At 60.0% G+C, this 56,951-nt stretch carries 52 protein-coding genes (1 of these 52 running past the window's edge); 22 read left to right on the forward strand and 30 right to left on the reverse strand.

The genetic code is table 11. The features are described 5' to 3' along the window. Positions 1–85 carry the 3' end of a GspH/FimT family pseudopilin gene (locus AB4N85_RS17630; protein WP_460065253.1) on the forward strand. Its footprint begins 485 nt before the window's first position, so only the last 85 of its 570 coding nucleotides appear in the window; its start codon lies off the left edge, out of view; the stop codon is at positions 83–85. Here AB4N85_RS17630 and ispH read toward each other — a convergent pair. From ispH to murJ, 6 genes are all read right to left on the reverse strand, one after another. Further along, a complete protein-coding gene (gene ispH / locus AB4N85_RS17635) occupies positions 42–986 on the reverse strand; it encodes a 4-hydroxy-3-methylbut-2-enyl diphosphate reductase (protein ID WP_016773129.1) in 945 nt (314 codons plus the stop codon). The two genes, AB4N85_RS17630 and ispH, sit on opposite strands and share 44 nt — an antisense overlap. A gap of 206 nt (positions 987–1,192) precedes the next feature. Further along, positions 1,193–1,645 (reverse strand): FKBP-type peptidyl-prolyl cis-trans isomerase, encoded by a 453-nt coding sequence (gene fkpB, locus AB4N85_RS17640; RefSeq protein WP_056790492.1) that lies wholly within the window; start codon positions 1,643–1,645, stop codon positions 1,193–1,195. Continuing rightward, on the reverse strand, positions 1,638–2,150 hold the full coding sequence (gene lspA, locus AB4N85_RS17645; RefSeq protein WP_151551936.1) for a signal peptidase II: 513 nt from the start codon (positions 2,148–2,150) through the stop codon (positions 1,638–1,640). The genes fkpB and lspA overlap by 8 nt, the downstream gene beginning before the upstream one ends. Further along, the gene (gene ileS / locus AB4N85_RS17650) at positions 2,143–4,974 is read right to left on the reverse strand and encodes an isoleucine--tRNA ligase (RefSeq protein ID WP_095181847.1); all 2,832 of its coding nucleotides are present in this window, start codon (positions 4,972–4,974) and stop codon (positions 2,143–2,145) included. The genes lspA and ileS overlap by 8 nt, the downstream gene beginning before the upstream one ends. Before the next feature lie 13 nt (positions 4,975–4,987). Next, positions 4,988–5,926: a bifunctional riboflavin kinase/FAD synthetase gene (gene ribF, locus AB4N85_RS17655; RefSeq protein ID WP_016773125.1), complete on the reverse strand. Its 939-nt coding sequence runs from the start codon at positions 5,924–5,926 to the stop codon at positions 4,988–4,990. A gap of 129 nt (positions 5,927–6,055) precedes the next feature. Then, on the reverse strand, positions 6,056–7,594 hold the full coding sequence (murJ, locus tag AB4N85_RS17660) for a murein biosynthesis integral membrane protein MurJ (RefSeq protein WP_016773124.1): 1,539 nt from the start codon (positions 7,592–7,594) through the stop codon (positions 6,056–6,058). 252 nt (positions 7,595–7,846) lie between these two features. On the opposite strand from murJ, the gene rpsT reads away from it, so the two are divergent. Then, positions 7,847–8,119, forward strand: coding sequence for a 30S ribosomal protein S20 (gene rpsT, locus AB4N85_RS17665; RefSeq protein WP_003228351.1), 273 nt, complete (start codon positions 7,847–7,849; stop codon positions 8,117–8,119). 184 nt (positions 8,120–8,303) lie between these two features. Here the strand turns inward: rpsT and AB4N85_RS17670 are convergent, their stop codons facing one another. The 5 genes from AB4N85_RS17670 to rplU form a co-directional block, all read right to left on the reverse strand. After that, positions 8,304–8,771 carry a CreA family protein gene (locus tag AB4N85_RS17670; protein ID WP_041477794.1) on the reverse strand — a complete coding sequence of 156 codons (468 nt, stop codon included), beginning with the start codon at positions 8,769–8,771 and terminating at the stop codon, positions 8,304–8,306. 10 nt (positions 8,772–8,781) lie between these two features. After that, positions 8,782–9,900 carry a glutamate 5-kinase gene (proB, locus tag AB4N85_RS17675; RefSeq protein ID WP_039761700.1) on the reverse strand — a complete coding sequence of 373 codons (1,119 nt, stop codon included), beginning with the start codon at positions 9,898–9,900 and terminating at the stop codon, positions 8,782–8,784. Between the two features lie 137 nt (positions 9,901–10,037). Then, a complete protein-coding gene (cgtA, locus tag AB4N85_RS17680) occupies positions 10,038–11,261 on the reverse strand; it encodes an Obg family GTPase CgtA (protein ID WP_016773122.1) in 1,224 nt (407 codons plus the stop codon). Between the two features lie 193 nt (positions 11,262–11,454). Further along, a complete protein-coding gene (gene rpmA, locus AB4N85_RS17685; RefSeq protein WP_016773121.1) occupies positions 11,455–11,712 on the reverse strand; it encodes a 50S ribosomal protein L27 in 258 nt (85 codons plus the stop codon). 35 nt (positions 11,713–11,747) lie between these two features. Further along, positions 11,748–12,059 carry a 50S ribosomal protein L21 gene (gene rplU / locus AB4N85_RS17690; protein ID WP_007924746.1) on the reverse strand — a complete coding sequence of 104 codons (312 nt, stop codon included), beginning with the start codon at positions 12,057–12,059 and terminating at the stop codon, positions 11,748–11,750. A gap of 241 nt (positions 12,060–12,300) precedes the next feature. Between rplU and AB4N85_RS17695 the strand changes: the two genes are divergently transcribed. The 3 genes from AB4N85_RS17695 to AB4N85_RS17705 all read left to right on the forward strand — a co-directional run bounded on the left by AB4N85_RS17695 (position 12,301) and on the right by AB4N85_RS17705 (position 14,254). Next, positions 12,301–13,269 carry a polyprenyl synthetase family protein gene (locus AB4N85_RS17695; protein ID WP_016773120.1) on the forward strand — a complete coding sequence of 323 codons (969 nt, stop codon included), beginning with the start codon at positions 12,301–12,303 and terminating at the stop codon, positions 13,267–13,269. Between the two features lie 181 nt (positions 13,270–13,450). Further along, complete coding sequence (locus tag AB4N85_RS17700) at positions 13,451–13,792, forward strand: zinc ribbon domain-containing protein YjdM (protein WP_016773119.1); 342 nt, start codon at positions 13,451–13,453, stop codon at positions 13,790–13,792. A 204-nt stretch (positions 13,793–13,996) separates the two neighbouring features. Then, complete coding sequence (locus AB4N85_RS17705; RefSeq protein ID WP_016773118.1) at positions 13,997–14,254, forward strand: PA4570 family protein; 258 nt, start codon at positions 13,997–13,999, stop codon at positions 14,252–14,254. Between the two features lie 139 nt (positions 14,255–14,393). On the opposite strand, the gene AB4N85_RS17710 is transcribed toward AB4N85_RS17705, so the two are convergent. The 3 genes from AB4N85_RS17710 to AB4N85_RS17720 form a co-directional block, all read right to left on the reverse strand. Further along, positions 14,394–15,011 (reverse strand): FKBP-type peptidyl-prolyl cis-trans isomerase, encoded by a 618-nt coding sequence (locus AB4N85_RS17710; protein ID WP_039761705.1) that lies wholly within the window; start codon positions 15,009–15,011, stop codon positions 14,394–14,396. Positions 15,012–15,131: 120 nt separating this feature from the next. Further along, the gene (locus AB4N85_RS17715; protein WP_150638478.1) at positions 15,132–15,437 is read right to left on the reverse strand and encodes a DUF6482 family protein; all 306 of its coding nucleotides are present in this window, start codon (positions 15,435–15,437) and stop codon (positions 15,132–15,134) included. Positions 15,438–15,567: 130 nt separating this feature from the next. Continuing rightward, positions 15,568–16,056 carry a TIGR00645 family protein gene (locus tag AB4N85_RS17720; protein WP_016773116.1) on the reverse strand — a complete coding sequence of 163 codons (489 nt, stop codon included), beginning with the start codon at positions 16,054–16,056 and terminating at the stop codon, positions 15,568–15,570. 160 nt (positions 16,057–16,216) lie between these two features. On the opposite strand from AB4N85_RS17720, the gene AB4N85_RS17725 reads away from it, so the two are divergent. Then, entirely contained in the window at positions 16,217–18,046 is a 1,830-nt protein-coding gene (locus tag AB4N85_RS17725; RefSeq protein ID WP_252868307.1) for a hypothetical protein, read from the forward strand. Here AB4N85_RS17725 and AB4N85_RS17730 read toward each other — a convergent pair. Together AB4N85_RS17730 and AB4N85_RS17735 are read right to left on the reverse strand one after the other, a co-directional pair. After that, the gene (locus AB4N85_RS17730; RefSeq protein WP_016773114.1) at positions 18,043–18,363 is read right to left on the reverse strand and encodes a PA4575 family protein; all 321 of its coding nucleotides are present in this window, start codon (positions 18,361–18,363) and stop codon (positions 18,043–18,045) included. The genes AB4N85_RS17725 and AB4N85_RS17730 overlap by 4 nt on opposite strands. A gap of 324 nt (positions 18,364–18,687) precedes the next feature. Further along, positions 18,688–21,126, reverse strand: a complete 2,439-nt coding sequence (locus tag AB4N85_RS17735) for a Lon protease family protein (protein ID WP_016773113.1) — start codon at positions 21,124–21,126, stop codon at positions 18,688–18,690. 302 nt (positions 21,127–21,428) lie between these two features. Between AB4N85_RS17735 and AB4N85_RS17740 the strand changes: the two genes are divergently transcribed. The 4 genes from AB4N85_RS17740 to AB4N85_RS17755 all read left to right on the forward strand — a co-directional run bounded on the left by AB4N85_RS17740 (position 21,429) and on the right by AB4N85_RS17755 (position 25,007). Further along, complete coding sequence (locus tag AB4N85_RS17740) at positions 21,429–21,917, forward strand: DUF3015 domain-containing protein (protein WP_016773112.1); 489 nt, start codon at positions 21,429–21,431, stop codon at positions 21,915–21,917. A 97-nt stretch (positions 21,918–22,014) separates the two neighbouring features. Next, positions 22,015–23,868 carry an Lnb N-terminal periplasmic domain-containing protein gene (locus AB4N85_RS17745; protein ID WP_150638473.1) on the forward strand — a complete coding sequence of 618 codons (1,854 nt, stop codon included), beginning with the start codon at positions 22,015–22,017 and terminating at the stop codon, positions 23,866–23,868. Positions 23,869–24,085: 217 nt separating this feature from the next. Beyond that, entirely contained in the window at positions 24,086–24,442 is a 357-nt protein-coding gene (locus tag AB4N85_RS17750; RefSeq protein ID WP_150638471.1) for a hypothetical protein, read from the forward strand. A gap of 70 nt (positions 24,443–24,512) precedes the next feature. Then, on the forward strand, positions 24,513–25,007 hold the full coding sequence (locus AB4N85_RS17755) for a GreA/GreB family elongation factor (RefSeq protein ID WP_252868309.1): 495 nt from the start codon (positions 24,513–24,515) through the stop codon (positions 25,005–25,007). Here the strand turns inward: AB4N85_RS17755 and gdhA are convergent. Then, positions 25,004–26,341, reverse strand: coding sequence for an NADP-specific glutamate dehydrogenase (gene gdhA / locus AB4N85_RS17760; RefSeq protein WP_150638469.1), 1,338 nt, complete (start codon positions 26,339–26,341; stop codon positions 25,004–25,006). The two genes, AB4N85_RS17755 and gdhA, sit on opposite strands and share 4 nt — an antisense overlap. Before the next feature lie 349 nt (positions 26,342–26,690). Further along, positions 26,691–28,355 carry an energy-dependent translational throttle protein EttA gene (ettA, locus tag AB4N85_RS17765; RefSeq protein ID WP_016773108.1) on the reverse strand — a complete coding sequence of 555 codons (1,665 nt, stop codon included), beginning with the start codon at positions 28,353–28,355 and terminating at the stop codon, positions 26,691–26,693. Positions 28,356–28,642: 287 nt separating this feature from the next. Here ettA and morA point away from each other — a divergent pair, with 287 nt between their 5' ends. The 5 genes from morA to AB4N85_RS17790 all read left to right on the forward strand — a co-directional run bounded on the left by morA (position 28,643) and on the right by AB4N85_RS17790 (position 37,103). Beyond that, on the forward strand, positions 28,643–32,491 hold the full coding sequence (morA, locus tag AB4N85_RS17770) for a cyclic di-GMP receptor MorA (RefSeq protein ID WP_056790520.1): 3,849 nt from the start codon (positions 28,643–28,645) through the stop codon (positions 32,489–32,491). A 231-nt stretch (positions 32,492–32,722) separates the two neighbouring features. Continuing rightward, positions 32,723–33,976: a serine hydroxymethyltransferase gene (gene glyA, locus AB4N85_RS17775; protein ID WP_041477786.1), complete on the forward strand. Its 1,254-nt coding sequence runs from the start codon at positions 32,723–32,725 to the stop codon at positions 33,974–33,976. A 336-nt stretch (positions 33,977–34,312) separates the two neighbouring features. Next, positions 34,313–35,626 carry a C4-dicarboxylate transporter DctA gene (locus AB4N85_RS17780; protein ID WP_150742265.1) on the forward strand — a complete coding sequence of 438 codons (1,314 nt, stop codon included), beginning with the start codon at positions 34,313–34,315 and terminating at the stop codon, positions 35,624–35,626. Positions 35,627–35,675: 49 nt separating this feature from the next. Further along, the gene (locus tag AB4N85_RS17785; RefSeq protein WP_252868310.1) at positions 35,676–36,380 is read left to right on the forward strand and encodes a FadR/GntR family transcriptional regulator; all 705 of its coding nucleotides are present in this window, start codon (positions 35,676–35,678) and stop codon (positions 36,378–36,380) included. An 18-nt stretch (positions 36,381–36,398) separates the two neighbouring features. Next, positions 36,399–37,103 carry a GntR family transcriptional regulator gene (locus AB4N85_RS17790; protein WP_252868311.1) on the forward strand — a complete coding sequence of 235 codons (705 nt, stop codon included), beginning with the start codon at positions 36,399–36,401 and terminating at the stop codon, positions 37,101–37,103. Positions 37,104–37,217: 114 nt separating this feature from the next. On the opposite strand, the gene yjiA is transcribed toward AB4N85_RS17790, so the two are convergent. From yjiA to AB4N85_RS17805, 3 genes are all read right to left on the reverse strand, one after another. Continuing rightward, positions 37,218–38,195, reverse strand: coding sequence for a GTPase (yjiA, locus tag AB4N85_RS17795; protein WP_252868312.1), 978 nt, complete (start codon positions 38,193–38,195; stop codon positions 37,218–37,220). 152 nt (positions 38,196–38,347) lie between these two features. Further along, complete coding sequence (locus tag AB4N85_RS17800; protein ID WP_003228401.1) at positions 38,348–38,545, reverse strand: YbdD/YjiX family protein; 198 nt, start codon at positions 38,543–38,545, stop codon at positions 38,348–38,350. 15 nt (positions 38,546–38,560) lie between these two features. Continuing rightward, positions 38,561–40,627, reverse strand: a complete 2,067-nt coding sequence (locus AB4N85_RS17805) for a carbon starvation CstA family protein (RefSeq protein WP_041477781.1) — start codon at positions 40,625–40,627, stop codon at positions 38,561–38,563. Positions 40,628–40,786: 159 nt separating this feature from the next. Here AB4N85_RS17805 and AB4N85_RS17810 point away from each other — a divergent pair, with 159 nt between their 5' ends. Further along, complete coding sequence (locus AB4N85_RS17810; protein ID WP_041477779.1) at positions 40,787–41,155, forward strand: PilZ domain-containing protein; 369 nt, start codon at positions 40,787–40,789, stop codon at positions 41,153–41,155. A gap of 51 nt (positions 41,156–41,206) precedes the next feature. On the opposite strand, the gene radA is transcribed toward AB4N85_RS17810, so the two are convergent. From radA to katB, 3 genes are read right to left on the reverse strand one after another with little or no spacing between them, the layout of a single operon-like run. After that, positions 41,207–42,574 (reverse strand): DNA repair protein RadA, encoded by a 1,368-nt coding sequence (gene radA, locus AB4N85_RS17815; protein ID WP_007909773.1) that lies wholly within the window; start codon positions 42,572–42,574, stop codon positions 41,207–41,209. Between the two features lie 47 nt (positions 42,575–42,621). Further along, positions 42,622–43,167: an ankyrin repeat domain-containing protein gene (locus tag AB4N85_RS17820; RefSeq protein ID WP_095181862.1), complete on the reverse strand. Its 546-nt coding sequence runs from the start codon at positions 43,165–43,167 to the stop codon at positions 42,622–42,624. A gap of 58 nt (positions 43,168–43,225) precedes the next feature. Beyond that, the gene (gene katB, locus AB4N85_RS17825) at positions 43,226–44,767 is read right to left on the reverse strand and encodes a catalase KatB (RefSeq protein ID WP_460065281.1); all 1,542 of its coding nucleotides are present in this window, start codon (positions 44,765–44,767) and stop codon (positions 43,226–43,228) included. A gap of 285 nt (positions 44,768–45,052) precedes the next feature. On the opposite strand from katB, the gene mscL reads away from it, so the two are divergent. Next, the gene (gene mscL / locus AB4N85_RS17830; RefSeq protein ID WP_024014404.1) at positions 45,053–45,466 is read left to right on the forward strand and encodes a large-conductance mechanosensitive channel protein MscL; all 414 of its coding nucleotides are present in this window, start codon (positions 45,053–45,055) and stop codon (positions 45,464–45,466) included. 45 nt (positions 45,467–45,511) lie between these two features. Here mscL and AB4N85_RS17835 read toward each other — a convergent pair whose 3' ends face one another. Then, on the reverse strand, positions 45,512–46,288 hold the full coding sequence (locus AB4N85_RS17835) for a ferredoxin--NADP reductase (RefSeq protein ID WP_460065285.1): 777 nt from the start codon (positions 46,286–46,288) through the stop codon (positions 45,512–45,514). 313 nt (positions 46,289–46,601) lie between these two features. Here AB4N85_RS17835 and AB4N85_RS17840 point away from each other — a divergent pair, with 313 nt between their 5' ends. Both AB4N85_RS17840 and AB4N85_RS17845 read left to right on the forward strand, forming a co-directional pair. Further along, positions 46,602–47,312: an autoinducer binding domain-containing protein gene (locus AB4N85_RS17840; RefSeq protein WP_041477771.1), complete on the forward strand. Its 711-nt coding sequence runs from the start codon at positions 46,602–46,604 to the stop codon at positions 47,310–47,312. 174 nt (positions 47,313–47,486) lie between these two features. Continuing rightward, entirely contained in the window at positions 47,487–48,611 is a 1,125-nt protein-coding gene (locus AB4N85_RS17845) for a methyltransferase (RefSeq protein ID WP_252868316.1), read from the forward strand. Between the two features lie 72 nt (positions 48,612–48,683). Here AB4N85_RS17845 and AB4N85_RS17850 read toward each other — a convergent pair whose 3' ends face one another. From AB4N85_RS17850 to AB4N85_RS17860, 3 genes are all read right to left on the reverse strand, one after another. Next, positions 48,684–48,851 carry a DUF2474 domain-containing protein gene (locus AB4N85_RS17850; protein ID WP_016773090.1) on the reverse strand — a complete coding sequence of 56 codons (168 nt, stop codon included), beginning with the start codon at positions 48,849–48,851 and terminating at the stop codon, positions 48,684–48,686. A 77-nt stretch (positions 48,852–48,928) separates the two neighbouring features. Continuing rightward, positions 48,929–49,936 (reverse strand): cytochrome d ubiquinol oxidase subunit II, encoded by a 1,008-nt coding sequence (gene cydB, locus AB4N85_RS17855; protein WP_016773089.1) that lies wholly within the window; start codon positions 49,934–49,936, stop codon positions 48,929–48,931. A 3-nt stretch (positions 49,937–49,939) separates the two neighbouring features. Continuing rightward, positions 49,940–51,385, reverse strand: a complete 1,446-nt coding sequence (locus AB4N85_RS17860; RefSeq protein ID WP_024014409.1) for a cytochrome ubiquinol oxidase subunit I — start codon at positions 51,383–51,385, stop codon at positions 49,940–49,942. Positions 51,386–51,854: 469 nt separating this feature from the next. Between AB4N85_RS17860 and AB4N85_RS17865 the strand changes: the two genes are divergently transcribed. After that, positions 51,855–53,090 carry an MFS transporter gene (locus AB4N85_RS17865; RefSeq protein ID WP_095181867.1) on the forward strand — a complete coding sequence of 412 codons (1,236 nt, stop codon included), beginning with the start codon at positions 51,855–51,857 and terminating at the stop codon, positions 53,088–53,090. 5 nt (positions 53,091–53,095) lie between these two features. Here the strand turns inward: AB4N85_RS17865 and AB4N85_RS17870 are convergent, their stop codons facing one another. Beyond that, a complete protein-coding gene (locus tag AB4N85_RS17870) occupies positions 53,096–53,647 on the reverse strand; it encodes a DJ-1 family glyoxalase III (RefSeq protein WP_460065292.1) in 552 nt (183 codons plus the stop codon). Positions 53,648–53,714: 67 nt separating this feature from the next. After that, positions 53,715–54,161 (reverse strand): DUF4879 domain-containing protein, encoded by a 447-nt coding sequence (locus AB4N85_RS17875; protein WP_076564185.1) that lies wholly within the window; start codon positions 54,159–54,161, stop codon positions 53,715–53,717. A gap of 220 nt (positions 54,162–54,381) precedes the next feature. Between AB4N85_RS17875 and AB4N85_RS17880 the strand changes: the two genes are divergently transcribed. Then, positions 54,382–55,677 (forward strand): NCS2 family permease, encoded by a 1,296-nt coding sequence (locus tag AB4N85_RS17880; RefSeq protein WP_016773083.1) that lies wholly within the window; start codon positions 54,382–54,384, stop codon positions 55,675–55,677. Next, complete coding sequence (trmA, locus tag AB4N85_RS17885) at positions 55,674–56,753, forward strand: tRNA (uridine(54)-C5)-methyltransferase TrmA (RefSeq protein WP_095181870.1); 1,080 nt, start codon at positions 55,674–55,676, stop codon at positions 56,751–56,753. Before AB4N85_RS17880 ends, trmA begins: the two co-directional genes overlap by 4 nt. The last annotated feature ends 198 nt before the right edge of the window (positions 56,754–56,951 follow it).

Raw genomic sequence — 56,951 nt, forward strand, 5'->3', positions numbered from 1 at the left:
TCAGGAGACCGAACAGGCGCTGTGCGACAAAGGCAGAAGCGTCAGATCGAACGGACGCGCAGCTCTTTCGGCATCGAGAACGTGATGTTCTCCTCACGGCCAGCCAGCTCGTCGGCACCGGTCGCGCCCCAGGCCTGCAATTGCTGGATCACGCCCCGGACCAGCACTTCCGGTGCGGACGCGCCAGCGGTAATGCCAATACGCTCGACGCCGTCGAACCAGCTCTGTTGCAGGTCCTCGGCACCGTCGATCAGGTACGCCGGAGTCGCCATGCGCTCAGCCAATTCGCGCAGGCGATTGGAGTTGGAGCTGTTCGGGCTGCCGACCACCAGTACCACGTCGCACTCGTCGGCCAGTTGCTTGACGGCGTCCTGGCGGTTTTGTGTGGCGTAGCAGATGTCGTCCTTGCGCGGACCACCGATGGCCGGGAAGCGCGTGCGCAGGGCATCGATCACACGGCTGGTATCGTCCATCGACAAGGTTGTCTGGGTGACGAAGGCGAGTCTTTCCGGATCGCGCACCTGCAATGCGGCCACGTCCTTTTCGTCTTCGACGAGGTAGATCGCGCCGCCGTTGCTGGCATCGTACTGGCCCATGGTGCCTTCAACTTCCGGGTGACCGGCGTGGCCGATCAGGATGCACTCGCGACCGTCGCGGCTGTATTTGGCGACCTCGATGTGCACCTTGGTCACCAGCGGGCAGGTTGCATCGAAGACTTTCAGGCCACGACCTGCAGCTTCGTTGCGCACGGCTTGGGAAACACCGTGGGCGCTGAAGATGACGATCACGTCATCGGGCACCTGATCGAGCTCTTCGACGAAAATCGCGCCACGGCTGCGCAGGTCTTCGACGACGAACTTGTTGTGCACCACTTCATGACGCACATAGATCGGCGGCCCGAAGACTTCCAGGGCGCGGTTGACGATTTCGATCGCCCGGTCCACACCGGCGCAGAAGCCACGGGGGTTGGCGAGTTTGATTTGCATGCTGTGCCTCGTGTCTTGCGCGCGAAAACAATGGAAAACAGACTGTGGAGACCTGCTTGTTGTGGCGAGGGGAATCATCCCCGCTCGGCTGCGTAGCAGTCGCAGACCTTCAACGGACTTATCTCAGAATCCGTTGACTGGTCTGGGGGCGCTTCGCACCCCAGCGGGGATGAATCCCCTCGCCACAGAAGCTCACTCCTGCATTTTTAGATCGCTTTGACGGAAATGATTTCCACGTCAAAGGTCAGCGTCTTGCCCGCCAGCGGGTGGTTGAAGTCGACGGTCACTTGCGTGTCATCGAATTCCTTCACCACTCCTGGCAATTCAGTATTGGCCGCATCGTTGAAGATCACCAGCAGACCCGGCGACAACTCCATGTCGTTGAACTGCGAACGCGGGATGGTCTGCACGTTCTGCGGGTTTGGCTGTCCGAAAGCGTTTTCCGGCTCAACGGTCACTGTGCGCCTGTCGCCGGCCTTGAAGCCAAACAGTGCGGCTTCGAAACCCGGCAGCAGGTTGCCATCGCCGACCTTGAAGGTCGCCGGGGCCTTGTCGAAGGTACTGTCGACGGTGTCACCGTTTTCCAGGCGCAAGGCAAAGTGCAGGGTGACTTCGGTGTTCTGGCCGATGCGTTGCTCAGTCGATTGCGGTTCAGTCATGAGCAGCCTCTTCGGTTTTCTTCGATTTGAACATGTCCAGTGCCAGCATGATCGCGCCAACGGTGATCGCGCTGTCGGCAATGTTGAACGCCGGGAAATACCAGCGGTTCTGCCAGTGCACCAGAATGAAGTCGATCACATGGCCCAGGGCAATGCGGTCATACAGGTTGCCCAGCGCGCCACCCAGCACCAGTGCCAGGGCGACGGCCAGCCAGGTGTCGTTGCGACCCAAACGCTTGAGCCAGACCACCAGCACCGCACTGACGACAATGGCGATCAGCGCAAACAGCCAGCGCTGCCAGCCGGAGCTGTCGGCGAGGAAGCTGAAGGCAGCGCCAGTGTTGTAGGCCAGGGTCCAGCTGAACAGATCGGGAATGATCACGATCTGCTGGAACATTTCGAGCTTGCTTTCGAAGTAGAACTTGCTGGCCTGGTCAATGACCAGGACCAGCAGGCTCAACCACAGCCAGCTCAGCCGTCCGAAACGGCCAATGGCATCAGGCATAGTGACGAACCTCGCCAGCACCGCTGATGTTGTCGACGCAACGCCCGCAGATTTCCGGATGTTCCGGGTTCACGCCGACGTCTTCGCGGCAATGCCAGCACCGCGCGCATTTCGGGAACGCCGATTTGACGATCTTCAGTTTCAGACCGCTGACTTCGGTGGCCACTGCATCGGCCGGAGCCTGAACGAATGGCGCGACGCTGGCAGTCGAGGTGATCAGGACAAAGCGCAGCTCGTTGCTCAGCTTGGCCAGATCGGCGCTCAGCGCCTCTTCGGCAAACAGCGTCACTTCGGCCTGCAGGTTGCCACCGACGGCTTTCGCCGCACGCTGGATTTCCATCTCTTTGTTGACCGCGACTTTCACTTCCATGATGCGATCCCAGTAGGCGCGACCCAGCTCGAAGCCTTCCGGCAGCTCGGTCAGGCCTTCGTACCAGGTGTTGAGCATGACCGACTCGTTACGCTCGCCCGGCAGGTATTGCCACAGCTCGTCGGCAGTGAAGGCGAGGATCGGCGCGATCCAGCGCACCAGCGCTTCAGAGATGTGGAACAGCGCGGTCTGGCACGAGCGACGGGCCTTGCTGTCGGCGCCGGTGGTGTACTGGCGGTCCTTGATGATGTCGAGGTAGAAACCGCCCAGCTCCTGCACGCAGAAGTTGTGGATCTTCGAGTACACGTTCCAGAAACGATATTCGCCGTAATGCTCTTGCAACTCGCGTTGCAGCAACAGCGTGCGATCCACCGCCCAGCGATCCAGCGCCAGCATGTCTTCTGCCGGCAGCAGATCGGTGGCCGGATTGAAACCGGTCAGGTTGGAAAGCAGGAAGCGCGCGGTGTTACGGATACGACGATAGGCATCGGCGCTGCGGGTCAGGATCTGATCCGACACAGCGATTTCGCCAGAGTAGTCGGTCGACGCGACCCAAAGACGCATGATGTCGGCGCCCAGCGTATCGTTGATCTTCTTCGGCTCAATCACGTTTTTCAGCGACTTGGACATCTTGCGGCCGGACTCGTCGACGGTGAAGCCGTGCGTCAGCAGTTCGCGGTACGGTGCGTGGTTGTCGATGGCGCAACCGGTCAGCAACGACGAGTGGAACCAGCCACGGTGCTGGTCGGAACCTTCCAGGTAGAGGTCGGCACGCGGGCCGCTCTCGTGGCCCATCGGGTGCGAACCGCGCAGAACGTGCCAGTGCGTGGTGCCCGAGTCGAACCAGACGTCGAGGGTGTCGCTGATCTTGTCGTATTGCGGCGCTTCATCGCCCAGCAGTTCGGCGGCGTCGAGTTTGAACCAGGCTTCGATGCCTTCGACTTCAACGCGTTTGGCGACTTCTTCCATCAGCTCGACGGTACGCGGGTGCAGCTCGCCGCTTTCCTTGTTGAGGAAGAACGGGATCGGCACGCCCCAGTTGCGCTGACGCGAGATGCACCAGTCCGGACGATTGGCGATCATCGAATGCAGACGCGCCTGGCCCCAGGCCGGAACGAACTTGGTGTCTTCGATGGCTTTGAGCGAGCGCACGCGCAGGGTGTCGCCGCTGGTTGGCTCCTTGTCCATGCCGATGAACCACTGCGCAGTAGCGCGGTAGATCAGCGGGGTCTTGTGGCGCCAGCAGTGCATGTAGCTGTGTTCGATGACGGTGGTGTGCATCAGCGCACCGACTTCGGTCAGTTTTTCGACGATGGCCGGGTTGGCCTTCCAGATGAACTGGCCGCCGAAGAATTCCAGCGACGGCACGTACACGCCGTTGCTCTGTACCGGGTTGAGGATGTCGTCGTTGACCATGCCGTATTTCTTGCAGGTCACGAAGTCGTCCACACCATAGGCCGGGGCGGAGTGAACCACGCCGGTGCCTGCACCCAGTTCGACGTAGTCAGCCAGGTACACCGGCGACAGACGATCGTAGAACGGGTGACGGAAGTTGATCAGCTCCAGCTCTTTACCGGTGGTGGTGGCAACGACCGAACCTTCCACGCCATAGCGCGCCAGGCAGGCTTCGACCAGCTCTTCAGCCAGCACCAGCAGCTTGTCGCCGATATCGACCAGGGCGTAGTTGAATTCAGGGTGCACGTTCAGCGCCTGGTTGGCCGGGATGGTCCACGGGGTGGTGGTCCAGATCACGATCGCAGCAGGTTTGCTCAGCGAGGCCAGACCGAAGGCCGCAGCCAGTTTGGCTTCGTCGGCGATCGGGAACGCAACGTCGATGGTCGAGGACTTCTTGTTCTCGTACTCGACTTCCGCTTCAGCCAGAGCCGAACCGCAATCGAAGCACCAGTTCACTGGCTTGAGGCCCTTGAAGACAAAACCACCCTTGACGATTTCGGCGAGGGCGCGGATTTCACCGGCCTCGTTCTTGAAATCCATGGTCTTGTACGGATTGGCGAAGTCGCCGAGCACGCCGAGACGGATGAACTCGGACTTCTGCCCTTCGATCTGCTCGGTGGCGTAGGCACGGCACAGCTCGCGGGTCTTATCCGCGCCGAGGTTCTTGCCGTGGGTCACTTCAACCTTGTGCTCGATCGGCAGGCCGTGGCAGTCCCAGCCCGGGACGTAAGGCGCATCGAAACCCGACAGGGTTTTCGAGCGGATGATCATGTCCTTGAGAATCTTGTTCAGTGCGTGACCGATGTGGATCGTGCCGTTGGCGTACGGAGGGCCGTCGTGCAGGACGAACTTCGGACGATCCTTGCCAATCTCGCGCAACTTTCCGTACAGGCCAATACTGTCCCAGCGCTGCAGGATCTGCGGTTCGCGCTGTGGCAGGCCGGCCTTCATTGGGAAGGCGGTGTCCGGAAGGTTTAGCGTGGCTTTATAGTCGGTCATTTAAGGCTCTTCATTAGCGATGGGCGCTAGGTGCGGCTAGTGCACGGGCGGTGGCGACATCCGCATTGATCGCCGTTTTCAATGCCTCCAGAGAGGCGAAGCGCTGCTCTTCACGCAGCTTTTGGTGGAAAACCACCGTCAAACGCCGGTCATACAGATCGCCGGCAAAATCTAACAGATGGACCTCGAGGTGGGCTTTGCCATCTCCTTGCACCGTGGGGCGCACGCCGATATTGGCGACGCCGGGCCAGGTCTTGCCGTCGATATCGACATTCACCAGATAGACCCCGGTGAACGGCACGCGACGACGCTTGAGTTGAATGTTGGCAGTGGGCGTGCCCAGTTGCCGGGCCAGTTTCTGCCCATGCAGCACGCGACCGGCGATACGGTACGGACGGCCGAGCAAGCGTTCGGCCAAGGCAAAATCGGCCGCAGCCAAGGCGTTGCGCACCTGCGTGCTGCTGACGCGAATGCCGTCCAGCTCGACGGTTTGCGCCGCTTCGACGGTGAAACCGTGAACCTGCCCGGCCTGCATCAGAAAATCGAAATCGCCGAGGCGGTCGCAACCGAAACGGAAATCGTCACCGACCTCCAGATGCTGCACACCAAGGCCATCGACCAGAATGGTATCGACGAATTCACTGGCGCTGAGCTTGCTCAGCCGCTGGTTGAAAGCCAGGCACAACACCCGGTCGACGCCTTCAGCGGCCAGCAATTGCAGCTTGTCGCGCAACCGCGCCAGACGTGCCGGTGCGGTGTCGGGGGCAAAGAACTCCCGTGGCTGCGGCTCGAAAATCACCACGCAGCTGGGTACGCCCAACTCAAGCGCACGCTCACGCAGCCGGGCCAGGATAGCCTGGTGACCACGGTGAACACCGTCAAAGTTGCCAATAGTGGCGACGCAGCCCCGATGCTGGGGGCGCAAGTTGTGGAGGCCTCGAACCAGCTGCATAACGCGCTTCTTGCTCATAAAGTGGTCGATTATAACCACACCCGACGGCCGACGACAGGCAACACCGTAACGCAAAGTGAACGAGCCGACAAAACCGCCGGCCCATGCCTGCTCATGAAGGCTGAAACCTCAGCTCAAGGCCTTGCGATTGAAGTCGCGCAGGCGGAAACCCAACAGCAACAACATACCGAAATAGGCCACCACGCCAGCAACCACCAGCGCGCCCAGGCGCAAGAAGCGCTCAAGCATATGGCCCTCATCCCAGGCGGGCATGAAATGCATGCCGGCCAGCAAGACCGCCGACATCACGGTCACCGCAACGACCAGCTTGAAGCCGAATTTGCCCCAGCCCGGTTGCGGTTGATACATCTTTTGCTTGCGCAGTTGATAGAACAGCAGCCCGGCGTTCAGGCAAGCACCGGCACTGATCGCCAAGGCAAGGCCGGCGTGGGCTAGTGGGCCGATCAACGCCAGGTTGAACAACTGCGTGCAGACCAGCGTGAAAATTGCGATTTTCACCGGGGTGCGAATGTTCTGTTGCGCATAAAAGCCCGGCGCCAGCACTTTGATCACGATAATCCCGAGCAGGCCGACCGAATAGGCAATCAGCGCGCGCTGGGTCATCTCGGCATCAAAGCCACTGAACTGACCGTACTGGAACAACGAAACAGTCAGCGGCTCGGCAAGAATCCCCAGTGCCAGCGCGCACGGCAACACCAGCACAAAGCACAGGCGCAGCCCCCAATCGAGGATCCGCGAGTATTCGTGGCGATCCTTGCTGGCGTAGGTCTTGGCCAGCGTTGGCAGAAGAATCGTGCCGAGCGCCACGCCCAATACGCCCGACGGCAATTCCATCAAGCGGTCGGCGTAATACATCCACGACACCGAACCTGCGACCAGAAACGAGGCGAAGATGGTGTTGATGATCAGCGAAATCTGACTCACCGACACGCCGAGAATCGCCGGCAGCATCTGCTTCATCACCCGCCACACGCCGCTGTCGCGCAGGTTCAGGCGTGGCAGCACGAGCATGCCGATCTTTTTCAGGTGCGGCAGCTGATACAGCAACTGCGCCAGACCGCCTACCAGCACCGCCCAGCCAAGGGCCATGACCGGTGGATCGAAATACGGCGTGAGGAACAGCGAAAACACGATCATGCTGACGTTGAGCAGAGTCGGTACGAAGGCCGGCACCGAGAAGCGGTTCCAGGTATTCAGAATCGCGCCGGCCAGCGACGACAGCGAGATCAGCAATATATAAGGAAAGGTCACCCGCAACAGATCGGAGGTGAGCTGGAATTTTTCCGGGGTATCGGTAAAACCGGGCGCTGTGGCCCAGATCACCCAAGGGGCGGCGATCATGCCCAGTGCAGTCACAACCGCCAACACCAGCGTCAACAGGCCCGATACATAGGCAATGAAGGTGCGCGTCGCCTCTTCGCCCTGCTGGCTTTTATATTCGGCCAGGATCGGCACGAACGCCTGGGAGAAAGCCCCTTCGGCAAAGATGCGCCGCAGCAGGTTGGGCAGTTTGAACGCAATAAAGAAGGCATCCGTGGCCATCCCGGCGCCGAATGTCCGCGCGATCAGCGTGTCACGAACAAAACCCAGAATCCGGGAAAGCATCGTGATAGAGCTGACGGCGGCCAACGATTTGAGCAGATTCATTGAGAGAGTTTGTGCCTGTCGATAAACAGCAGGCGAACAATGCGCCTACTTGTGCGATACTCCGCGCCGCAACAGCACAGAGCCAAAGCTCGCGAGTTTACAGGTCAAGCGCCGGAAATAAATATCCCGCCTCTTTATACCTACCACTTAGCGGAACGATTCAAGTGCCCTTGACAAGACAAGTCTTCATCGGCATGATTCGCGGCCTATTTTGTTTGCTATTTCCTAAAAAGTCTTTCGAGGAGCTCGACGGTGGCCAACTCACCTTCCGCCAAAAAACGTGCAAAACAGGCTGAGAAGCGTCGCAGCCACAACGCCAGCCTGCGTTCCATGGTTCGTACCTACATCAAGAATGTAGTTAAGGCCATCGACGCAAAAGACGCTGAAAAAGCTCAAGCTGCATACGTTCTGGCTGTGCCAGTTATCGACCGTATGGCCGATAAAGGCATCATCCACAAGAACAAGGCTGCTCGTCATAAGAGCCGTCTGAATGGCCACGTCAAAGCGCTGAAAGAAGCCGCTTAATCGACGTAGTCATTAAAAAACCGACCTCAGGGTCGGTTTTTTATTGCCTGTGATTTAACAAGCTACAGGCAAAAAACTGTGGGAGCGAGCCTGCTCGCGAATGCGATCTGCCAGTTGATATTTCTATCGACCGACATGACCTCTTCGCGAGCAGGCTCGCTCCCACAGTTCGGATTGGTGGCGCTTATTGCTGGACCGGCACCCACGGCAGGATCGGGATCGCCGTCACGGCATTCTGCGGACTACCCTCGATCAAGCGATCGCTGTAGACCAGGTACACCAGCGTGTTGCGCTTCTTGTCGAGGAAACGCACCACTTGCATGGTCTTGAACACCAGCGAGGTGCGCTCCTTGAACACCTCGTCGCCGTCCTTCAACTCACCCTTGAACTTGATCGGCCCGACCTGACGACAAGCGATCGAGGCTTCGGCACGATCCTCGGCCAGACCGAGACCACCCTTCACTCCGCCGGTCTTGGCACGCGACAGGTAGCAGGTCACGCCCTCGACTTTCGGATCGTCGAACGCTTCGACCACAATCCGGTCATTCGGCCCGACAAACTTGAACACCGTCGACACCTGACCGATTTCCTCGGCCGAGACCAGCAACGGCATGGCCATCAGCAGGCCCAACAACCCTTTCGCTACACGCATCGAATTTTCCTTAGACCAGAATCAGGTTGTCACGGTGAACCAGTTCCGGCTCCGCCATGTAACCGAGCAAACCGACAATCGCATCCGACGACTGACCGATGATTTTTTGCGCTTCCAGGGCGCTGTAATTGGCCAGACCCCGCGCAATCTCCCGACCGTCCGGCGCCACACAGACGACCATCTCACCGCGACGGAAACTGCCTTGAACCAGTTTCACCCCCACCGGCAGCAGACTTTTGTTGCCCTTGGACAACGCCGACACCGCCCCCTCATCCAGCACCAGAGTGCCACGGGTTTGCAGATGACCGGCCAGCCACTGCTTGCGCGCCGCAAGCATGCCGCGCTCCGGCGATAGCAGCGTGCCAATGCGCTCGCCCGCCTTGAGACGATCAAGCACACGCTCAAGCCGCCCGCCAACGATGATGGTGTGCGCACCGGAACGCGCTGCCAGGCGTGCCGCACGCAACTTGGTCTGCATGCCGCCACGCCCCAGCGCACCGCCGGTACCACCTGCAACCGCATCGAGCGTCGGATCATCGGCGCGCGCTTCATAAATCAGCTGCGCATCGGGATTGTTGCGCGGATCGGCGTCGAACATGCCGTCGCGATCAGTGAGGATCACCAGCAGATCGGCCTCGACCAGATTGGCCACCAGCGCCGCCAGCGTGTCGTTGTCGCCGAAACGGATTTCATCGGTGACCACAGTGTCGTTTTCGTTGATCACCGGAATGACTTTCAGCTCGACCAGTGCACGCAAGGTGCTTCGGGCATTGAGGTAGCGCTTGCGGTCGGACAGGTCGTCGTGGGTCAGGAGAATCTGTGCAGTGTGCCGGCCATGCTCGGCGAAGCTCGACTCCCACGCCTGCACCAACCCCATCTGACCGATTGCAGCGGCCGCCTGGAGCTCGTGCATGGCACTGGGTCGTGCGGTCCAGCCCAAGCGACTCATGCCGGCCGCCACCGCCCCGGAGGACACCAGCACCAACTCGACGCCCGCCTCATGCAGCGCCACCATCTGCTCGACCCAGACACTCATTGCCGCGCGATCCAGCCCTTTGCCGTCAGCTGTCAGCAAAGCGCTGCCGATCTTCACGACCCAACGCTGCGCACCTGTCACCTTGCTCCGCATCATCTTCAACCTTAGCTTGAGGGCAGCGCGACCTGGCACTGCCCGTGACGTTAATCGTGGCGATTGCTGACCAACGATCGATTTCCGGATACTAAAACGCCGCTCGATTGAGCGGCGTTCAAGTTTATCGCAACGGATCAGTCACGCACGTAAATGATTTCCGGACCGTCTTCGTCATCCACATCTTCTTCGTCCCAGTCATCGTCGCCGATGTCATGGACCGACTTCACGCCACTGCGACGCAGGGCACGCTTGTCGTCCAGCGCCTGCAACTGCGCACGGGCTTCGTCTTCGATGCGCTGATCGAGATCGGCCAGCTCTTCCTTGTACGCAGGGTCTGCGGCGAGGCGATCGGCACGGTCTTCCATGTAACGCATGATGTCGTGGCACAGACGCTCGGTACCGATCTTGGCGATGGCCGAGATCACGTACACCGGACCAGTCCATTCCAGGCGATCGACGATTTCCTTGACGCGAGCATCGTGCTCTTCTTCAAGGATCTGATCGCACTTGTTCAGCACCAGCCAGCGATCACGCTCGGCCAGCGACGGGCTGAACTTGATCAGCTCGTTGACGATCACTTCAGCTGCGTCCGGAGCACTGGAATCATCCAGCGGCGCCATGTCGACGAGGTGCAGCAGCAGACGCGTACGCGCCAGGTGCTTGAGGAAGCGAATACCCAGGCCGGCACCGTCGGAAGCGCCTTCGATCAGACCCGGAATGTCGGCAATGACGAAGCTTTTCCAGCGATCGACACTGACCACACCCAGGTTCGGCACCAGTGTGGTGAACGGGTAGTCGGCGACTTTCGGCTTGGCGGCCGAGACCGAACGGATAAAGGTACTTTTACCGGCGTTCGGCAAGCCCAGCAGACCGACGTCGGCCAGCACTTTCATTTCCAGTTTCAGGTCACGCTGCTCGCCCGGCTTGCCTGGCGTAGTCTGACGCGGCGCACGGTTGGTACTGGATTTGAAACGGGTGTTACCCAGACCGTGCCAGCCGCCCTGCACTACCATCAGTTTCTGACCAGCCTTGGTCAGGTCGCCGATGACTTCCTGGGTGGCGGAGTCGATCACGGTAGTGCCGACCGGCACGCGCAGGATCAGGTCTTCGCCCTTCTTGCCGGTGCAGTCGGTGCTGCCACCGTTGGAGCCACGCTCGGCATCGAAGTGACGGGTGTAACGGTAGTCGACCAGGGTATTGAGGTTTTCGTCGGCCATCATGTAGATGGAACCGCCGTCACCGCCATCACCGCCGTTCGGGCCGCCGTTTTCAATGAATTTTTCCCGGCGGAAACTCATGGCACCGTTGCCACCGTCACCGGCCTTTACGCGAATCGATACTTCATCAACAAACTTCATAACCAACGCCTCTCGCCGTACGGACGAGCCGAAAAACAATCAAGACATAAGACTCTTGCAAAAATGAGCGCAGCGACCCCAAGACACGACCTGCATCGCACGCCGACAGCCCATACAAACAGCTTTGCAAGAGACTCACCCCACAAACGAAAAAGCCCCGTCGCAAGACAGGGCTTCTCCAGCGATCTCGCGATTAAGCCGCGATTACGCTCACGTAACGACGACCGAAGGCGCCCTTTACTTCGAACTTGATCACGCCTTCGATTTTAGCGAAGAGAGTGTGATCCTTGCCCATGCCAACGCCGTAGCCAGCGTGGAATTGGGTGCCGCGCTGACGCACGATGATGTTGCCGGCCTTGATGACCTGGCCGCCATACATCTTCACGCCAAGGCGTTTGGCTTCTGAGTCGCGACCGTTGCGGGTACTACCACCAGCTTTTTTGTGTGCCATGAGTTCAATTCTCCTAGTGAGGAATTAGGCTGTAATTAAGCCTGAATACCGGTGATTTTGATCTCGGTGAACCACTGGCGGTGGCCCATACGCTTCATGTGGTGCTTACGGCGACGGAACTTGATGATGCGGACTTTATCGTGACGACCTTGGGAGATCACTTCAGCCTTGACGGTTGCGCCAGCAACAACTGGTGCGCCGATGTTCACGTCGTCGCCATTGGCGACCAGCAGAACGCGATCAAAAGTCACGGATTCGCCAGTAGCGATTTCCAGTTTTTCGATCTTCAGGTATTCACCTTCAGCGACCTTGTATTGCTTACCGCCGGTAACGATTACTGCGTACATGGTATTTCTCCGATAATCCTGCTCACCCAGCTCTTTATAAGAAGAGGTATTGGCTGGCATGGCTGCATGGGGCTGGAACGGCCCAAGTGCAATTGCGTAAGGCAGGTGCTGCCCAGGAAGTTCAGGGTGCGCGATTGTACGCAAGCAATCTGCCTCGCGCAAGTGGCCGTCCATCGCGCCTTGACAGGTCTGGACGGGGGTCCTAGCATGCCGCGCAACCCTTCTGGAGCGACTCTCGCTGATGCAACCCCAAGCTTTCTACCGCGCGGTGGCGGACGATTTTAGCGCCGTCGACGGCATCATCAAGAAGCAGCTGACGTCTCGAGTGCCGCTGGTATCGAAAATCGGCGATTACATCACGTCGGCCGGCGGCAAACGCCTGCGTCCTTTATTAGTGTTGCTGTGTGGCAAGGCCCTGGGTCGCGAAGGCGACGACATGCGCCTGCTGGCCGCCACCATCGAATTCCTGCACACCGCGACCTTGCTGCATGACGACGTCGTCGACATGTCCGGCATGCGCCGTGGCCGCTCGACCGCCAACGCCATGTGGGGCAATGCCCCGAGCGTGCTGGTCGGCGACTTCCTGTATTCGCGCTCGTTCGAAATGATGGTCGAACTGGGCTCGATGCCGGTGATGAAGATTTTGTCTCAAGCCACGCGGATCATCGCTGAAGGTGAAGTGTTGCAGCTGTCCAAGGTGCGTGACGCCAGCACCAGCGAAGAAACCTACATGGAAGTCATCCGCGGCAAGACCGCGATGCTCTTCGAAGCCTCGACCCACAGCGCCGCCGCCCTGGCTGGTGCGACCGCCGAGCAGAGTGAAGCCCTGCGCACGTTCGGCGATCACCTGGGTGTGGCGTTCCAGCTGGTTGATGACTTGCTCGACTATAAAGGCGACGCGGAAACCCTGGGCAAGAACGTCGGCGACGATCTGGCCGAAGGCAAACCGACCCTGCCGCTGATCTACACCATGCGCGAAGGCACGGCCGAACAGGCGGCACTGGTGCGTCAGGCGATCCAGAAAGGCGGGATCGAAGACCTGGAAAGCATCCGCATCGCCGTCGAAGCGTCCGGCTCGCTGGAGTACACCGCGCAACTGGCCCGCGATTACGTGGCCCGCGCGATCAAGTGCCTCGAGGCGCTGCCGGCCAGCGAATACCGCGATGCACTGGTGGAACTGAGCGAGTTCGCGGTAGCCCGCACGCACTGATTCATCCCCTGTGGGAGCGAGCCTGCTCGCGAAAGCAATCTGCCAATCGACTCAATGTTGACTGACACAGCGCTTTCGCGAGCAGGCTCGCTCCCACAGTTGTTTCTGCGCTATGCCCTCCTCCGCGTAAAACCCTATACAATGTGCGCCCTTTAGCCCTCCTGATACCCAAGGATCCTTAGTGAGCACGTTGCCACCCTGCCCGAAATGCAATTCCGAATACACCTACGAAGACGGCACCCAACTGGTCTGCCCCGAGTGCGCCCACGAGTGGTCTGCCAGCGGCGAAGCCGAAGTGGCGGCCGATGATGCCGTGAAGAAAGATTCGGTCGGCAACGTCCTGCAGGACGGCGACACCATCACCGTGATCAAGGACCTCAAGGTCAAGGGCACGTCGTTGGTGGTCAAGGTCGGCACCAAGGTCAAGAACATCCGCCTATGCGATGGCGATCACGACATCGACTGCAAGATCGACGGCATCGGCCCGATGAAGCTCAAATCCGAGTTCGTCAGAAAAGTCTGAGCCGCGCGTCATCCATCCTGCGCCAGCCGTGGGATGGAGCTTTGCCCTCCCCGCTCCAGCTCAATGAATTCGCGCATGGCCATCAGCCAGCCATTTTGACCTGACACAACCTTTACCCGGAAAAATCCACGATCCGCCAATAGGCACTTGCTATTTGATGAATAAGAATTGTTCTCATTGAAACCTTTCAAGGAGATGAGACCCATGACTTATTTGATCGACGCCTGGCTGGATCGCCCACACCCGTACCTCAGAATCCTCCATCGAGAAACCGGCGAAGTCTGTGCGGTGCTTGAAGAAGAAGCCTTGCATGAGCTGCAGGATCAAGGTGATCTGGACGTCAGCAGCCTCAACTCCAGCGAGCCGCTGGTGCTCAAGGAGCTGGTGCGCAATCTGTTCCTGTTCTGCTATGCCCGGGCGTTGCGCCCGACCAATGAGCTGCACAACAAGATCGAAATATGAGCAGCATTAAAAAAACCTGTGGGAGCGAGCTTGCTCGCGAAAGCGATAAATCAGTCAACGAATGAGTCGACTGAAAAACCGCCTTCGCGAGCGAGCTCGCTCCCACATTTTTTAGCCCGCCATCTAGGCAGGCTCGGTATTACAGAACGTCCAGCAGCTCGACGTCGAATACCAGAACGCTGTGCGGCGGGATGCTGCCCACGCCTTGTGCGCCGTAAGCCAGTTCGCTCGGCACGTACAGGCGCCATTTGCTGCCGGCATTCATCAGTTGCAGGGCTTCGGTCCAGCCAGCGATCACGCCGCCAACCGGGAATTCTGCAGGCTGGCCGCGCTCGTAGGAGCTGTCGAACACAGTGCCGTCGATCAGGGTGCCGTGGTAATGCGTACGTACCTGGTCTTCACGGGTCGGCTTGGCGCCTTCGCCCTGAGTCAGCACTTCGAATTGCAGGCCGGAAGCCAGGGTGGTGATGCCGTCACGCTTGGCGTTTTCGGCGAGGAAGGCCAGGCCTTCGCCAGCCGCGGCTTCAGCCTTGGCCGCTGCTTCGGCTTGCATGATCTCGCGGATCACCTTGAAGCTGGCGGACATTTCTTCCTGGCCAACACGGCTTGGCTTGCCGGCGAAAGCGTCGGTCAGACCGGCCAGGATCGCGTCCAGGCTGACACCCGGTGGCGGGTTGTCGCGCAGCTGGTCGCCGAGTTGACGGCCGATACCGTAGCTGACGCGGGTTTCGTCGGTGGACAGATTTACTTCGGACATGACACTGCTCCGCTGTGCGGACGGCCACAGGACTTGCCGTGCGTGCACAGCGCGTCCCGGCGCGCCCGGAACCAAAAGGGCGAGCAGACTAGCACAGATACCCCGGACTTGGGGCCGGGGCTACAGGGCCGAACGCCAGGCGAGCGGCACCTTCAGGCTTTCATCGAGGTCACCGACCAGGCCACACATTTCGTCATGGACCGAGGTGTGCACAAGATTGAAGGGCAGTACCGGAAAGGCATGCAGCAGATCCCGCGCGTGCTCCACTGAGCGCAGCGTCAGCATGTTGCCCTTGAGATCGCTCAACGGATACGCCGCCCCATGCATCCTCGCTTCCAACAGGTAAATGCCACCCTCCATCGAGATCAGGTTCAACTCATCGACCTTCCTGGCAACAGCAAACGCGTTCAACTCTTGCAGGTTCATGGAAGCACCTCACACATGGCGAATCGCACCGTTACAGGCATAGGCCGCTGCGCTTGAAAGCACAAGCCACAAACGAAACCGCCCGTCTGTTTCGCAACAGACGGGCGGTTTTTTTGCCTTGATCGGCTGATCAGTGCTTGGTGACCTTGTCCAGGTAACCCATAGCAAACGCGGACACCACAAAAGTCATGTGAATGATCACGTACCACATCAGATGCTCAGGATCGACGTTCTTGGCATCCATGAAGATGCGCAGCAGGTGGATCGAAGAAATCGCCACGATCGACGCCGCGACTTTCATCTTCAGCGACGACGAGTCCATGGTGCCCAGCCAGCTGAGCTTCTCTTTGCCTTCGTCGATGTCCAGTTGCGAGACAAAGTTCTCGTAACCGGAAATCATCACCATTACCAGCAGACCACCCACCAGCGCCATGTCGATCAGCGACAGCAGCACCAGAATCAGATCCGATTCAGCCATCGCGAAGACGTTGGGCAGGATATGGATGATTTCCTGGAAGAACTTCAATGCCAGCGCCAGCAGACCGAGGGACAGGCCGATGTAGATCGGCGCCAGCAGCCAGCGGGTGGCGTACATTGCATTTTCGATAAAGCGTTCCATTGACTCTCACACAAGGGGCTGGAAATGGCGGCGAGTATAACAGCCCGCTGTGACAGCCAGAAACCGCCGGAAAATCCGCCACCTGCGTGTGTGTGACAAAGTTTTTCTGCTAGTGTCCAAAGCATTGACAGCCCAATGACAGTGGACAGGATGCGTGGAAATGGATGTGCGATCAGCCTTGACGACTGCCGGAATCTGCCTCGCCTTGCTCATCGGCGGTTGCTCGCCCGGCGATGAAAAACAAGTCGCCAACCTTGACGAAAAGACCGCCACCTTCGAACAGTCCCTGGACACGATCAGCGATCCCAAGCTCAAGGACGCCATCACCGAACTCGGCGGTTCGCTGCTGTTGCTCGAACGCGCCCGACTCAAGCTCGACGACATCACCCCGCATACCGAATACGGCGCAGACGCCCTCGCCGTGCTCAAGCACTACCCTACCCCGCAGGCGCTGGTCGATACGTTCATCAACGGCCTGTTCGTGCTGCACAAGGACGCCAGCTCGGATTACCTGACCGATCTGCAACCGGTATTCCCGTTCAACCTGAACATTCCCGGCGGTTTTCTGTTTCCGCACGGCATCGAATGGCATTCGGTGACGCTGAGCAACAAACGGGTGATCGCCTGGCAGCCGGAGTGGTCGGAGACCGACCCCGGCATTCAGCTCAGCCCGTCCAGCTCCAACGTGACCAACCCCGATGACCTGACGGTGACCTACCCGTTCATCGATGGCCTCAACGTCGACAAAAAAAACCTGCCACAACCGGTCAGCCTGCAAGGCCAGGTCGAGGTCATCGCGCCGCGTCGCTTGTACAGTTTCGACCTGACTCAGAAAGACGTCGGCCAGACCCGCAGCAACGACAACCTCAGCGTCAAACTGCTCAGGCTGGAAAAAAATTACGCCGAGGTTGAAGTCAGCAACAGCCTGCCGCTGGCGGCAGAAGTCGCCGAAACCCGGATCAATCCGCTGATCGTCCAGGCCCGCGATGCCAGCGGCCAATACCTGGTGCGCGCCGGTTCAATCAACGAAAGCCCGGAGCAGGTCGAGTTTTACCAGAAGCAACTGACGCAGTTACAGAAGCAGAAGAGCTGGAGCGACACCCTGGAAAAACAGCTCAGCGACGACCAGCAAGCCTTCGAGAAAGACCACCCGCGCCGCTACAACAAAGTCTATTTCCACGGCCCGATCGACACACTGGAAGTCAGTGTGCTCGACTTCTCCTCGGCAACAGTGACGCGCAAATCCCTGGACCTGCCGGTGCGCACCTTCAATCCGCACACCACGGCCAAAGCCGTGCAGGCGCTGGACCTGCCAGTTGTGGTGTATGACGATCTCGCCGCCAACTGGCTCAAAGGCGCGGACCTGACCGAGGAACAATTGAAGGCCGGCGTGCGCATTCATCAATCGGTGGAAGAGCCGAGCGCGGCGCGTATCGAGTTTTCCCACCGCCGCACCTTCAATGACGAATTGCTTGGCGACCAACTCAATCCCGGCGTCAGCCCGGTGACTTTCTTCACGGAAAAGCGCGGCGGCAAACTCGACGAGCCGATCGAACTGCCGCCCGAGGCGTATCAGGTCGATCCGCTGCAAGCGACGATTACATATGATCTGAACCTGTTTCCGGAAACCCCGGCGATTGCCGTGGGCTCGATGCCGTTATTTCTGGCCACGGTGGCCAAGCAATCCTACGACGCGCAGTCATTGCCCAAAGGCCTGGCGATCAAGGACAACACGCTGGTGGTCGACCTGAAAACCTTCCCGGCCAACGAATGGCGTTTCTTCGTCAAGGACGACAGTGGCCACTACCTCAAGCAGATTCTTTCGGTCAGCCACGACGCCAGTGCAGAAGGCCCGGCGCTACTCGGCGTGCACTATTTTTACGGTCGCCCGACTCGCGTGGAGACCTATCAGCGCACCGACCTCGCCACCGTGCAATACGGTTTTGAGGTCAAGCTCGACAAGGCGCAGGTCGACCAGTCAGCACCTTAACCGTTGAGGCTGCGTCCACGGCCGCCGTTGATCTGCCGCAACTGCGCTTGCAGATGCAGGCTCCAGATCTGCGGATCATCGGCCAGTTCGTAACCATGCAAGGTCAGGCTTTCAACGATGGTGTCGAGAATCGACTCGGCCGCCACCGGGCCATGGAACGGGCCTTGGGCTTTGATCGCGGAAGGTTGTTCGCCGGCCATGCCGGCCGCGAAGAGCAGCGTCCACATGCCATTGTCGCCGGCCAGCGGCTTGACGGCGCATTCGATCCGGGTCACCAGACCCAGGCATTGACGGGTGAGACAGAGGTTGCGCGACATGGCGGCGACCCTCGGTAAAGCCGGTATTCAGCCCCCATGGGAGGACTGGCTCGATCCAGTGATACTGTCGATATCCTTGACCTGAGAATAGAAGAAAAGTGTCCAGCGCAAGCCAAATGGAACCAGAAGGCGCCGAATGGTCATTGTGTGAATATTGGCGTCAGAGTAGTGGCACATTCCCCGAAGATCCCTGCAGAGATCAATCTGGAAAAGCATTGTGGGAGCGAGCCTGCTCGCGAAGACGATGGATCAGCCAACTCATTCGTCGACTCAAACAGCGCTTTCGCGAGCAGGCTCGCTCCCACAGGGTTTATTGCAAGCCTGTCAGGCGGGTTTGGCTTCGGCGAGAGCCTCCTGCGCCAGTTCCTTCTCGGCCTCCTTCAGGTCTTCTTCGCTGATCATCTCGGCGATATCGCGCAGGCGCTCGACCACTCGGGCATTAATGCTGCCTTCGGGGAATTCGCCATCGGCGTTCGGCTCTCCGGCCGGCTCGCCTACCAGCAGGCTCAGCGCCTCATCGGCCTGACGCACCGCATACACGTGGAACTGGCCGGCGCGCACGGCGGCCAGGACTTTCTCATCGAGCATCAGCGTGGCGACGTTGGCCTGGGGAATGATCGCGCCCTGCTCGCCGGTCAGGCCGCGCGCCTCGCAGAGGCGGAAGAAGCCTTCGATCTTCTCGTTGACCCCGCCGACCGCCTGCACTTCACCGAACTGGTTGATCGAACCGGTGATGGCAAAACATTGCTTGAGCGGGGTTTTCGACAGCGCCGAAATCAGCGTGCACGCCTCGCCCAGCGAGGCACTGTCGCCGTCGACGTAACCATACGACTGCTCGAGCGCAATGCTTGCCGAAATCGCCAGCGGGAATTCCTGGGCGTAACGGCTGCCCAGATAACCGGTGAGGATCATCACGCCTTTGGAGTGAATCGGCTGGCCGAGGTTGACCTCACGTTCGATGTCGACGATACCGCTGCCGCCCGGATAGACCGTGGCGGAAATCCGCGCCGGCACGCCGAACGCCGAATCACCGACCTCCAGCACCGTCAGCCCGTTGCACTTGCCGACTGCTGCACCGTCAGTGTCGATGAGGATGATTCCGGCGAGCATGTCGTCGAGAATCCGCGCCGAGACCCGCCCGGTGCGGGTGGCCTTGGCTTTCAGGGCGCGTTCGATATGGCCGGCGTCGGTCATTTCATCGCCGGCCAGATGGCGAATGAAATCCGCCTCGCTGACCAGTTGGAACAGATCGCCAATGCGCGCCGACAAGCGCCCCTGATGCTCGGCCAGCCGTGCGCTGTAGGTCGCCAATCGTGCCACCGCATCGGCGGTCAACGGCGCCATGCCTTCTTCCGAAGTACGCGTCTTCAGGAGCTGGGCGAACTGCTCGAGGCTTTCGTCGACCATCGGGATGTCTTCGTCGAAGTCGACCAGAACGCGAAACATCTCCTGGAAGTCCGGATCGAGATCCTGCAGCGTGTAATACAGCTGCCGCGCACCAATGATGATGACTTTGACCTGCAGCGGGATGTGCTGCGGATTCAGGGTCATGGTGGCGAAGCGGCCCATCTCGCCCAGCGGCGATTCCATTTTCAGTTTGCGCGATTGCAGGGCGCGTTTGAGCGCATCCCACACGAACGGCTCGCTGAGCATTTTTTCCGCTTCAAGAATCAGGAAACCGCCGTTGGCGCGGTGCAGCGCACCCGGACGCAACTGCCGGTAAGTGGTGTAGAGCGCGCCTTGATCAGTGGTGTACTCGATGCGGCCGAACAGGTTTTCGTAAGTCGGATGCGGCTCGAACACCACCGGCGCACCGCCGCTGGCCGGATGCCCGACCACCAGGCTTGGTGCATATTGTTCTTCCAGCAACTTGCGCGCGACGGCGTCGGTCTTGCTGTCGTCGACCAGTTGCTCGACCACGGTTTTCAGCAGGTAGACCTGCATCGCTTGCAGGTAACCGCAGACCCCGGCGTTCTCCGCGTACTTCTCCGACAGCGGCGCCAGCAACGGCTGCAAGGCCAGGGTGATGGTTTCTTCATTGAGGTGGCGCAGTTGATTGTTCGACTCGCGCTTCCACTGCGGCAGGCTGGCGAGTTCTTCGTTCAGGCGCTCCTCGAGGCCGGAAATGTCATCGTGAAACCGCTCGCGCTCGGCCTCCGGCAACTGCGCGAATTCGGCTTCGTCCAGGGCCTTGCCGTCGAGCATAGGCGTGAAGGCGATATTGCTGCTGTCGCGGTACAGGGCGACGTCTTTTTCCAGGGCCAGCCGCTCGATGATGTCCAGCGCCTTGTCGTAGCGCTGGTTGAAGGCGCGGTCGATGGCGCTTTTTTTCTGCTGGTAGGACGGGTGTTCGAAAACCGCCGGAAAAGTCGCCAGCAGGTTGTCGATCAGGCCGTTGATGTCACCGATGAACGAGGCCGCCGTGCCCGATGGCAGCTCCAGTGCACGCGGTTCGCGCGGCTCATCGAAGTTGTTGACGTAGACCCAGTCCGCCGGGGTCTGCAGGCGCTTGCCTTCGGCTTTCAGGTAGCGTTTGACGAACGAGAAACGGCCGGTGCCGGGCTCGCCCATGACGAATACGTTGTAACCGGGGCGTGGCATCGCCACACCGAACTGCAAGGCTTCGACCGCGCGTTCCTGGCCGAGCACACCGCGAAAGGGCTCCAGATCATTGGTGCTAGTGAAGCTGAACTGTTCAGCGGAAAACGGACGAGTCAGCGCTTCGGGCGCAAGACGCAGGCTGGCAGCAACAGGATCAGGCATCGGGCTTCCTTAACAATCAGGCGGGGCAGGTAGCGGCATTCTGGCGCTGCCCGTGCCCCACTGGCAAGGCGCGCCACATGACAAAGCATAGACAAGCGCGCGGCCGGCCGACGCATCCCGATAAATCAGAGGTTTATTCCAAATATTTTGCAAAAAGTCACGGAACCGCTGGAACGTGCCTAAACTCCAAACTGCGCGGCTGGAACTAATACCGGCCCACTGACACTTTCGGTTCTGTCCTCGGGCAGAGCGCGAAGGGCCAGAACCCTGTCCATTGGTATGCACATAAAGAGAACAAAGCTATGAAACGGATTCTTCTCGGTACTCTCTTCACCGCTGTATCCATCAACGCAATGGCGCAAGCCCCGGGCGGCCCGGATTGCGGTTGGGGCAACATGCTGTTCGAAGGTCAGCGTGGTACCCCGGCGCACTTCCTTGCTTCCACCACCAACGGCACTTCCGGTAACGCCACGTTCGGTATGACTTCCGGCACCAACGGTTGCTCGACCAACGCATCGCTGACCTACGGCGGCAAATCCTGGTTCGCCATGAATGGCATGATGAACGAGCTGTCCGAAGACATGGCCAAAGGCAATGGCGAAGCGCTGACCACTTATGCCGTGGTCCTGGGCGTAGCACCGGAAGATCGCGCGCACTTCGCGCAAGTGACCCACGAGCACTTCCAGCAGATCTTCAGCAAAGCTGACGTGACCGCTGAAGACGTGCATACCAACACCCTGGCAGTACTGAAATCGGACCCACGTCTGGCCAAGTACGCAACTCAGGCTTAAGCTCGACCTCGCCCGCTTCCTTCGGGAAGCGGGTTTTGTTTTTTTTGGCCCGCCCCTCTTTGGGTCTTTTATTTCTTTCCTGTTCAAGTTGCCGACTATGCTCAAACGCCTTGCCTGGCTGGCGCTCTGTGTCTGCGCCCCGCTGTCCGCCGCGCCTCACATCGATCCTCAACGTTTGCAGCAACTGGCCAACGACCGCTTCTGGATTTCCCTCGGTCATTACGAAACCGCCAAACTCGGCGGCTGGCGCAGCTATGTCAGCGACAAGAAGTTCTTTCTCGCGCCCGACGGCAACGAGCATCCGGACCGCGAACTGGCCGCCACCGTGCAGGCGCTGTACGCCCCGGCCAGCCTCGGCGAGCAACACGCACAATGCGTCTACCCGGCGCGTACACGCTGGCTGAAAGCGCAGCTCAATCTCGCCGACCTGCCAGCGCCCGAATGCGCCGAATACAAGCAATGGTTCAAGGACGTCTCGCCGCACAGCGCGGTGATGATCTTCCCGGCGGCGTATCTCAACAGCCCTTCGTCGATGTTCGGCCACACCCTGCTGCGCATCGATCAGGCGGATGTGCAGGCCGACAAGACTTCACTGCTCAGCTACGCGATCAACTTCGGTGCCTACATCGAAGGCTCGGACAACAGCATTCTGTATGCCTGGAAAGGCTTGATGGGCGGCTACCCGGGGCTGTTTGCGCTGGTGCCGTATCAGGAAAAACTCTCGGAATACCGCAGCCTGGAAAACCGCGACCTGTGGGAATACCGCCTCAACCTGACTCAGGAAGAAACCGCACGCATGGTCGAACATGTGTGGGAGCTCAAGCAGATCCAGTTCGACTACTTCTTCTTCGACGAAAACTGCTCGTATCGTTTGCTGGAACTGCTGCAAGTGGCGCGACCGAGCCTGCGCCTGACCGAACAATTCCCGCTGACCGCGATCCCGACCGACACTGTCAAAGCGGTGAAAGAGGCCGGGCTGGTCGAACACATCGAATATCGCCCGTCCCGCGAACGTGAACTGCTCAGCCGCGCCGAACCGTTGAGCGATGAAGAACAGCAATGGGTGCTCAAGGTCAGCGCCGATCAAAAAGTCCTGCAAGAGCCGACGTTCAAGGCGCTGCCGCGCGCGCGCCAGGCGTTGATCGTCGACGCCGCCTATCGTCTGGAGCGCTACCGCGCCAACGGCCAGGAGCGCGACCCGCAACGAGCGCAGCGCAGTTTCGAACTGCTGCGGGCGATCAACAAGAACCCGGCGCCGGAGTTGGAAATTCCGCAACCCGGTCTGCCCGAAGATGGCCACGAGTCCCGCACCTGGCAGGCCGACCTAGGTACGCGAGGCGATCGCGCCTTTGGCGAATATGGCCTGCGCATGGCTTATCACGACCTCAATGACAACGCCGAAAGCTTTCCTCTCGGCGCGCAGATCGAGATCCTGCAACTGAAGCTGCGCCAATACGAAGGCAATGACTGGCAGCTACAGCAACTGGATCTGGCGACCATTCGTTCGCTGACGCCGCGCAACGAGCTACTGCAACCGCTGTCGTGGCAAGTCACCGGTGGCCTTGAGCGGGTGCCGGGCAAGCATGATGACGAGACGCTGGTCAGCCATGTCAACGGTGGCGGCGGCGGCACGTGGCAGTTGGGCGAAGACGTGCTCGGCTTCGCGCTGGGCACGGTACGCGTGGAACACAACAATGACTTCGCCGAGTTTGTTTCCCCGGCCGGTGGCTTCAACACCGGCGTGCTGTGGAAAAACCCGCTAGGCAATCTGAGCCTGGAGGCCAAGGGCGACTACTTCTTCAACGGCGAAGTGCGCCGCAGCCTGAGCCTGAATCAGCAGTGGGAGCTGTCGCGCAACCTCGGTTTGCGCCTGAGCGCTCAGCGTGAATTCAGCCAGCTCGCCAGCCCCGAGACGGAAGTCATGCTGGAAGTGAAGTGGTATCACTACTGATCCCGCGCCTGTGAATCTCCCTGTGGGAGCGAGCCTGCTCGCGAAAACGGTGGGCCTGTCAATAGTAGTGTTGCCTGACACGGCGCCTTCGCGAGCAGGCTCGCTCCCACAGGCGCTTTGTGGTGTGCAATGGATTTTTCACAGGCCTTCGACAGCCGCCTCATGAATCGCCTTCTAGACTTCCCGTATCAGCCGAAAACCGGCGCGGGAGAGTGCGATGTGGCGGTACGTGGGATTGTTGGGCGTTGTATTGGCGCTGGGCGGTTGCCAGACCACCCATGAAGACTTGATCGCCAAAGGCTATCCACCGGCCTTCGCCGACGGTTTCGATGACGGTTGCGTCAGCGGCCGGCAAGCGGCGGGCTCGATCAGCGGTGAGTTTCGCAAGAATGTGCCGCGCTATCTCAAGGACCAGCAATACGCCGACGGCTGGGTCGACGGCTTCCGCCAATGTCAGGCGATGCTGGAAAACAGGAATCGCGAGCAATATCGCAACGAACATTGGGATGAGCGCGAACGTGCCTGGCAGCAGCAGAAGGACCAGGACGTCGGGCGGGCTTATCGCTCGCAATAGGTCGCTTGCAGACATCCGTTGAAACCAAATGCCGGCAACCATGGCCCAAATCCTTTAACAGGAGGACTTCATGAGTCGCGCATTCGTCAACGAAGACAACGCCGCCGCGCAGGCCGATCAGCCGGTCGAACGTCAGGTCAGCACGCAGCCCAATTACGTCACACCGCAAGGTCTGGCGCAGTTGCAGGGGAAAGTCGCCGAGCTGCAAAGCCTGCACGCCGAGCAAACGGCCAAGGGCGAGCAGGCCGACAAGCAACGTCTGGCCGATCTGCAACGGGATCTGCGCTATTTCACTCAACGCCTGAGCAGCGCCCAAGTCGCAGTCGCTGCGACCTCCACCGACAAGGTCCAAATCGGTAGCTGGGTGACCTTCGCCCACGAACACGACACTGAACACCGCGTGCAACTGGTCGGCGAGGATCAGGCCGACGCCAGTCAGGGCCTGATCAACTGGGCTTCACCGCTGGGCCGGGCCTTGCTCGGCGCCCGGCTCAACGATGAAGTGCTGTGGCAGCGGCCTGCCGGCGATCAACTGATCGAGGTGATCCGCATCGAACCGGCTTAAACCACGCCTTGCGCCAGCATCGCATCGGCGACTTTGACGAAGCCGGCGATGTTCGCGCCTTTGACGTAATTGACCTGACCGTTGTCTTCGCCGTAATGCACGCAGGCGTGGTGGATCGCCTGCATGATCGCGTGCAGTTTGCTGTCGACCTCGCCCGCCGTCCACAGCAGGCGCATGGCGTTCTGCGACATCTCCAGACCGCTCACGGCCACACCGCCGGCATTCGATGCCTTGCCCGGTGCGAACAGAATGCCGGCCTCGATAAAGATATCCACAGCCTCCAGCGTGGTCGGCATGTTCGCGCCTTCAGCCACACAGACGCAGCCATTGCGCAGCAGCGTGCGCGCGGCCTCGGCATCAAGTTCGTTCTGTGTCGCGCAGGGCAGCGCGATATCGCACGGCAGCGACCACGGATGTTGGCCGGCGCGGAATTCCAGACCATGGGCGTTCGCCAGTTCGCTGATGCGCCCGCGTTTGATGTTCTTCAGCTCCAGCAGCGCCAGCCACTGTGCTTCGCTCAAGCCTGCCTCGCAGTACAGCGTGCCTTCGGAGTCGGACAGGGAAATCACTTTGCCGCCCAGATCCATCACTTTGCGCGCCGCGTACTGGGCAACGTTGCCGGAACCGGAGATCGCCACGCGCTTGCCTTCCACGGTCTGTCCACGGCGCTTGAGCATTTCTTCGGCGAAGTACACGCAGCCGAAACCGGTGGCTTCCGGGCGAATCAGGCTGCCGCCGTAGGTCATGCCCTTGCCGGTGAGGACGCTGGTGAACTGGTTGCTCAGGCGCTTGTACTGGCCAAAGAGGAAACCGATCTCCCGCGCACCGACACCGATATCACCGGCCGGCACGTCAACGTCGGCGCCGATGTGGCGATACAACTCGCTCATGAACGCCTGACAGAAACGCATGACCTCGGCGTCGCTCTTGCCCTTCGGATCGAAGTCGGAACCGCCCTTGCCGCCGCCCATGGGCAGGGAGGTGAGCGAGTTCTTGAAGGTCTGCTCGAAGGCGAGGAATTTCAGCACGCCGAGGTTCACCGATGGATGGAAGCGCAGGCCGCCCTTGTAAGGGCCGATGGCGCTGTTCATCTGGATACGGAAGCCGCGATTGACCTGGACCTTGCCCTGATCGTCGACCCACGACACGCGAAACACCACCGCGCGCTCGGGCTCGCAGATGCGCTCGAGAATGCCTGAAGTCAGGTAATGCGGATTGGCTTCAAGAAACGGCCACAGACTGCGCAGGACTTCTTCGACAGCCTGGTGGAATTCGGGTTGATCCGGGTCGCGTTTTTTCAGGCGCGCAAGGAAGGATTCGACGGATTCGATCATGGGCAAAGTCTCGGCAAATTTATTGTCGTTGGAGGAGATTGGGCCGGACTGTAACAAACGAATTGCGCACAGGAACAGAGCAAAATGTCGCAGTTATGAAATTAAATGGTGCACAGGATATAAATCCGAGGGGTATTTGATCCGTTTTTGCACCTGAGTGGGGAGCACAGATCCAAGACTTGCACCAACAGTTACACCGTATTCGCGAGCAGGCTCGCTCCCACATTTGGAATGCGTTACCCCTGTGGGAGCGAGCCTGCTCGCGAAAGCCGCAACTCGGTTTATCAGGAAAAACCCAGGGCAAAAAAAACGGAGCCCGAAGGCTCCGCTCTTGTGCAACCAACCCGAATCAGGCCAGTTTCTTGTGACGTACCCGGTGAGGCTGGGCCGCTGCTTCGCCGAGGCGTTTTTTGCGATCGGCTTCGTACTCGGTGTAGTTGCCTTCGAAGAACACCGCTTGCGAGTCGTCTTCGTACGCCAGGATGTGCGTGGCGACACGGTCAAGGAACCACCGATCGTGGGAGATCACAATGGCGGCGCCCGGGAAGTCGAGCAGGGCTTCTTCCAGCGAACGCAGGGTTTCCACGTCGAGGTCGTTGGACGGTTCGTCGAGCAGCAGGACGTTGCCGCCCTCCTTCAGGGTCAGCGCCAGGTGCAGACGACCGCGCTCACCGCCGGACAGATCCTTGACGAACTTTTGCTGATCGCCGCCCTTGAAGTTGAAGCGGCCGACGTAAGTGCGCGACGGGATTTCGTAGTTGCCGATGCGGATCTGGTCGGAACCGTCGGAAATCTGCTGGAACACGGTCTTGCTGCCGTCGAGGTCTTCGCGGCTCTGGTCGACGCAGGCCAGTTGCACGGTTTCGCCGATTTCGATGCTGCCCGAATCCGGGGTTTCCTTGCCCATCAGCATGCGGAACAGCGTCGACTTACCGGCACCGTTACCACCGATCACGCCGACGATGGCGCCTTTCGGCATAGAGAACGACAGGTTGTCGATCAGCACGCGATCGCCGTAGCCCTTGGTGACGTTCTTGAACTCGATGACCTTGTCGCCCAGGCGTGGACCGGCCGGGATGTAGATCTCGTTGGTCTCGCTGCGCTTCTGGAATTCCTGCGATTGCATTTCTTCGAAGCGTTGCAGACGTGCCTTGGATTTCGACTGGCGGGCCTTGGCGCCTTTGCGCACCCACTCCAGTTCTTCCTTCATGGCTTTTTCATGAGCCGACTGCTGCTTGGATTCCTGGGCCAGACGATCGGACTTGGCTTCGAGCCAGCCCGAATAGTTGCCCTCGTAAGGAATGCCCGCGCCGCGGTCGAGTTCCAGAATCCAGCCGGCGACGTTGTCGAGGAAGTAACGGTCGTGCGTGATCGCGACCACGGTGCCCGGGAAGTCGTGGAGGAAATGCTCCAGCCACGCCACCGAATCGGCGTCCAGGTGGTTGGTCGGTTCGTCGAGCAGCAGCATGTCCGGCGCGGACAGCAGCAGACGGCACAGGGCGACACGACGCTTTTCACCACCGGACAGGTGTTCGACTTTCGCGTCCCAGGCCGGCAGACGCAGCGCATCGGCGGCGACTTCCAGCTGGCGCTCGAGGTTGTGGCCGTCGCTGGCCTGCAGGATCGCTTCGAGCTTGGCCTGTTCAGCAGCAAGCTTGTCGAAGTCGGCGTCCGGGTCAGCGTAAGCCGCGTAGACCTCGTCCAGACGCGCTTGCGCATCCTTGATCACGCTGACCGCTTCCTCGACCACCTCACGTACGGTCTTGGCAGGGTCGAGCTGCGGCTCTTGCGGCAGGTAACCGATGTTCAGGTCCGGCATCGGACGGGCTTCGCCTTCGAACTCGGTGTCGACGCCAGCCATGATTTTCAGCAGCGTGGATTTACCCGAACCGTTGAGGCCGAGCACGCCGATCTTGGCGCCGGGGAAGAAGGACAGCGAAATGTTCTTGAGGATTTCCCGCTTCGGCGGAACAACTTTGCCCAGCCGATGCATGGTGAAGACGTATTGAGCCATGGAGAACCTTGGGTCAGTGACAGATGAATGATTGGAGCGCAGGCGATGCCTGGCCAGACTGTGCGCGTCGTTCACTTGATCGCAATCAATGCGTGCGCGCTGGAAAAAGTCTGATTGTAGGGGCTGGAACGCCCCCGGTCTAACCGGCAAAGCTACCTTAATGCCGGAAGGCAGTCCAGCCGAGAGGGGCTGGCACTTCGCCACAACTCAAGGCATGCTAGCCGCCCTTCGGGCGTCCGGCTTATAGTGCACGTCGCGCCAGTCCAGCCAAATCGCAGGATCACAGCTTGACCAATGTCACTCCGCCAGCCTCTGTGAGCAGCACCCCACCGGCGCCCGGCTCGCCCCTGCGCGGGACATTGAAGGGTGCGCTGGCCACCCTCGTGCTGTTATTGCTCGCGTTGCTGTTCTGGCAACTGCTCGATCAATTGCGTGAAACCCAGAAGAACCAGCGCCAGTACACCATCGATTACACCGCCGATCTCGCCGCTCAGGTCAGCCTGAACATGGCGCTGAATGCGCAAATCGCCCTCAATCTGCTACCGATCGTCGAACAACCGCAAACTGCCGACGAACAGCAGATGCTCCTGCGCAAGTTGCAGCGTTCGCTGCCGGATCTGCGCAGCATGGCCCTGCTTTCTCCCTCCGGCCGCATCATCAGCGACAGCGCCACCGACAGTTCCGACGCCGATTACCTGACCGAACTGGTGCGTCGCAGTCGCGCTCAGGCGCATTATTTCAGCAATGCCGATGACGGCTCGGTGGTACACCTGCTGTTGCATCAGGCCAGCGGCAGCAGTCGCGGTTACTGGGCCTTGCGCCTGACGCCAACCTTCTTCGACTCGCTCACCAAACAGGACGCCACCGCCCTGCGCCCGCTGTGGCTGGTGGAAAACCGCCTCAATCATCAGATCATCAGCCGCGAAGCAGGGCTGCCCTCGGTCAAGGCTGGCGGGCTGACGCCTGACGATGTCGCCAACACCGTGCTGACCGTGCCGCTGAGCAGCAGCGACTGGCAACTGCGCGGGCTGTTCGACCGCCAGCGCGTACTGGAAGAATTGCTGCCGGCATTCATCGGCAAATGCCTGCTCGGCCTGGCGTTCTCGATGTTGCCGGTGATCGCGCTGCTGAACATGCGTCGGCGTCAGCGCCAGGTGCATGAAGGCCGGCGGCGTTATCAGGATATTTTCGAAGGCACCGGCGTGGCCTTGTGCGTGCTTGACCTGTCCGGCCTCAAGCAGATGTTCGATAAGGCGCAGATCCAGACCAGTGACCAGCTCAAGGCCTGGCTCGACCAACCGCAGCAGCGCCAGCAGTTGCTCGCGGAAATGCGCGTCACCGAAGTCAATCAGGTCGCCCTGCAACTGCTCGATGTGCACTCCTGCGACGATGCCTGGCAACTGCTGATCGATGGCCAGCGCCATCCGCAGTGCGCGATCGGTCAGCAGATCCTCGACGCCGTCCTGCAGCAGCAGAAGCAGCTGGAACTGGAAATCAAACTGCCCAACAGCAATGGCCGCGACCAGCACCTGTGGATGGTTTTGCGCCTGCCGAGCGAGCAGCACGACTATAAAGCGGTGATCCTCAGCATCAACGACATCACCAGCCGCAAGCTGATCGAGCTGTCGCTGCTGGAGCGTGAAGGCTTCTGGTCGGACGTGGTGCGCACCGTGCCCGATCATCTGTATGTGCAGGACGTGATCAGCCAGCGGATGATTTTCAGCAACCACCACCTCGGCCAGACCCTGGGGTACAACCGCACTGAACTGCATCAGATGGGCGAATACTTCTGGGAAATCCTTCTGCATCCGGAAGACGCCGACTATTACCATCGCTCGCGGCAGTTGCAGCGTCACGCCGGTTACAGCCAGTTGTTGCAATGCCAATTGCGCTTCCGCCATCGCGACGGCAAGTGGCGGCGCTTCGACATCCGTGAACAGGCGCTGGCGCGGGACAAGCATGATCAGGTCACGCGGATCATCGGCGTCGCCAAGGACATCACCGAACAGATTGAGGCGAGCGAATCGCTGCGTGACAGCGAGCAGCGCTACCGCATGCTCGCCGAAAGCATCAGCGACGTGATTTTCTCCACCGACAGCAAGCTCTCGCTGAACTACGTCAGCCCGTCGGTGCAGGCCGTGCTTGGCTACAACGCCGAATGGATTTTCCAGAACGGCTGGCAATCGATCATCGCCAATCCCGGGCAACTGAACGGCATTCATGTGCTGATGGACCGCGTCAGCAAGGCGCTGGACAAGCCCGAGCAACTGGCATTGCTGCGCAGTCAGGTGCAAACCCAGCTGTTCCTCTTCGATTGCCTGCGTGCCGATGGCCGCAAGATTCCGATCGAACTGCGCCTGGTGCTGGTTTGGGACGAACACGGCGCGTTCGAAGGCGTGCTCGGCGTCGGCCGCGATATCAGCCAGCAGCGCCGCGCGGAAAAAGACCTGCGCATGGCCGCTACGGTATTCGAGCACTCGACTTCGGCAATCCTGATCACCGACCCGGCCGGTTATATCGTTCAGGCCAACGAAGCCTTCAGTCGGGTCAGCGGCTACAGCGTCGGCGAAGTGCTTGACCAGTTGCCGAACATGCTCACCGTCGACGAACAGCAGGATGCGCACCTGCGCTACGTGCTCAAGCAGTTGCACGAGCACAGCACCTGGGAAGGCGAAGTATGGATGAAGCGCCGTAACGGCGAGCACTACCCGGCGTGGGTCGGCATCACTGCCGTGCTCGACGACGAGGGCGATCTGGCCAGTTACGTGTGTTTCTTCAGCGACATCAGCGAGCGCAAGGCCAGCGAGCAGCGCATCCACCGCCTCGCCTATTACGACGCCCTCACCCACCTGCCGAACCGCACGCTGTTCCAGGACCGTCTGCACACCGCGCTGCAAGCGGCCGAACGGCAGAAGTCGTGGGTGGTGCTGATGTTCCTCGACCTCGACCGTTTCAAACCGATCAACGACTCCCTCGGCCACGCCGCCGGCGACCGCATGCTCAAGGACATGGCCACGCGCCTGCTGGCCTGCGTCGATGACGACGACACCGTGGCGCGCATGGGCGGCGACGAATTCACCTTGCTGCTGCAGCATCGCTCCAATCGCGAACTGGCGCTGAACCGGGCGATTCATGTCGCCGAGCAGATTCTCGCCAGCCTGGTGCGGCCGTTCGTGCTCGAGGGCCGCGAGTTCTTCGTCACCGCCAGTATCGGCATCGCCCTGAGTCCGCAGGACGGCAACGAACTCAGCCAGTTGATGAAGAACGCCGACACGGCGATGTACCACGCCAAGGAACGCGGCAAGAACAACTTCCAGTTCTATCAGGCCGACATGAACGCCAGTGCGCTGGAGCGTCTGGAACTGGAAAGCGATCTGCGCCATGCGCTGGAGCAGAACGAATTCGTCCTGTATTACCAGCCGCAGTTCAGTGGCGACGGCAAGCGCCTGACCGGCGCCGAAGCGCTGCTGCGCTGGCGCCATCCACGTCGCGGGCTGGTGCCGCCGGGGGATTTCATTCCGGTGCTGGAAGAGCTCGGCCTGGTGGTGGACGTTGGCGACTGGGTCATCAGCGAGGCCTGTCGACAGCTGAAAACCTGGCACCAGCAACGGGTGCGGGTGCCGAAGGTGTCGGTGAACATTTCCGCACGGCAGTTCTCCGACGGCCAGTTGGGCACGCGAATCGCGACGATCCTGCGCGAAACCGGCCTGCCACCGGCGTGTCTGGAGCTGGAACTGACCGAAAGTATCCTGATGCGCGAAGTCAGCGAGGCGATGCAGATTCTTGCCGGGCTGAAGAACCTCGGCCTGAGCATCGCAGTCGATGACTTCGGCACCGGTTATTCATCGCTCAACTACCTCAAGCAATTCCCGATCGACGTGCTGAAGATCGACCGTACTTTCGTCGACGGCCTGCCGTCCGGCGAACAGGACGCGCAGATCGCCCGGGCGATCATCGCCATGGCCCACAGCCTGAACCTGGCGGTGATCGCCGAGGGCGTGGAAACCCACGAGCAACTGGACTTCCTGCGTGAGCATGGTTGCGATGAGGTGCAGGGCTATCTGTTCGGCCGGCCGATGCCGGCGGGACGGTTTGAAGCGCAGTTCTGTAACGACGCGCTGTTCATGTTCGACTGAACATCTGCGGCGCGCCCTTCGCGAGCAGGCTCGCTCCCACAGGGGAATGCATTGCAGCAGGGGAATGCATCTCAAATGTGGGAGCGAGCCTGCTCGCGAAAGGGCCGGCAAAAGCACCGCACATCTGTCATGAACGCCACTTGTCTGCGACATGACGTCGTTTCATATGTCATCCAAAAGCGGTTGGGTTAGAATGCCCCCCTTTTCTGCCCCCGATCCTTGAGGACCGCCATGTTCAGCCGTGATTTGACTATTGCCAAGTACGACGCCGACCTTTTTGCCGCCATGGAGCAAGAAGCTCAGCGTCAGGAAGAACACATTGAGCTGATCGCTTCGGAAAACTACACCAGCCCAGCGGTGATGGAAGCTCAAGGCTCGGTCCTGACCAACAAGTACGCCGAAGGCTATCCGGGCAAGCGTTACTACGGTGGTTGCGAATACGTTGACGTGGTTGAACAACTGGCCATCGACCGTGCCAAGGAACTGTTCGGCGCCGATTACGCCAACGTTCAGCCGCACGCCGGTTCCCAAGCCAACGCCGCTGTTTACCTGGCTCTGCTGCAAGGTGGCGACACCATTCTGGGCATGAGCCTGGCCCATGGCGGTCACCTGACCCACGGCGCCAGCGTTTCCTCCTCGGGCAAGCTGTACAACGCCGTTCAATACGGTATCGATGCCAACGGCCTGATCGACTACGACGAAGTCGAGCGTCTGGCGGTCGAGCACAAGCCGAAAATGATCGTTGCCGGTTTCTCTGCCTACTCGCAGATCCTCGACTTCCCGCGCTTCCGCGAAATCGCTGACAAGGTTGGCGCTTACCTGTTCGTCGACATGGCTCACGTCGCCGGTCTGGTTGCCGCTGGTGTCTACCCGAACCCGGTGCCGTTCGCCGACGTCGTGACCACCACCACGCACAAGACCCTGCGCGGTCCACGTGGCGGTCTGATTCTGGCCAAAGCGAACGCCGAGATCGAGAAGAAGCTCAACTCCGCAGTGTTCCCGGGCGCCCAGGGTGGCCCGCTGGAGCACGTGATCGCGGCCAAGGCGATCTGCTTCAAGGAAGCGCTGCAGCCTGAGTTCAAGGCTTACCAGCAACAAGTGGTGAAGAACGCCAAGGCCATGGCCGAAGTGTTCATCGCGCGCGGTTTCGACGTGGTTTCGGGCGGTACTGAAAACCACCTGTTCCTGCTGTCGCTGATCAAGCAGGACATCTCCGGTAAAGACGCCGACGCCGCTCTGGGCAAAGCGTTCATCACCGTGAACAAGAACTCCGTGCCGAACGATCCACGCTCGCCGTTCGTGACTTCCGGCCTGCGCTTCGGTACTCCGGCTGTGACCACTCGCGGTTTCAAAGAGGCTGAGTGCAAAGAGCTGGCCGGCTGGATCTGCGACATCCTGGCTGACCTGAACAACGAAGCGGTGATCGATGCCGTTCGCGAGAAAGTCAAAGCCATCTGCAAGAAACTGCCGGTGTACGGCGCTTAATCGCGACGTTAAACCAGCAGCATGAAAAACCGGCCAAGTGATTGGCCGGTTTTTTTTCGCCTGCAATTCACCTGTAGGAGCTGCCGAAGGCTGCGATCTTTTGATCTGGATTTTAAAAACAAGATCAAAAGATCGCAGCCTTCGGCAGCTCCTATACGCGTTTGGGGCCACTGGTCAGACCGGTCATGCCAATTTCATGTTTCCCCCTTGTAATCAGGAAAAAACCAAGCCTAGACTGCGCCTGCACTGGACATACCGGTAAGACCACAATAATTAAGTCCTGCATCCGCTGCGCAACGCGTGCGGCAGCCAGGACACCGACCCAGGATTCCTCCCATGCTCAGATGGTGCTCGCGTTCAATCTTCCTTCAAGTGGTTCTCGGACTGATGCTCGGCATCGTCTGCGGGCTGACCCTTCCTGAATACTCCGCTCAGCTCAAACCGCTCGGCGATGGCTTCATCAAACTGATCAAGATGCTGATTGGCCTGATCGTGTTCTGCGTGGTGGTCAGCGGCATCAGCGGCGCGGGCGATCTGAAGAAGGTCGGGCGCATTGGCCTCAAATCGGTGATCTACTTTGAAGTGCTGACCACCATCGCTCTGGTGATCGGCTTGGTGTTCGCCTTCAGCACCGGCATTGGCAGCGGCGCGAACATTCATCTGGAGCAACTCTCCAGCGCCGACATGGGCGACCTCGCCGAGCGCAGCCAGCACATGCACACCACCACGCAATTTCTGATGGACCTGATCCCGACCTCGGTGATCGGTGCCTTCGCTGACAACAATATCTTGCAAGTGCTGTTGTTCTCGGTGCTGTTCGGCAGTGCGCTGAATCTGGTTGGCGAAGCGGCTTCCGGGATTTCGCGACTGATCAACGAACTCAGCCACGTGATTTTCCGCATCATGGGCATGATCGTCCGGCTGGCGCCGATCGGCGTGTTCGGCGCCATCGCCTTCACCACCAGCAAATACGGTCTCGACTCGCTGCAGCACCTGGGCAGTCTGGTCGGTCTGTTCTACCTGACCTGCATCGCCTTCGTCGCGCTGATCCTCGGTCTGGTGATGCGCGTCTCCGGCCTGCGCATGTGGCCGCTGCTCAAGTACCTGCGGGAAGAACTGCTGATCGTCATGGGCACCGCCTCTTCCGACGCCGTGCTGCCGCAGATCATGCGCAAGCTCGAACACCTCGGTATCGGCAGCTCGACGGTCGGTCTGGTGATCCCGACCGGGTACTCGTTCAACCTCGACGGCTTCTCGATCTACCTGACCCTGGCCATCGTGTTCATCGCCAATGCCACCGGCACACCGCTGGCGATGACCGATTTGCTGACGATTCTGCTGGTGTCGCTGATCACCTCCAAAGGCGCCCACGGCATTCCCGGTTCGGCGCTGGTGATTCTCGCGGCAACGCTGACGGCGATTCCGGCGATTCCCGTGGTCGGCCTGGTGCTGGTGTTGGCCGTGGACTGGTTCATGGGCATCGGCCGCGCGCTGACCAATCTGATCGGCAACTGCGTCGCCACCGTGGCCATCGCCCGCTGGGAAAAGGACATCGATGTACAGCGAGCGAACAAGGTGCTCAACGGCGAACAGGGCTATAACTTTCAACCGCGAAAAACCGTCGCTCCGGCGGCGGCCAAAGAATTCTGAATGAGTGCCGTGCCTGCCAATGCGCAGGCACGGCGCAGGGAGCCAATACGTGATTACAACTTCAACCGTCGTCAATTCAGTGGTGGAAAAACTCCGCGCCGCGTTGGCCCGAGGCCAGTGGCGCTCCGGCGACATGCTGCCGGGCCAGCGTGAACTGGCCGAACAGCTGGGCATCAGCCGGCCGAGCCTGCGCGAAGCGGTGATCGTGCTGGAAACACTCGGCCTGGTGCGCTCGATGCCGGGCAAAGGCGTGGTCGTCCTCGATGCGCAACTCAGCGACAGCCAGAGCCACGACAGCGCAGTCGCCGGGGCGAGCCTGGAAGATGTGCTGCAACTGCGCTACACCCTCGAGCCGTTCATTGTCGGGCTGGTTGCGCAATCGATCAGCAGCAAGGAGGTCGGCCAGTTGCGCCTGACCCTGATGGACATGCGCGAAGCCCTCGAGGCCGGTGACAGTGAGGCCGGGGTCAGAGCCTACATCGCCTTCCACGAAGAACTGTTCACGCTGACCTCGAACCCGATTTTCCAGAGCGTGGTGCAGCAGACCAGCAATGCCCTCAAGCAAAGCGCCGAAGTGTTGCGCAATTCCCCGGAACATCTGGCCGAACGTCTGGAAGAAAACGAAGCGGTGGTCCGCGCGATCCGCAGCAAGAACAGCGCTCAGGCCAGCGCCGAAATGCGTCGGCACATTCTGCGCGAAGGCCAGCGCATGGGCGTTGAGCTGAATATTCCGGACGACAACCTGCCCACCTGATTTGCCAGGAGAACGGCCATGAACAGTTTTGCTTCAGCCTCGCATGCCGATTCTACCGCCCTGCCCGTCTCTCGCCTGCGCATGCCGGTTGAGGAGTTGTATCCGCGACTGTTCGACGCGATTCTCGAGCAGCGTATCGATGAAGACAGCCGGTTCACCGAGGACAGTCTGCAAGCGATGTTCGGCGCCGGCCGCGCCGATGTACGACGGGTGCTGACGCAGTTGTCCCATGAGCAGATCGTGGTATTGCGCGCCAATCATCGACCACGAGTGGCTGCGCCTGATCGGGAGCTGATCCGGCAGACCTTGCATGCGCGACGGTTGGCTGAGAACACGTTGGTGGGGTTGGCGTGTCAGCGTCCGCAGCCAGACGATTTGAATTGCTTGCGCACGTTGATAGAGCGCGAGAAGCGCGCCGTCGAGCAGGATCGGCGCGGGGCGGCGATTCGGTTATCGGGGGAGTTTCATCTGCAGTTGGCGCGGATGGCGGCTAATGTGCCGTTGGCGCATTTTCTGCACAGTCTGGTGCCGCTGACGTCGTTGGCGATTGCGCGGAGTCGGTGCCCGACGCGCAGCTGTTGCGCGTGGCAGGAGCATTTGGCGTTGGTTGAGGTTGTGGAGCGAGGTGATGCTGCTAAGGCAGAGGGGCTGATGAATCGGCATCTGGATCATCTTGAGCAGACACTGCTGGGTTCAGATCTTGAGCATTGTGCTGTCGGTTAGACCGCCTTCGCGAGCAGGCTCGCTCCCACAGTGGATTGCATTCCTTCTGACAGAATGCGTTCTACTGTGGGAGCGAGCCTGCTCGCGAAGAGGCCCGTTGAGCTATTGAAATTATCAGGCTTGTTGCGCTGCAACCCTGGCAAACCCCGCCCGAATCTTCTCTTCCGGCAAGTCATCGGCGATAAACACGATCACACTCTCCCGCGCCTCGCCCTCGGCCCATTCAGTGTCCCAGTCGAAACCATAGAGTTTCAGCACACCCTGAAACACCAGGCGCCGATCTTCGCCAGCAATATTCAGCACGCCTTTGTAGCGCAGCAATTGCCTGCCGTGTTCTTCCAGCAGTTCGTTCATGAATTCGCTGAGCTGATCGATATCCAGCGCCTGATCGGTGCGCAGCACCAGGCTGGAGATGCGATCGATCGACGGCGCCTTGCTCACCGGACGCAAGCTCAAACCGCCGCCCAGGTCAGCATTGAGGTTGAAACCACGCACATCCAGCAGTTCAGCCAGATCGATGTTGCCATGCTCGACCACGCGGATCGGCGCGCGGCGGTTGATTCGCGTAAGGCGCTCGCTCAGCGCGGTGAACGTCGGCTCATCGACCAGATCGGTCTTGCTCACCAGCAAGCGATCGGCGAAACCGATCTGCGCCTGGGCGATGGTCTGGGTCAGGTGCACGTCCGCGTGGGCGGCGTCGACCAGGGTGATGATGCCGTCGAGCAGGTAACGCTCGCGCAGCTCTTCGTCGATGAAAAAGGTCTGCGCCACCGGTGCCGGATCGGCGAGACCAGTGCACTCGATCACCAGACGATCGAAGGCGATCTCGCCGCTGTCCAGGCGCTCGAGCAGCAAGTACAGCGCCTTGGTCAGATCGGTGTGAATGGTGCAGCAGACGCAGCCGTTGGCCAGGGTCATGACCTGCACCGGCTCGTCACCCAGCAACTGAGTGTCGATGCCGGCGTCGCTGAATTCGTTTTCGATCACGGCGATTTTCAGGCCGTGCTCGGCTTTCAATAAATGACGCAGCAAAGTGGTCTTGCCGGCGCCGAGGAAACCGCTGAGGACCGTTACCGGAATGGGAGAAGACAAAACCCGATCTCCTGAAAAGAATACAAAAACAAATGTGGGAGCGAGCCTGCTCGCGAAAGCGGTGTGTCAGTCAAATCCTTCATCAACTGACACTCCGTATTCGCGAGCAGGCTCGCTCCCACAGGGGATTACCTCAACCGCAGGCTGTCAGCTCAACAGCACTTCGGCCCACCCTTGCCACCGTAACGGGCTTCCTGACGTTCGCGGAAGAACATCTCGTAGCTCATCACCGGTTTGTCCGGGTGTTTGGTTTGCATATGCTCGACGTAGGTGTCGTAGTCGGGCATGCCGACCATCAGGCGCGCGGCCTGACCGAGGTATTTACCGAGGCGACTCAGGTCATTGAACATGCTGCAATCCTCTGGTTACGCATCCGGCAGGGCCTGGAATGGCGATTCTTTATCCGTACGCTCTTTCTTGCCCCAGGCGGCGATGCCGACCTTGAGCGCATAGAACAGGATGCTGAACACCACGAACAGGAACAGCGCGGTGAGTGTGGCGTTGGTGTAGGCGTTGAAGATCACGTGCTGCATCTGCTCGACGCTTTTCGCCGGCGCCAGCACCTGACCGTTGGCCAGCGCATCGCTGTACTTCTTGGCCAGGGACAGGAAGCCGATCGCCGGGTTGGCGTCGAACAGCTTGATGAAACCAGCAGTGGTAGTGCAGATCAACAGCCAGGTGGCCGGCAACAGGGTGACCCAGATGTAGCGCTGGCGCTTCATCTTGATCAGGACCACGGTGCCGAGCATCAGCGCGATACCGGCGAGCATCTGGTTGGAGATACCGAACAGTGGCCACAGGGTGTTGATGCCGCCCAGTGGATCGATCACGCCCTGATACAGCAACCAGCCCCACATCGCCACACAACCGGCGGTGGCGATCAGGTTGGCGGTCCACGATTCAGTGCGCTTCAGCGCCGGTACGAAGGAGCCGAGCAGATCCTGCAGCATGAAGCGTCCGGCACGGGTACCGGCGTCCACAGCGGTGAGGATGAACAGCGCTTCGAACAGGATCGCGAAGTGGTACCAGAACGCCATGGTGTTTTCACCCGGCAGGACACTGTGCAGGATCTGCGCAATACCGACCGCCAGGGTCGGCGCACCACCGGCGCGGGCCAGAATGGTGGTTTCGCCGATATCATGGGCAACCGCTTGCAGCGCCTCCGGCGTAATCGCGAAGCCCCAGCTGGTGACCATTTGCGCTACTGACGCGGCATCACTGCCGACCACAGCGGCCGGGCTGTTCATGGCGAAGTACACGCCTGGCTCGATCACCGAAGCGGCAACCATGGCCATGATCGCCACGAACGATTCCATCAGCATGCCGCCGTAACCGATGTAGCGGGCGTTGGTTTCGTTATCCAAAAGCTTCGGCGTGGTGCCCGACGAGATCAACGCGTGGAAACCGGAAACCGCACCGCAGGCGATGGTGATGAACAGGAACGGGAACAGACCGCCCTTCCACACCGGGCCGGTGCCGTCGACGAACTGGGTCAGTGCCGGCATTTTCAGCTCGGGCATGGTCACCAGAATACCGATCGCCAGGGCGACGATGGTGCCGATCTTGAGGAAGGTCGACAGATAGTCACGCGGTGCCAGAATCAGCCACACTGGCAGCGACGCGGCGACAAAACCGTAACCGACCAGCATCCAGGTAATTTGCACACCGGTGAAGGTGAAGGCTTTGGCCCATACCGGATCGGCAGCAATCTGCCCGCCCAGCCAGATCGAACCGAGCAGCAGCAACACACCGACCACGGAGATTTCGCCGATGCGGCCCGGGCGGATGTAGCGCATGTAGATGCCCATGAACATCGCGATCGGGATGGTCGCCATCACGGTGAAGATGCCCCACGGGCTCTCGGCGAGGGCCTTGACCACGATCAGCGCCAGCACCGCGAGGATGATGATCATGATCAGGAAGCAGCCGAACAGTGCGATGGTCCCGGGAATCCGGCCCATCTCTTCACGCACCATGTCGCCCAGGGAACGGCCGTTGCGTCGGGTCGACATGAACAGGACCATGAAGTCCTGCACCGCGCCCGCCAGCACCACACCGGCAATCAGCCAGAGTGTGCCGGGCAGATACCCCATCTGCGCCGCCAGCACCGGACCGACCAGTGGCCCCGCGCCAGCGATGGCCGCGAAGTGGTGACCGAAAAGAATGTGTTTGTTGGTCGGCACGTAGTCCAGACCATCGTTGTTGAGCACGGCGGGGGTGGCCCGACGCGGATCCAGTTGCATCACGTTGTTGGCGATGAACAGACTGTAGTAACGGTACGCAACCAGATAAATGGCCACGGCAGCGACCACAATCCACAAGGCGTTGATCGCCTCGCCGCGGCGCAATGCCACTACGCCCAGGGCGCACGCTCCTACGATTGCCAGCACGAGCCAGGGTAAGTGGCGCAGCAGGCTATTATTATTTTTCATTTTATTATTCCAGCCAGGGTGGACAAGAAAGACAGCCACCCCGAGTTTAGCGCTTACGGCGCCAAAGGCCATACCCCGACATAGGTCTAGACGCTTGAACGATTGGCTGGCGCCCGCATTCGCGGTCTATAGTCAGCGAACCTTCATGAGGATTGCGCCATGAGCGAGCACCCCGCCAATCGACGTCGTTTCAAACGTATTGCGTTCGATGCCCGAACCGAGCTGAAACAGGGCGAATACATCTGGCCGGTCAAACTGATCGACCTGTCGCTCAAGGGCCTGCTGATCGAGCGACCGGAGCCGTGGCTTGGGGATAAAGAGCAGGACTTCCTAGTCGACATTCATCTGAGCGAAGACGTCGATATCGAAATGGACGTGCATCTGGCCCACGAGGAAAACGGCCACTTGGGATTCATCTGCCGGCATATCAGCCTGGAATCGATCCAGCGCCTGCGCCGCTTGATCGAACTGAATCTGGCGGATGAGGCCGAGCTGGAGCGCGAACTGGGTGCGCTGATCGAAATCTGACTTGCCCCCTGTAGGAGCTGCCGAAGGCTGCTCCTACACAGGGGATTGTGGTTACTCGAAGAGTGCGTCGAGGGCCTGTTCGAGACGCGTCACGGCGATGATCTGCAAGCCGGGAGGCGATTCCTTCGGAGCATTACCCTTCGGCACGATGGCGCGTTTGAAGCCGTGCTTGGCCGCTTCTTTCAGCCGCTCCTGCCCGCTCGGCACCGGGCGCACTTCGCCAGACAGGCCGACTTCGCCGAACACCAGCAGATCATGCGGTAACGGCCGATTGCGCAAACTCGACATCACCGCCGCCATCAACGCCAGATCCGACGCTGTCTCCAGCACCTTCACGCCACCGACCACGTTGAGGAACACGTCCTGATCGTGGGTCGGAATCCCGCCGTGGCGGTGCAGCACCGCAAGCAACATCGCCAGACGGTTCTGATCCAGCCCCAGCGTCACCCGACGCGGGTTGGCCAGATGGCTGTCATCGACCAGTGCCTGCACTTCCACCAGCATCGGTCGGGTGCCTTCCCACGTCGCCATGACCACACTGCCCGGGACTTCTTCCTGGGCGCGGGTGAGAAAAATCGCCGATGGGTTGGAGACTTCTTTCAGGCCCTTGTCGGTCATGCCGAACACGCCCAATTCGTTGACCGCCCCGAAACGGTTCTTCACCGCGCGCAGCAGACGTAGACGACCATCGGATTCACCTTCGAAATACAGCACGGTATCGACCATGTGTTCCAGAACACGCGGACCGGCCAAGGCGCCCTCTTTGGTGACGTGGCCGACGAGGAAGATCGCCGTGCCGCTCTGTTTGGCGTAACGCACCAGCAGCGCCGCACTTTCACGCACCTGCGACACGCCGCCCGGCGCCGATTGCAGCTGTTCGGTGAAGATGGTCTGGATCGAGTCGATCACCATGACCTTGGGCTTTTCCTGGCGAGCGGTGGCGATGATGGTTTCGATGCAGGTTTCGGTCATCACCCGCAGTTGATCCTGCGGCAGGCCGAGACGGCGGGCGCGCATCGCCACTTGCTGCTGGGATTCCTCACCAGTGACGTACAGCGCCGGCATGCTTTTGGCCAGATTGCACAGGGTTTGCAACAGAATGGTCGATTTGCCGATCCCCGGATCACCGCCGATCAGCACAACCGAGCCATCGACCAGACCACCGCCGAGCACGCGGTCGAGCTCACCGGAAGCGGTGGAAAAACGTGGAATCTCTTCGATGCTGACTTCGGCGAGCGTCTTGATCTGCGCCTGCTGGCCAGCCCAACCGGTGCGCCCGGTGGGTGCCGTGGCGCCGCCGCTTTCGATCATGGTTTCGGTCAGGGTGTTCCAGGCACCGCACTCGCCGCACTGCCCGGCCCACTTGGGAAAGGTTGCGCCGCACTCGGTGCAGCCGTACATGCGCTTGGCCTTGGCCATCAGAACCCCCGGAACAAAAGACGCGATGATAACGCAGCCACCGCCGATCAGCGCGGCGCAGCAGTACGGATTTCGCCGCTGGCCAGACGTGCGGCGCTGTTGCCCAGCGGATCCTCGGCATTGAGGTCGGCGCCTCTGGCTTTCAACGCATCAAGCAATTCCAGACGCTTGAACAGCCCGGCGTACATCGCCGCTGTCTGTCCGGCGCCATTACGCTGGTCGGGGCTGCAATCGCTGGCCATCAGTCGCCGGGCGATCTGTAATTCGCCTTTGAATATCGCGCCCATCAGCGCCGTGTTACCGCGTTGGTCCTGGGCACAGGCATCTGCGCCAGCGGCGAGCAGGCGCTCAACCGCCGGCGCCTGACCGTGATAGGCCGCCAGGATCAGCGCGGTGTAACCCTTGCTGTCGCGGGTATCGAGGGAATAGCCAGACTCGATAAAGGTCTCGAGCATCGGCACATCACCCCGGCGGGCGGCGTCGAAGTAGTAATCCTGCAACTGCGCCTTGACCGCCTCGGGACTTTGCTCGACCGGTGCCGCCCACGCGCTGAACGACAGGCACCCGGCCAGGCATAAAAGAAAAACACGCATCGGGCTCTCCTTGAGCGCACGCGAGGCCGCACAGGCCCTCGCGTGCGCCGCATGGCTATCAGTCGGTCAATTTCGCCGCCAATGCTTTCACGCGGTTGAGGTCGCCCTTGGCCACTTCGGTCACACCGCTGCCGTACTCAGGGTCGGCCTTGTACAGGAACGACAGGATGATGTGCTTGCTCTCGTCATCAGTGGTGGCCAGCGAGCCGCCGAAGCTGTCGATCAGGTCGCGGCGTTCCTGCTTGCTGTACGAGCGATACAGATCACCGGCCTGCTTGAAGTTCTGCTCACGCTGGATCTTCGCCTGCTGCGTGCTGCCCGACAGCGCCGACTGGCTGTAACGCGCCGATGATGTTTCTTCACGCGGTTGCAGGCGGCTTGGCTGGTAGTTGACGCCGGACTGGCTGGCGCCGAAATTCATCGCACCATCCTGATTGCCATTGTTCACTGCGGTTTTCGGTGCGTTGATCGGCAATTGCAAAGCGTTGGCGCCGAGGCGATACATCTGCGTATCGGCATAAGAGAACACTCGGCCCTGCAACAAGCGGTCTTCCGAAGGTTCGATACCCGGAACTACGTTGGCTGGAGCCATGGCAACTTGTTCGGTTTCCTGGAAGACATTGGCCGGATTACGGTTCAGGACCATTTGTCCAACTTTGCGCTCGGCAATACCCGGCCAGATCTTGGTTGCATCCAATGGATCGAAATCAAACTTGGACAAATCCTGTGGCTTGAGAACTTGCACGTACAAGTCCCACTTCGGAAAGTTGCCCTTGTTGATATTACTCACCAAGTCGTTAGTCATATGACTGTAATCCTGACCTTGAACTTCGCTGACTTGTTTTGGCGTGAGGTTCTTGATGCCTTGAAGACTCTTCCAGTGAAACTTCACGTAGTGAACTTCATTCTTGGCATTGATCAGCTTATAGGCATGAACACCATTGCCATCCATCTCCCGGTAACTGGCCGGAGTGCCGTAGTTGGAATACAACTCGGTCAGCGTGCGGGTGGCTTCCGGTACATGGGAGAAGAAATCGAACCGGCGCGAATCGTCATCGAGGTTGGTGCGCGGATCGGGCTTGAAGGCGTGGACCATGTCCGGGAATTTGATCGCATCACGGATGAAGAAGGTCGGGAAATTGTTGCCGACCAGATCCCAATTGCCGTCAGCAGTGTAGAACTTGGTGGCGAAACCGCGCGGGTCACGCAGGGTTTCCGGGGAATGGTTGCCATGCACCACCGCCGAGAAACGCACGAATACCGGCGTGCTCTGGCCTGCGGCGAACACCTTGGCCTTGCTCAGGTCGCTGATGTCATCGGTCACGGTGAAGGTGCCGTGAGCGCCGGTGCCGCGTGCGTGTACGACGCGCTCGGGGATGCGTTCACGATCGAAGCGCTGCAGCTTCTGGATCAGTTGCACATCCTGCAGCAGCACCGGGCCGTTGGCGCCGGCAGTTTGCGAGTTCTGATTGTCACCGACTGCCGAGCCGTTATCGCGGGTCAGCGGAGCGGCGTTGACCGAAAAGGTCAGCAGCCCGGCAGTCAGTACGCCGAAGGTGCGGCGGAAGGGAAAAGCCCCCAGTCCAGGAGTGGATGTCATATCAGGTTCCTCTGGTTTTATTGGGCGCATCCAGGTGCGCCACACCAAGGCTAGAGGCCTGTGCCGCAGAACATAAATAGAAAGAACGTAACACCATGATTGAAGAAATTGGCTTTCCCGTCAGCGGGTTAGCGCGTATTCCGCGCGCGATTGCTGGCAATTTGCAAACTAATCGTCAATCGATGTGTCGATAAAAACGGGCATTGTAAGAAGGTGTTTCGCGCAGGAGGCGTTTCGCTGATTTACACTGCCAACACCAAACTCATCTGTAACAAGGAAATAACTATGGGCGTGCTTAGCGAGTTCAAGGCCTTCGCGGTCAAAGGCAATGTGGTCGACATGGCCGTCGGTATCATCATCGGCGCGGCGTTTGGCAAAATCGTTTCGTCGTTTGTCGGCGACGTGATCATGCCGCCGATTGGCCTGTTGATCGGTGGAGTGGACTTCAGTGATCTGGCTGTCACGCTCAAAGCAGCCCAGGGCGATGCGCCCGCAGTGGTGCTGGCTTACGGCAAATTCCTGCAGACGGTGCTGGATTTCGTGATTGTCGCTTTCGCGATTTTCATGGGTGTCAAAGCCATCAACCGCCTCAAACGTGAAGAAGCCGTAGCACCGACCGCGCCGCCGATCCCGAGCAAGGAAGAACAACTGCTGGGCGAAATTCGCGACCTGCTCAAGGCGCAGAACGAGCGGCCCTGAGGCATTCGGTAGTCATCAAAACGGCACCCGCGGGTGCCGTTTTCGTTACCAGTAATTTTCCACCGCAACCTGCCCCGGCTTGCGCGTCAGGCTCAGGCGCATGTCGCGCTGTTTCAGCAAGGCGCGAGTGTCGTCGATCATCTGCGGGTTGCCGCACAACATCACACGCGAATGCTCTGGCGAGAGCTCAACGCCCGCCGCACGTTCCAGCTCGACGTTTTCAATCAGCGTAGTAATCCGGCCCCGCAGCGCGCCTGGATGCGCTTCGCGGGTCACAGTGGGGATGAATTGCAGCTTGTGGGCGTATTCGCTCAGATAGTCCCGTTGCGCCAACCCGGCGATCAACTCCTGATAAGCCAGTTCCCGCGCCTCCCGCACGCTGTAAACCAGAATGATCCGCTCGAATTTCTCCCAGACCTCGAAGTCCTGCAGGATCGACAGAAACGGTGCCACCCCGGTGCCGGTGGACAGTAACCACAGGTCTCGGCCATCGACAAAGCGATCCAGCGTCAGGTAGCCGAACGCCTGGCGTTCTACCATCAAGCTGTCGCCGACCTGGAGCCGGCTCAGCTCACTGGTGAATTCGCCGCCCGGCACGACGATGGAAAAGAACTCGAGAAACTCGTCGAACGGCGACGACACCATCGAATAGGCGCGCCAGACTGTGCTCCCATCGGCCTTGGTGACGCCCAGTCGGGCGAACTGGCCGGCACGAAAGCGAAAGCCTGGGTCGCGGCTGGTGCGCAGCGTGAACAGGTTCGCCGTCAACGGTTGCACATCGAGCAAGGTCTGGGTGGTGTACTTCTCGGCACTGGCAGTCATGAGGCACTCCTTGAAACGATTGCCTACAGTGTCCCGCAAAACCGCGCTGCCAAACACCTGCCAACGGTAATGATATTGACAGAATCAGCGCTGCACATTCGATGTGATGTCAATGTTAGATCTAGAGTAATAACTTTAAGATGGCAGTTAAAATATAACAGCGCGTATTGCTAAGAACACTTTATAAAAAACATCAAAGTTTCAATCTCGAAAAAATGTAAGGCGTTTCGCAGGAAAGATCCTACACTTCGATTCGTGCCGGATCTTTTGGATCCATTCCGCACCCCGATATCAAGATACAGAGGCAAAGTTCATGGAAACGTGGAAGGAATCACAATTGAAACAACTGACATTTGCCAAAGGCATTGAAGCGGCGTACCCGATACTGCTGAGATTTGCCGAGAATCTGGGCTTTAACTACTGTGCAATAGCAGTGACGTCCCCTCATCGTGATGTCCACCTGAATGCCTTGCAGATCAATAACTACCCTAAAGAATGGAACATTCAGTACAACAAAGAGAACTTTCGCAATATTGATCCGGTAATAGCGCATTGCAATCACTCAATATTACCCATCGTTTGGGAAGAAAGAGTCTTCAACGATGCACCCGAGTTGTGGCAGGCGTTGAAACAGAATGGGCTGCAGCATGGCTGGTCGCAGGCCTTTCATGACGAAACCAGCGGTTTGTGCAGCATCATCAGTCTGGCTCGAACCCACTGCCCGATCAGCCCGCTCGAACTGTATGAGCATTACGGTTATCTGTTTTTTGCCAACCGACACTTCAGTGACCTGTATGCCCGCACCGTTCCCACACCGGCCAAACCCAGCAAACCGAGGCTATCGTCCCGGGAACTGGAGATCATGAAATTGTCCGCCATGGGAAAGACCGCTCACGATATCTCGAGAATCCTCAGCCTGAGCGAACGCACCGTTAACTATCATGTGCAAAACGTCATCGAAAAATTCAACGTCTGCAACAAGATTTCCGCAGTGATTGCCGCCGCTCGTGCCGGGATTATCTGACTGACGAGCAATATCGCACGGTAATCCTGCGAGTATTTACGCGCAAAAAAACGTACCATTCAGGCCTTTCCGAGTGATGACGCAACCTGCTTGCATCGCAGTCCACTCGGTCGGATCCCGTCGCACCATCTGCCGGCAACGGGATATCTGCCGAATATCCTGAGTCCCCGCCCCATGCCCTTGCTCGAAACGCCTTTCGCCCAGCTCGACCTGATCCGCCAGCCTGAACAGCAGAATGAACCGCTGCAAGCGTTCGATGCGGCGGACGAATACCTGCTCAATCATCTCGCCAGCGAACAACCTCAGAGCAGCACCCGCGTGCTGGTGCTCAATGACAGCTTCGGCGCCTTGGCGATCAGCCTGCTGGGCAAGGTCGAGGTGAGCAGCAGCGGCGATTCGTTCCTGGGTTTCGTCGGGCTGGAAAAGAATCTGCTACGCAATGGCCAGGCGTTCGATGCGATTCGTCCGATTCCGGCCAGTGAGCCCTTGGTCGGGCCGTTTGACCGGGTGCTGATCCGCGTCCCTAAAACCCTGGCGCTGTTGGAAGAGCAGTTGATCCGCCTGCAAGGGCAACTCGCTCCGGGCGCGCAAGTGATCGCCGCCGCCATGGTCAAGCATCTGCCGCGCGCTGCCGGCGATCTGCTCGAGCGCTACATTGGCCCGGTGCAGGCGTCGCTGGCCGTGAAGAAAGCCCGACTGCTGATCGCCACGCCTGAAACCAAAGCGCTCGCCACATCGCCCTATCCGACTCGCTATCGCCTCGACGAACCGGCAATCGAACTGCTCAACCACGCCAATGTGTTCTGCCGCGAAGGCCTCGACATCGGCACTCGCGCTTTTCTGCCGCATCTGCCGAAGAACCTTGGCAGCGCACGGGTTGCCGATCTCGGTTGCGGCAACGGTGTTCTGGCAATCGCCAGCGCCTTGCAGAACCCGGATGCGCATTACACGCTGGTCGACGAATCGTTCATGGCGGTGCAATCGGCTGCCGAGAACTGGCGCGCGGCATTGGGCGCTCGTGAAGTCACCGTGCGCGCTGGCGACGGTCTGGCCGGGCAGGCGCCGCAGTCGCTGGACGTGGTGCTGTGCAACCCACCGTTCCATCAGCAACAGGTGGTCGGCGATTTCCTCGCCTGGCGCATGTTCCAGCAGGCGCGCGAGGCACTGGTGGTCGGCGGTGCGCTGTACATCGTCGGCAATCGGCATCTGGGCTATCACAGCAAACTGGCGCGCTTGTTTCGTGGCGTCGAGCAAGTGGCGGCCACGCCGAAATTTGTCATCCTCAAGGCGCGAAAATAAATCTGCGGCATAAAAAAACCCTCCGTGAGGAGGGTCGCAAGTCCATACCCGAAGGCGCCGGGACGGGATATTTCAGTGGGTGGTCAAACCTGCGGCATTCATGAACATGCGCATCAGGCTGGCGGCGATGAACAACACGCCGACACTGCCAACCCAGATCAGGGCCAACCAGCCGAGCCGCTGCCACAGCGGCTTTTTTTCGGCTTCTTCAATGTCGTGCAGGGAATGTTTGCCGGTCATTTTCTTCAAACCTCTTCAAAATTGATGGCGCCGCTGGCGACGCCATCGCGGGCAAGCCCGCTCCCACAGGGTTTCGCTTAGTGGTAACCGTCTTCATGGGTCACCTTGCCGCGGAACACGTAGTAGCTCCAGAAGGTATACCCCAGGATGAACGGGATGATGAACAACGTGCCGACCAGCATGAAGCCCTGACTTTGCGGCGGCGCGGCGGCGTCCCAGATCGAGATCGACGGTGGCACGATGTTCGGCCACAGGCTGATGCCCAAGCCACTGTAGCCGAGGAAGATCAGCACCAGGGTCAGCAGGAACGGCGTGTAGTTGGCGTTACGTGCCACCGCGCGGATCAGGCCGTACAAAGTGACCAGCACCAGAATCGGTACCGGCATGAACCAGAACAGGTTCGGCATGCTGAACCAGCGTGAGGCGATTTCCGGATGCGACAGGGGTGTCCACAGGCTGACGATACCGATCACTGCCAGCAGGACGAACGCCAGCGGCCGCGCCAGATCGTGCATTTGTTCCTGCAGCTTGCCTTCGGTTTTCATGATCAGCCAGGTGCAACCGAGCAAGGCATAAGCCACTACCAGCGCCGCGCCGCAAAACAGCGTGAACGGTGTCAGCCAGTCCAGTGAACCTCCAGCGAACTGGCGATTGACCACCGGCAAACCATCGATGAACGCTCCCAGCGCCACGCCCTGAAAGAACGTCGCCGCGATCGAACCACCGATGAATGCCTTGTCCCACAGGTGACGTTTTTCATCCTTCGCCTTGAAGCGGAACTCGAAGGCCACACCGCGAAAGATCAGGCCCATGAGCATGAAGATCAGCGGCAGGTACAGCGCCGACAACACCACCGAATAGGCCAGCGGGAAGGCGCCGAACAACGCCGCCCCGCCCAGCACCAGCCAGGTTTCGTTGCCGTCCCATACAGGGGCGACCGTATTCATCATCACGTCGCGATCGGTCTTGCCGGGCACGAACGGGAAGAGAATGCCGATGCCCAGGTCGAAGCCGTCCATAACCACGTACATCATGATGCCGAAGATGATGATCACGGCCCAGATCAGCGGAAGATCGATACCCATGAGTCAAATCTCCTTGGTCAAGCGAGTGTTGTCTTCGTGCTCGCCCTCGGCCGGATCATCGGCTGCGGACAACGGACGCGCCGGGGTGCGTTTCTTGCCTGGACCACCGTCCGGCGTTTCACTGCCTTCGCTGATCTTCGGCCCTTTGCGCACCAGGCGCATCATGTAGCCGAGCCCGGCGCCGAACAGCGCGAAATACACCACTACGAACATGATCAGGGTGATGCTCATCTGCATGAAGCTGTGGTTGGACGAAGCATCTGCGGTGCGCATCAGGCCATAGACCACCCACGGTTGACGGCCGATTTCCGTGGTGAACCAACCGGCAAGAATTGCGATCAGGCCGGACGGCCCCATCCACAACGCCAGATGCAGGAACGGCCGCGAGGTATACAGCGAGTCACGCTTGCGCAGCCACAGACTCCACAAACCGGTGAAGATCATCAGGAAACCGAGGCCGACCATGATCCGGAACGACCAGAACACGATGGTCGAATTCGGCCGGTCTTCCGGTGGGAATTCCTTCAGCGCCGGTACTTGTTTATCCAGCGAGTGGGTGAGGATCAGGCTGCCGAGGTAGGGAATCTCCACAGCGAACTTGGTGCGTTCTTCTTTCATGTCCGGCCAGCCGAACAGGATCAGCGGCGTCGCTTCGTCGCCATGGTTTTCCCAGTGGCCTTCGATCGCAGCGATTTTCGCTGGCTGATGCTTGAGCGTGTTGAGGCCGTGGAAGTCGCCGATCACCGCTTGAATCGGCGCGACGATCAATGCCATCCACATGGCCATCGACAGCATGGTGCGGATCGCCGGGTTGTCTCTGCCGCGCAGCAGGTGCCAGGCCGCTGACGAGCCGACGAAGAAGGCAGTGGCGACGAACGCCGCCGTGGCCATGTGCATCAGCCGGTAAGGGAACGACGGGTTGAAGATGATTGCCAGCCAGTCGGTGGGGATGACCTGACCGTTGACGATTTCAAAGCCTTGCGGGGTCTGCATCCAGCTGTTGGAGGCGAGAATCCAGAAGGTCGAAATCAGCGTGCCGATCGCTACCATCACCGTCGAGAAGAAGTGCAGGCCGCGCCCGACCTTGTTCCAGCCAAACAGCATGACGCCGAGGAAACCGGCCTCAAGGAAGAACGCCGTAAGCACTTCATAGGTCAGCAACGGCCCGGTGACGGCACCGGCGAAGTCGGAAAAACGACTCCAGTTGGTGCCGAACTGATAAGCCATGACCAGCCCGGAAACCACGCCCATGCCGAAGTTGACGGCAAAAATCTTCGACCAGAAATGGTAGAGATCGCGGTAGGTGTCGTTGCGGGTCTTCAGCCACAAGCCTTCGAGCACCGCCAGGTAACTCGCCAGGCCAATGGTGATGGCCGGGAACAGAATGTGGAACGAGATGGTGAACGCGAACTGAATTCGGGCGAGATCCAGAGCCTCTAAACCGAACATATGGCTTCCTCTGTCAGGTAATACGGGTAGCTGGCCCGGAGGCCTGCACCACTGCCCCCACGGATATGGAGTGCGGCGAATTCGGATTCGTTCTTTTTTTGCAACCATCGCAACGCAGGGAGTCTGGCCAAATGGCCGCCAGATCAGTTCCGGTCGGGATCTTGATCTGGATCAAGCAACGTTGAAAGAGTAGTCCCATTTTTACCAATGAACTGCGTGGTGGTTTGCCGCGTGACAAGTTGCCTCACTCCCCTGTGGCGAGGAGATTTATCCCCTTTCGGCTGCGCAGCAGTCGTCGCTTCCAGATTTTGGGGCCGCTGCGCGACCCAACGGGGATAAATCCCCTCACCACAGGGTTGATTGTCAGCATGAAAGATCGATGTCTGGCTAACTGAATTGTTTCTCGTAGCAACTTCCTGTTACAGACTGGTGATAATCTCGCCGTTCACTCGCCCAAGACTGCCTTCAGATGCCCATTCAAGAGCCCCTGCTGTTACGTCACCATCGTCCGTTCATGGCTTTTTGGCTGGCGCGGATTTTCACCGCCAGCGGTTTCCAGATGCTCACCGTGGCGATCGGCTGGAATCTGTATCAACTGACCGGCAACGTGCTGGATCTGGGCCTGGTCGGGCTGGTCGAATTCGCCCCGCGCGTGCTGTTCATGCTGCACACCGGGCACGTTGCCGATCGCTATGATCGGCGCAAGGTCGCCGCGCTTTGCCAGTCGTTGCAGGCATTGATTGCCTTGGCGCTGGCCATCGGCAGCGCCACCGATCACGTCACCCGCGAGATGATTTTCATCCTCGCCTTCCTGCTCGGCGCCGCCCGTTCGTTCGAGATGCCGACGACTCAGGCGCTGCTGCCGAGCATCGTCCCCAGTGCGCTTTTCCCCCGTGCGGTTGCCGCCGCGCAATCGGCGCAGCAGTCGGCCACTATCGTCGCTCCGGCTCTTGGCGGTTTGCTCTATGCGTTCGGCAGCGTCTGGGTCTACGGCCCGACCGTGCTGCTGTACGTGATCGCCTGCGCGCTGATGCTCAACCTGCCGGCACGCCAGACGCCATTGAATAAAGGCAAAGCCACGCTGGACTCGCTGCTGGCGGGAATTCGCTTCATCCGCAGCCGTCCGGACATCCTCGGAGCGATCTCGCTGGACCTGTTCGCCGTGTTGCTCGGTGGCGCCACAGCGCTGCTGCCGGTGTTCGCCAAGGACATTCTGCTGACCGGCCCGTGGGGCCTTGGCCTGTTGCGCTCGGCGCCGGCGGTGGGTGCGTTGCTGATGTCGCTGTTTCTGGCGCGATTTGCCGTGGAACGCAATGTCGGCCGGGTGATGTTCACCGCCGTCGGCATCTTCGGCGTCGCTACCATCGCGTTCGGCCTGTCGACCTCGTTCTGGTTCTCGCTGGCGGTGCTGGTGGTGCTCGGCGCAGCGGACATGATCAGCATGGTCATCCGCGCCTCGTTCGTACAACTGGAAACCCCCGACGAAATGCGCGGCCGGGTCAGTGCGGTCAACGGCCTGTTCATCGGCGCATCCAACCAGTTGGGCGAATTCGAATCCGGCCTCACCGCCCACTGGTTCGGCACCGTGCCGGCCGTGGTGATGGGCGGGATCGGCACGCTGGTGGTCACGGGAACGTGGATCAAACTGTTTCCGACGTTGGCGAGTCGGGACCGGATGCATGTGCCGGTGGAAGAGAAGGCCTGAATCCTTCAGGCCATCAACTCCCCCGCCACCCTCGCCCGCAACGCCTTGCCACCAAGCTGCTCGACCAGGGTCAAGGCAAATTCCAGCGCCGCGCCCGAGCCTTGGGCGGTGATGCAGTTGCCGTCGACCACCACCGCTTGATCAACAAACGTACAGCCTGATAGTTGATGGCTGGCGCCGGGCAGGCAGGTCATGCGTCGCTGGCGCAGCACGCCTGATGCTTGCAGGGCGACAGCTGGAGCTTCGCCGATGGCGGCGAACAGGCGGCCGGCGCTGGCTTGGTCCTTGAGCAATTGCTGCAAGGGTTGATGCGCCGCCAGATGCCGGGAACCGACGGCACCGCCCGGCAGGACAATCAGGTCGAAACTCTGCGCCAGCACATCGACCAGCATGCCGTCGGCAGTCAGCCGGGTGCCGCGCGCGCAGGTCAGCATGCGCCGGCCTTCGATACTGGCGGCAACCACTTCGATACCGGCACGGCGCAGCACGTCGATCAGGGTCACGCTTTGCAAATCGTCGATGCCCTCGGCGAGGGCAATCAGGGCTCTGGAAGTCATGGGCGCTTTCCGCTGGATAGTCAGTCAAGCGTAGTCAGCTTTGTCCCACCCTGTTCGCAGACAGCCGTTACTTGATGTAAAGCTGGGTCGAAAGCGTGTTGCGCGGAGCGTTGATCGAGGTGTTGCTGAAGTTGAAGGTGCCTTGCTGTTTGCCGGCCAGATCGAAGGTATAAAGAGAGCCGACGGTTTTGCTGCCGGGGGTGCATTCGGTGAGGTTGCCATTATCGAAGGCGCACACCGGACCTCGGGTGCCGTTGACCTCGAAGCCATCCAGCGTCACGTGTGGCTGGTTCTGGCCATAGCCGACTTCCAGCACGAAGACTTTGATATTCGGCCCGCTGTGATTGCATTGGGTTTGCGGCTGGTTATCGGCAATATCTTCCAGGCCGCAGGACGGTGACTGCACTTTGATCACCTTCACCTCGGAGAGTGGCGGCGCCGATGCCGCGAACGCCGGAGCTGTCACCAGTAGTGCTGCAATCCATCCGAAAATCCTGATCCAACCGTTGCGCATGCCTGCCCACTCCAAAAAATCAGCGCGCAGTATGGCGCAGTTGTCGGCTGCGCAAAACTTCGCCGACGATCGACACCAACATCCGCCAAATTCCTCACGCGGCTGGTATGATGCGCGGCTTTTTCCGGCCCACGACAATTTTCCAGGCGCTTGCGACGGTCTGTGCTTTGCTGTTGAGGTCGATACATTCACGGCGCCACGCGCGCCACGGGGAGCAGACATGCTGGAAAGGCTGTTTCAACTCAAGGCACACAACACCAACGTGCGCACCGAAATTCTTGCGGGCGTCACGACTTTCCTGGCCATGGCTTACATTCTGTTCGTCAACCCGAGCATCCTCGGCGAGACCGGCATGGACAAAGGCGCGATCTTTGTCGCCACCTGTCTGGCGGCTGCAATCGGCTCGACCGTGATGGGCCTGATCGCCAACTACCCGATCGCTCTCGCTCCGGGCATGGGCCTGAACGCCTTCTTTACCTACACCGTGGTGCTGCACATGGGCCACACCTGGCAAGTGGCGCTGGGTGCGGTGTTCATTTCCGCCGTGCTGTTCTTTCTGCTGTCGATCTTCCGCATCCGTGAATGGATCATCAACGCCATTCCGCTGCCACTGCGCTCGGCGATTGCCGCCGGTATCGGCCTGTTCCTGGCACTGATCGCCCTGCACAATGCCGGCATCGTGGTCAGCAACCCGGCGACCATGGTCGGCCTCGGCGATCTGACCAAACCGGCGCCGATTCTGGCCACCGTCGGCTTTGCCGTGATCGTCGCCCTCGAAGCGCTGAAAGTGCGTGGCGCGGTGCTGATCGGCATTCTCGCCGTAACCATCGCCTCGATCGTACTGAACGTCACCGAATTCGGCGGCATCATGTCAATGCCGCCGTCGCTGGCGCCAACCTTCCTGCAACTGGACATCAAAGGCGCACTGGACATCGGTCTGGTCAGCGTGATTTTCGCCTTCCTGTTCGTCGACCTGTTCGACAACTCCGGGACCCTGATCGGCGTCGCCAAGCGCGCCGGCCTGATGGGCAAGGACGGCCACATGCCGAAAATGGGCCGCGCGCTGATCGCCGACAGTACGGCGGCCATGGCCGGCTCGCTGCTGGGTACGTCGACCACTACCAGTTACATCGAATCCGCTGCCGGCGTCAGTGCCGGTGGCCGCACAGGCCTGACCGCCATCGTCGTGGCGATCCTGTTTCTGCTGGCGCTGTTCTTCTCGCCCCTGGCGGCCAGCGTTCCGGCATTCGCCACCGCACCAGCGCTGCTGTTCGTCGCCGTGCTGATGACTTCCGGCCTGGCGGAAATAGACTGGGACGACATCACCGTGGCTGCGCCGGTTGTGGTTACCGCGCTGGCCATGCCGTTCACCTATTCGATCGCCAACGGTATCGCCTTCGGCTTCATCGCCTGGACTGCCATCAAGCTGCTGTCCGGCCGTGCCCGTGAGCTGAACCCGGCACTGGTGATTCTGTCGATTCTGTTTGTGATCAAGTTGGGTTGGTTCAACGCATGAGTTTCGATTCCCAAGCCTACGCCGAACAACTCGAAGCCAAGGTCACGCGCTTGCGTGATCTGCTGGCACCGTTCGATGCACCTGCGCCGACGGTGTTTGATTCGCCTCTGCAGAACTTTCGCCTGCGCGCCGAATTCCGCCTGTGGCGCGAGGGCGGCGAACGGCATTACGCGATGTTCTCTCAGGACGACAAACGCACGCCGATCCTCATCGAAGAATTCCCGATTGCCAGTCTGCGCATCAACCAGTTGATGCCGCAGTTGAAGGCCGCGTGGCAAGCCAGTTCGGCGCTGAGCCACAAGCTGTTCCAGGTCGAATTTCTGACCACGCTGGCCGGCGACGCGATGATCACCCTGTGCTATCACCGTCCGCTGGACGAGCACTGGCATGCGGCAGCCACTCAGTTGTCGGCAGATCTCGGCGTGAGCATCATCGGCCGCTCCAAAGGCAAGCGCGAAGTGCTCGGGCAGGACTATGTCGTCGAGAAACTCGAAGTCGGCGGCCGCACCTTCAGCTATCGCCAGCCCGAGGGCGCATTCACCCAGCCCAACGGCACGGTGAACCAGAAGATGCTCAATTGGGCTTACGAAGCGCTGGGCGATCGCAGCGACGATCTGCTCGAGTTGTACTGCGGCAACGGCAACTTCACCCTGCCGCTGGCGACTCGCGTGCGCAAAGTGCTCGCTACCGAAATCAGCAAGACTTCGGTCAACGCGGCCCTGAGCAACCTCAGCGAAAACGCTGTGGATAACGTTACGCTGGTGCGTTTGTCCGCCGAGGAGCTGACCGAAGCGCTCAACGAAGTGCGCCCGTTCCGCCGCCTGCACGGCATCGATCTGAAGAGCTACGAATTCGGCAGCGTCTTCGTCGACCCGCCACGCGCCGGCATGGACCCGGACACCTGCGAACTGACCCGGCGCTTCGACAACATCCTCTACATTTCCTGCAACCCGGACACCCTGGCGGCCAACATCGCCCAGTTGCATGACACCCACCGCATTACCAAGTGCGCATTGTTCGACCAGTTCCCCTGGACCCATCACATGGAATCCGGTGTGCTGCTGACCCGGCGTTGATTGCGGGTAGTTGGTACGAGAAAGCCGTCGTGATTGACGGCTTTTTTGTGGGTGCTCTAAAAGATCGCAGCCTTCGACAGCTCCTACATGTGGAACGCGGTTATCTGTAGGAGCTGCCGAAGGCTGCGATCTTTTGATCTGTGCGATCACCGAACATAAAACGCCAAGGTCATTTCTGTTCAATTGACCGATGTAACC

The sequence above is a fragment of the Pseudomonas sp. H1_G08 genome (genome assembly GCF_054681355.1).

Bases quoted from the DNA above. Each gene is read 5' to 3' on its own strand.
- cydB (WP_016773089.1), bottom strand. From the start codon at position 49,936: ATGGGTATCGATCTTCCGCTGATCTGGGCCGTGATCATCATCTTCGGC.
- AB4N85_RS17780 (WP_150742265.1), top strand. From the start codon at position 34,313: ATGCTCAGATGGTGCTCGCGTTCAATCTTCCTTCAAGTGGTTCTCGGA.
- AB4N85_RS17710 (WP_039761705.1), bottom strand. From the start codon at position 15,011: ATGTCCGAAGTAAATCTGTCCACCGACGAAACCCGCGTCAGCTACGGT.
- AB4N85_RS17705 (WP_016773118.1), top strand. From the start codon at position 13,997: ATGACTTATTTGATCGACGCCTGGCTGGATCGCCCACACCCGTACCTC.
- AB4N85_RS17695 (WP_016773120.1), top strand. From the start codon at position 12,301: ATGCAACCCCAAGCTTTCTACCGCGCGGTGGCGGACGATTTTAGCGCC.
- AB4N85_RS17850 (WP_016773090.1), bottom strand. From the start codon at position 48,851: ATGACCGGCAAACATTCCCTGCACGACATTGAAGAAGCCGAAAAAAAG.
- AB4N85_RS17790 (WP_252868311.1), top strand. From the start codon at position 36,399: ATGAACAGTTTTGCTTCAGCCTCGCATGCCGATTCTACCGCCCTGCCC.
- proB (WP_039761700.1), bottom strand. From the start codon at position 9,900: ATGCGGAGCAAGGTGACAGGTGCGCAGCGTTGGGTCGTGAAGATCGGC.
- ispH (WP_016773129.1), bottom strand. From the start codon at position 986: ATGCAAATCAAACTCGCCAACCCCCGTGGCTTCTGCGCCGGTGTGGAC.
- katB (WP_460065281.1), bottom strand. From the start codon at position 44,767: ATGACATCCACTCCTGGACTGGGGGCTTTTCCCTTCCGCCGCACCTTC.
- AB4N85_RS17715 (WP_150638478.1), bottom strand. From the start codon at position 15,437: ATGAACCTGCAAGAGTTGAACGCGTTTGCTGTTGCCAGGAAGGTCGAT.
- AB4N85_RS17835 (WP_460065285.1), bottom strand. From the start codon at position 46,288: ATGACTGCCAGTGCCGAGAAGTACACCACCCAGACCTTGCTCGATGTG.
- AB4N85_RS17750 (WP_150638471.1), top strand. From the start codon at position 24,086: ATGTGGCGGTACGTGGGATTGTTGGGCGTTGTATTGGCGCTGGGCGGT.
- mscL (WP_024014404.1), top strand. From the start codon at position 45,053: ATGGGCGTGCTTAGCGAGTTCAAGGCCTTCGCGGTCAAAGGCAATGTG.
- AB4N85_RS17860 (WP_024014409.1), bottom strand. From the start codon at position 51,385: ATGTTCGGTTTAGAGGCTCTGGATCTCGCCCGAATTCAGTTCGCGTTC.
- rpmA (WP_016773121.1), bottom strand. From the start codon at position 11,712: ATGGCACACAAAAAAGCTGGTGGTAGTACCCGCAACGGTCGCGACTCA.
- gdhA (WP_150638469.1), bottom strand. From the start codon at position 26,341: ATGATCGAATCCGTCGAATCCTTCCTTGCGCGCCTGAAAAAACGCGAC.
- radA (WP_007909773.1), bottom strand. From the start codon at position 42,574: ATGGCCAAGGCCAAGCGCATGTACGGCTGCACCGAGTGCGGCGCAACC.
- fkpB (WP_056790492.1), bottom strand. From the start codon at position 1,645: ATGACTGAACCGCAATCGACTGAGCAACGCATCGGCCAGAACACCGAA.
- trmA (WP_095181870.1), top strand. From the start codon at position 55,674: ATGAGTTTCGATTCCCAAGCCTACGCCGAACAACTCGAAGCCAAGGTC.
- AB4N85_RS17820 (WP_095181862.1), bottom strand. From the start codon at position 43,167: ATGCGTGTTTTTCTTTTATGCCTGGCCGGGTGCCTGTCGTTCAGCGCG.
- AB4N85_RS17745 (WP_150638473.1), top strand. From the start codon at position 22,015: ATGCTCAAACGCCTTGCCTGGCTGGCGCTCTGTGTCTGCGCCCCGCTG.
- ribF (WP_016773125.1), bottom strand. From the start codon at position 5,926: ATGCAGCTGGTTCGAGGCCTCCACAACTTGCGCCCCCAGCATCGGGGC.
- AB4N85_RS17730 (WP_016773114.1), bottom strand. From the start codon at position 18,363: ATGTCGCGCAACCTCTGTCTCACCCGTCAATGCCTGGGTCTGGTGACC.
- AB4N85_RS17810 (WP_041477779.1), top strand. From the start codon at position 40,787: ATGAGCGAGCACCCCGCCAATCGACGTCGTTTCAAACGTATTGCGTTC.
- glyA (WP_041477786.1), top strand. From the start codon at position 32,723: ATGTTCAGCCGTGATTTGACTATTGCCAAGTACGACGCCGACCTTTTT.
- AB4N85_RS17870 (WP_460065292.1), bottom strand. From the start codon at position 53,647: ATGACTTCCAGAGCCCTGATTGCCCTCGCCGAGGGCATCGACGATTTG.
- rplU (WP_007924746.1), bottom strand. From the start codon at position 12,059: ATGTACGCAGTAATCGTTACCGGCGGTAAGCAATACAAGGTCGCTGAA.
- AB4N85_RS17755 (WP_252868309.1), top strand. From the start codon at position 24,513: ATGAGTCGCGCATTCGTCAACGAAGACAACGCCGCCGCGCAGGCCGAT.
- cgtA (WP_016773122.1), bottom strand. From the start codon at position 11,261: ATGAAGTTTGTTGATGAAGTATCGATTCGCGTAAAGGCCGGTGACGGT.
- AB4N85_RS17740 (WP_016773112.1), top strand. From the start codon at position 21,429: ATGAAACGGATTCTTCTCGGTACTCTCTTCACCGCTGTATCCATCAAC.
- AB4N85_RS17875 (WP_076564185.1), bottom strand. From the start codon at position 54,161: ATGCGCAACGGTTGGATCAGGATTTTCGGATGGATTGCAGCACTACTG.
- AB4N85_RS17720 (WP_016773116.1), bottom strand. From the start codon at position 16,056: ATGGAACGCTTTATCGAAAATGCAATGTACGCCACCCGCTGGCTGCTG.
- AB4N85_RS17880 (WP_016773083.1), top strand. From the start codon at position 54,382: ATGCTGGAAAGGCTGTTTCAACTCAAGGCACACAACACCAACGTGCGC.
- AB4N85_RS17865 (WP_095181867.1), top strand. From the start codon at position 51,855: ATGCCCATTCAAGAGCCCCTGCTGTTACGTCACCATCGTCCGTTCATG.
- AB4N85_RS17805 (WP_041477781.1), bottom strand. From the start codon at position 40,627: ATGAAAAATAATAATAGCCTGCTGCGCCACTTACCCTGGCTCGTGCTG.
- murJ (WP_016773124.1), bottom strand. From the start codon at position 7,594: ATGAATCTGCTCAAATCGTTGGCCGCCGTCAGCTCTATCACGATGCTT.
- AB4N85_RS17670 (WP_041477794.1), bottom strand. From the start codon at position 8,771: ATGCGTGTAGCGAAAGGGTTGTTGGGCCTGCTGATGGCCATGCCGTTG.
- AB4N85_RS17845 (WP_252868316.1), top strand. From the start codon at position 47,487: ATGCCCTTGCTCGAAACGCCTTTCGCCCAGCTCGACCTGATCCGCCAG.
- AB4N85_RS17725 (WP_252868307.1), top strand. From the start codon at position 16,217: ATGGATGTGCGATCAGCCTTGACGACTGCCGGAATCTGCCTCGCCTTG.
- AB4N85_RS17800 (WP_003228401.1), bottom strand. From the start codon at position 38,545: ATGTTCAATGACCTGAGTCGCCTCGGTAAATACCTCGGTCAGGCCGCG.
- lspA (WP_151551936.1), bottom strand. From the start codon at position 2,150: ATGCCTGATGCCATTGGCCGTTTCGGACGGCTGAGCTGGCTGTGGTTG.
- AB4N85_RS17735 (WP_016773113.1), bottom strand. From the start codon at position 21,126: ATGCCTGATCCTGTTGCTGCCAGCCTGCGTCTTGCGCCCGAAGCGCTG.
- ileS (WP_095181847.1), bottom strand. From the start codon at position 4,974: ATGACCGACTATAAAGCCACGCTAAACCTTCCGGACACCGCCTTCCCA.
- ettA (WP_016773108.1), bottom strand. From the start codon at position 28,355: ATGGCTCAATACGTCTTCACCATGCATCGGCTGGGCAAAGTTGTTCCG.
- AB4N85_RS17840 (WP_041477771.1), top strand. From the start codon at position 46,602: ATGGAAACGTGGAAGGAATCACAATTGAAACAACTGACATTTGCCAAA.